44 protein-coding genes (1 of these 44 only partly in view) are annotated in these 49934 nt (G+C 38.8%); 8 read left to right on the plus strand and 36 right to left on the minus strand.

The features are described from left to right. The 6 genes from PTI45_RS13510 to PTI45_RS13535 all read right to left on the minus strand — a co-directional run. Positions 1-1562: the 5' portion of a transglutaminase-like domain-containing protein gene (locus PTI45_RS13510; RefSeq protein WP_069328124.1), read on the minus strand. Its footprint begins 1102 nt before the window's first position; only the first 1562 of its 2664 coding nucleotides appear in the window; the start codon lies at positions 1560-1562; its stop codon lies off the left edge, out of view. 87 nt (positions 1563-1649) lie between these two features. Next, positions 1650-2711, minus strand: a complete 1062-nt coding sequence (locus tag PTI45_RS13515) for a carbohydrate-binding family 9-like protein (protein WP_069328125.1) — start codon at positions 2709-2711, stop codon at positions 1650-1652. 238 nt (positions 2712-2949) lie between these two features. Then, the gene (locus PTI45_RS13520; RefSeq protein ID WP_069328126.1) at positions 2950-3621 is read right to left on the minus strand and encodes a DUF2625 family protein; all 672 of its coding nucleotides are present in this window, start codon (positions 3619-3621) and stop codon (positions 2950-2952) included. A 158-nt stretch (positions 3622-3779) separates the two neighbouring features. Then, positions 3780-4202, minus strand: a complete 423-nt coding sequence (locus PTI45_RS13525; RefSeq protein ID WP_069328127.1) for a YxiJ family protein — start codon at positions 4200-4202, stop codon at positions 3780-3782. An 85-nt stretch (positions 4203-4287) separates the two neighbouring features. Then, positions 4288-5061, minus strand: a complete 774-nt coding sequence (locus PTI45_RS13530) for an SDR family NAD(P)-dependent oxidoreductase (RefSeq protein ID WP_069328128.1) — start codon at positions 5059-5061, stop codon at positions 4288-4290. Positions 5062-5103: 42 nt separating this feature from the next. Then, positions 5104-5601: a GNAT family N-acetyltransferase gene (locus tag PTI45_RS13535; protein WP_069328129.1), complete on the minus strand. Its 498-nt coding sequence runs from the start codon at positions 5599-5601 to the stop codon at positions 5104-5106. A gap of 164 nt (positions 5602-5765) precedes the next feature. On the opposite strand from PTI45_RS13535, the gene xerS reads away from it, so the two are divergent. Together xerS and PTI45_RS13545 are read left to right on the plus strand one after the other, a co-directional pair. After that, a complete protein-coding gene (gene xerS / locus PTI45_RS13540) occupies positions 5766-6848 on the plus strand; it encodes a tyrosine recombinase XerS (protein ID WP_069328130.1) in 1083 nt (360 codons plus the stop codon). Positions 6849-7163: 315 nt separating this feature from the next. Continuing rightward, positions 7164-7400, plus strand: a complete 237-nt coding sequence (locus PTI45_RS13545; protein WP_069328131.1) for a hypothetical protein — start codon at positions 7164-7166, stop codon at positions 7398-7400. Between the two features lie 200 nt (positions 7401-7600). Here PTI45_RS13545 and hemG read toward each other — a convergent pair whose 3' ends face one another. The 12 genes from hemG to PTI45_RS13605 all read right to left on the minus strand — a co-directional run bounded on the left by hemG (position 7601) and on the right by PTI45_RS13605 (position 22391). Next, positions 7601-9067 (minus strand): protoporphyrinogen oxidase, encoded by a 1467-nt coding sequence (gene hemG, locus PTI45_RS13550; RefSeq protein WP_069328132.1) that lies wholly within the window; start codon positions 9065-9067, stop codon positions 7601-7603. A 17-nt stretch (positions 9068-9084) separates the two neighbouring features. Continuing rightward, positions 9085-10182, minus strand: a complete 1098-nt coding sequence (locus tag PTI45_RS13555) for a TIGR04053 family radical SAM/SPASM domain-containing protein (protein WP_069328133.1) — start codon at positions 10180-10182, stop codon at positions 9085-9087. A gap of 14 nt (positions 10183-10196) precedes the next feature. Next, a complete protein-coding gene (locus PTI45_RS13560) occupies positions 10197-10910 on the minus strand; it encodes a YwiC-like family protein (protein ID WP_083243533.1) in 714 nt (237 codons plus the stop codon). 21 nt (positions 10911-10931) lie between these two features. After that, complete coding sequence (gene moaA, locus PTI45_RS13565) at positions 10932-11948, minus strand: GTP 3',8-cyclase MoaA (protein WP_069328134.1); 1017 nt, start codon at positions 11946-11948, stop codon at positions 10932-10934. Between the two features lie 45 nt (positions 11949-11993). Further along, on the minus strand, positions 11994-13511 hold the full coding sequence (locus tag PTI45_RS13570; protein WP_069328135.1) for a nitrate/nitrite transporter: 1518 nt from the start codon (positions 13509-13511) through the stop codon (positions 11994-11996). Between the two features lie 162 nt (positions 13512-13673). Further along, entirely contained in the window at positions 13674-14321 is a 648-nt protein-coding gene (locus PTI45_RS13575; protein ID WP_069328136.1) for a response regulator transcription factor, read from the minus strand. 16 nt (positions 14322-14337) lie between these two features. Continuing rightward, positions 14338-15354: a sensor histidine kinase gene (locus PTI45_RS13580; protein ID WP_175425183.1), complete on the minus strand. Its 1017-nt coding sequence runs from the start codon at positions 15352-15354 to the stop codon at positions 14338-14340. Positions 15355-15389: 35 nt separating this feature from the next. Further along, on the minus strand, positions 15390-15848 hold the full coding sequence (locus tag PTI45_RS13585; RefSeq protein ID WP_069328168.1) for a GAF domain-containing protein: 459 nt from the start codon (positions 15846-15848) through the stop codon (positions 15390-15392). Between the two features lie 53 nt (positions 15849-15901). Then, entirely contained in the window at positions 15902-16588 is a 687-nt protein-coding gene (narI, locus tag PTI45_RS13590; RefSeq protein ID WP_069328138.1) for a respiratory nitrate reductase subunit gamma, read from the minus strand. Continuing rightward, entirely contained in the window at positions 16588-17151 is a 564-nt protein-coding gene (gene narJ, locus PTI45_RS13595; protein WP_069328139.1) for a nitrate reductase molybdenum cofactor assembly chaperone, read from the minus strand. Before narJ ends, narI begins: the two co-directional genes overlap by 1 nt. Further along, the gene (narH, locus tag PTI45_RS13600) at positions 17144-18727 is read right to left on the minus strand and encodes a nitrate reductase subunit beta (protein ID WP_069328140.1); all 1584 of its coding nucleotides are present in this window, start codon (positions 18725-18727) and stop codon (positions 17144-17146) included. Before narH ends, narJ begins: the two co-directional genes overlap by 8 nt. Beyond that, positions 18717-22391 (minus strand): nitrate reductase subunit alpha, encoded by a 3675-nt coding sequence (locus PTI45_RS13605; protein WP_069328141.1) that lies wholly within the window; start codon positions 22389-22391, stop codon positions 18717-18719. Before PTI45_RS13605 ends, narH begins: the two co-directional genes overlap by 11 nt. A gap of 344 nt (positions 22392-22735) precedes the next feature. Between PTI45_RS13605 and PTI45_RS13610 the strand changes: the two genes are divergently transcribed. Then, positions 22736-23155, plus strand: coding sequence for a hypothetical protein (locus PTI45_RS13610; RefSeq protein WP_069328142.1), 420 nt, complete (start codon positions 22736-22738; stop codon positions 23153-23155). Between the two features lie 235 nt (positions 23156-23390). Here the strand turns inward: PTI45_RS13610 and PTI45_RS13615 are convergent, their stop codons facing one another. From PTI45_RS13615 to PTI45_RS13665, 11 genes are all read right to left on the minus strand, one after another. Then, the gene (locus tag PTI45_RS13615) at positions 23391-23933 is read right to left on the minus strand and encodes an NADPH-dependent FMN reductase (RefSeq protein ID WP_069328143.1); all 543 of its coding nucleotides are present in this window, start codon (positions 23931-23933) and stop codon (positions 23391-23393) included. Continuing rightward, the gene (gene mobB / locus PTI45_RS13620) at positions 23930-24493 is read right to left on the minus strand and encodes a molybdopterin-guanine dinucleotide biosynthesis protein B (protein ID WP_083243534.1); all 564 of its coding nucleotides are present in this window, start codon (positions 24491-24493) and stop codon (positions 23930-23932) included. The genes PTI45_RS13615 and mobB overlap by 4 nt, the downstream gene beginning before the upstream one ends. A 3-nt stretch (positions 24494-24496) precedes the next feature. Further along, entirely contained in the window at positions 24497-25801 is a 1305-nt protein-coding gene (locus tag PTI45_RS13625) for a molybdopterin molybdotransferase MoeA (RefSeq protein WP_083243535.1), read from the minus strand. A 312-nt stretch (positions 25802-26113) separates the two neighbouring features. Then, a complete protein-coding gene (locus PTI45_RS13630) occupies positions 26114-26878 on the minus strand; it encodes a DUF4247 domain-containing protein (RefSeq protein ID WP_069328145.1) in 765 nt (254 codons plus the stop codon). A 12-nt stretch (positions 26879-26890) separates the two neighbouring features. Beyond that, complete coding sequence (locus tag PTI45_RS13635) at positions 26891-27397, minus strand: DUF4178 domain-containing protein (protein WP_069328146.1); 507 nt, start codon at positions 27395-27397, stop codon at positions 26891-26893. 23 nt (positions 27398-27420) lie between these two features. Then, entirely contained in the window at positions 27421-27825 is a 405-nt protein-coding gene (locus tag PTI45_RS13640) for a DUF350 domain-containing protein (protein ID WP_069328147.1), read from the minus strand. A 205-nt stretch (positions 27826-28030) separates the two neighbouring features. Further along, positions 28031-28702 carry a PspA/IM30 family protein gene (locus tag PTI45_RS13645; protein WP_069328148.1) on the minus strand — a complete coding sequence of 224 codons (672 nt, stop codon included), beginning with the start codon at positions 28700-28702 and terminating at the stop codon, positions 28031-28033. A gap of 369 nt (positions 28703-29071) precedes the next feature. Further along, positions 29072-30748: a copper amine oxidase N-terminal domain-containing protein gene (locus tag PTI45_RS13650; RefSeq protein WP_069328149.1), complete on the minus strand. Its 1677-nt coding sequence runs from the start codon at positions 30746-30748 to the stop codon at positions 29072-29074. Positions 30749-31096: 348 nt separating this feature from the next. Then, the gene (locus tag PTI45_RS13655; protein ID WP_069328150.1) at positions 31097-32125 is read right to left on the minus strand and encodes an NADH:flavin oxidoreductase/NADH oxidase; all 1029 of its coding nucleotides are present in this window, start codon (positions 32123-32125) and stop codon (positions 31097-31099) included. 283 nt (positions 32126-32408) lie between these two features. Then, a complete protein-coding gene (locus PTI45_RS13660; RefSeq protein WP_069328151.1) occupies positions 32409-33131 on the minus strand; it encodes an amino acid ABC transporter ATP-binding protein in 723 nt (240 codons plus the stop codon). Continuing rightward, entirely contained in the window at positions 33118-34605 is a 1488-nt protein-coding gene (locus PTI45_RS13665; RefSeq protein WP_425415580.1) for an ABC transporter substrate-binding protein/permease, read from the minus strand. The genes PTI45_RS13660 and PTI45_RS13665 overlap by 14 nt, the downstream gene beginning before the upstream one ends. 238 nt (positions 34606-34843) lie before the next feature. Here PTI45_RS13665 and PTI45_RS13670 point away from each other — a divergent pair, with 238 nt between their 5' ends. From PTI45_RS13670 to PTI45_RS13680, 3 genes are all read left to right on the plus strand, one after another. Next, the gene (locus PTI45_RS13670) at positions 34844-36013 is read left to right on the plus strand and encodes a M20 family metallopeptidase (protein WP_245703485.1); all 1170 of its coding nucleotides are present in this window, start codon (positions 34844-34846) and stop codon (positions 36011-36013) included. Between the two features lie 61 nt (positions 36014-36074). Beyond that, entirely contained in the window at positions 36075-37157 is a 1083-nt protein-coding gene (locus PTI45_RS13675; protein ID WP_069328153.1) for a glycine-rich domain-containing protein, read from the plus strand. 122 nt (positions 37158-37279) lie between these two features. Beyond that, the gene (locus PTI45_RS13680; protein ID WP_069328154.1) at positions 37280-38515 is read left to right on the plus strand and encodes an MFS transporter; all 1236 of its coding nucleotides are present in this window, start codon (positions 37280-37282) and stop codon (positions 38513-38515) included. A 139-nt stretch (positions 38516-38654) separates the two neighbouring features. Here the strand turns inward: PTI45_RS13680 and PTI45_RS13685 are convergent, their stop codons facing one another. The 3 genes from PTI45_RS13685 to PTI45_RS13695 form a co-directional block, all read right to left on the minus strand. After that, entirely contained in the window at positions 38655-39956 is a 1302-nt protein-coding gene (locus tag PTI45_RS13685) for an ABC transporter substrate-binding protein (RefSeq protein WP_069328155.1), read from the minus strand. 154 nt (positions 39957-40110) lie between these two features. Further along, a complete protein-coding gene (locus tag PTI45_RS13690) occupies positions 40111-41763 on the minus strand; it encodes a response regulator transcription factor (protein WP_069328156.1) in 1653 nt (550 codons plus the stop codon). Beyond that, positions 41756-43564 carry a sensor histidine kinase gene (locus PTI45_RS13695; RefSeq protein WP_069328157.1) on the minus strand — a complete coding sequence of 603 codons (1809 nt, stop codon included), beginning with the start codon at positions 43562-43564 and terminating at the stop codon, positions 41756-41758. The genes PTI45_RS13690 and PTI45_RS13695 overlap by 8 nt, the downstream gene beginning before the upstream one ends. Positions 43565-43822: 258 nt before the next feature. Here PTI45_RS13695 and PTI45_RS13700 point away from each other — a divergent pair, with 258 nt between their 5' ends. Further along, positions 43823-44707: a carbohydrate ABC transporter permease gene (locus PTI45_RS13700; protein ID WP_206665599.1), complete on the plus strand. Its 885-nt coding sequence runs from the start codon at positions 43823-43825 to the stop codon at positions 44705-44707. Then, positions 44707-45537: a carbohydrate ABC transporter permease gene (locus PTI45_RS13705; RefSeq protein WP_069328159.1), complete on the plus strand. Its 831-nt coding sequence runs from the start codon at positions 44707-44709 to the stop codon at positions 45535-45537. Before PTI45_RS13700 ends, PTI45_RS13705 begins: the two co-directional genes overlap by 1 nt. Positions 45538-45770: 233 nt before the next feature. Here the strand turns inward: PTI45_RS13705 and PTI45_RS13710 are convergent, their stop codons facing one another. The 4 genes from PTI45_RS13710 to PTI45_RS13725 all read right to left on the minus strand — a co-directional run bounded on the left by PTI45_RS13710 (position 45771) and on the right by PTI45_RS13725 (position 49709). Beyond that, on the minus strand, positions 45771-46733 hold the full coding sequence (locus PTI45_RS13710; RefSeq protein ID WP_069328160.1) for an ABC transporter substrate-binding protein: 963 nt from the start codon (positions 46731-46733) through the stop codon (positions 45771-45773). Between the two features lie 297 nt (positions 46734-47030). Further along, entirely contained in the window at positions 47031-48035 is a 1005-nt protein-coding gene (locus PTI45_RS13715) for a hypothetical protein (RefSeq protein ID WP_069328161.1), read from the minus strand. A 177-nt stretch (positions 48036-48212) separates the two neighbouring features. After that, positions 48213-48380: a hypothetical protein gene (locus PTI45_RS24155; RefSeq protein WP_175425184.1), complete on the minus strand. Its 168-nt coding sequence runs from the start codon at positions 48378-48380 to the stop codon at positions 48213-48215. 645 nt (positions 48381-49025) lie between these two features. Further along, on the minus strand, positions 49026-49709 hold the full coding sequence (locus tag PTI45_RS13725) for a hypothetical protein (protein WP_069328163.1): 684 nt from the start codon (positions 49707-49709) through the stop codon (positions 49026-49028). Positions 49710-49934: the final 225 nt, after the last annotated feature.

The raw sequence follows: 49934 nt of genomic DNA on the forward strand, positions 1-49934 counted from the left end.
GGAGTAAGCATTTCAAAATGTACCCGCGGACAAAGAACATAGGCATCCCAATCTTTCGCCATATCTTCTGTAGGTTGATTTAATAATAGTGCACCTTGCAAATAATCCTGCAATATGGCTCTACATGTATCGGTTAAGTCTTTCGGACGTAAACTTTCTAATAAACGCAAACCTAACTCTCGTTCAGATGCTGAACATTCATTGATAAAAGTAGCTATTTCCTGTCCGTTTCCTTTAGCCGTTTGCAGTATATGCCCTACCCGATCTACAGGTAATTGCCATGCTTCAGCAGCATGTTGAGCTTGCTCCTGATCTATAAAAGTCTGTTCAAACGCAGTACGAATAGCTGTCCCTGCTTTGATTCTTTGTGTATGTTGTTCAATGATTGGCTCGTCTAGCTTGATGCCACTATCCATAGCAGGAGCAACAGGGGGTGTCATTTTCCATTCTTCGGTGAATAAAGCTTTATTCTTTTCAGTAATCAGACTTGATGTGTAGGCAGATTGGGTCTGGTACTTCAATACTACTTTGAACTCTGAGGAATGACGAGTATCGATAAATGAAGTTCCCCATGATGAAGATGTGCGCGCATGAATTAGTAGGTCACCATAACCTGTAGTTAATGAAGCTCGTCCATGATCATCGGTCATTAACGAAGTTAGCGGATAAAATTCAGCCGAATTGTACAATTGAAACTGAACTTCGGCTACAACAGGTTCACCTGCTTCATTTACTGTATCCACATGAATTGATTTCACTGAAGCATAATGATCTAACAGATTGATCTCGGTATACCATGGATGTGTAGTGGTTACTTCTTCAGGGCCATTATAATCCGCAAATACGCGCGTATGCACTAACATTGCACGCTTAGCGGGTAAGCGAAACCATCCTTCATCCAATATCGGCTCAGGTTCACATGCACCTAGAAAGTGCCACTTCCCATCTGCCCATGCTTCGACCCATGCATGATTAGAATCACAATGTGCCCAGCGAGGCGTATAACACTGACGTGCAGGAATCCCGACACTGCGTAAAGCAGTTACAGTCAAAGTCGATTGTTCTCCGCAACGCCCGAGCGCAGTCCTCATTATCGTTAATGGAGAAACAGTGCGTATATCTGTGCCTATATATGTGGCTCGTTCATGACACCAATAATTCGTTTCCAATATAGCGTTAGTCATGGATAAATGTTGGACTCGATCGGCTAACTCTTTATAAATAACAGACCGACTCTGATCGATATTCTCATTATTGACTCGATACGGGAGGACATAATTCACAAAAATATCAGCTGGAATATGCGAACCCCACGGCATTTCCGCTTGAACCTGTAATACCTGCCGAATATGTTGCAGGAAAAAAGCACCGTCGTAATCAGCTAGATCATGTAGTGGCATATACGCATACAAAAATTGAAGCAACTGTTCTTCTTGCTCTGACAGAGGTTGGTCAAACACATCAAATAATGATTCTGCTCGTCCTTGTGCTTGCTCTTTTTTCCATGCTAACTTTTCTTTAATAAGATCCAGATTCAATCCATAAGCTGTACGTGTGGTCATGAATATCCCTCCTGATGATCTATACTGTTGATCGTCGATAGCTTGGCGACTGTTTGTTGATAAGAGTATGCTAGCGTCTGACAATGATTATGCTTCTTCCCATACCCATCCATCTTGACGGATACAGAGCCTAACCTGCTGATCAGGTACGATGATAGACATTTGGAACATACTACTTGTTGTTTCCAATTGAAGTTGTTCCATACGGGCAATACTTTGTATATCTACAGGTAACATGGCATATATTATTTCCAGTTGATCGCAATATCGGTCATGCTCACTTGCATACTGACGCTGACGATAATATAGCTGACGCAGTAACCATTTGTATTGTTCTATGTTTGTTATATATAAAGGCTGTTGAGAATCTTCTGTTGTCTGCTCATCAACAAAAATGACATATCCCCACAGCTCAGGATAATGCATATTCACAATGCCCATTGGACTCCACACCCAGTTATCTTCTGGAAAAGAATTGCCTGTTGCTGGATTGATTCTTTTGACATATTGGTTATCTACAATATCTACTTGCCATTGTACACGAGAAAAATTCACACGCCAGTTCTCACCCGCTATTGGCGCACGCTTATGTAGCGAACATTCTTTCAAAATCGACCAGGGCATTGCAATCTCGACACTCCATTTGCGATTGTTCGCTTGTGGATTATTCAACTCTCCATCAATATAGACAGCTGTTCGTAATCCACTGATATCCCAGCCATTAATTGCAGGTCCCTGATCTCGATACGGCTTGGATAATAATAAATCCCAAACTGTATTCAGAGCATTGATCTCAAACTCATAATAATGATGAGTATCTCCATCAGCATCTATAAAAACTTCAAAATCATTATCATAAAAAATAACAGAATCCCGCTCTGTCTGATTGGCCCATATTTCATTATCTTCTAATTCAGCACCAATATAGAAATACTCATCATCCCAGAGCATTTTGACACGGGTCTGCTTGGTAGGTAAAGGTTTCAAATCACCTTCGATATCTACAAACTCATCTGTCCAGTTCGCTTTTTTCCAAAAGGGCTGATCTAATCTTCCACTCCAATCACTTTGTCCTTCTGCCCGTTTACACTCATACTGTTTGGGTTGATACGTGATATTCGGTTCAGGAACAGCAGATAGCTTGTGCATGATGTCATCTCCTTCTTTTGTTAGCAATTCTTACATTTATTCTAAAGGAGATATAGATATGCGTAAATATGGCATATATACACTCCAATATATGTCGTATTTGTCTTTCAAATGAATAGATATAGTTAAATAGGATAATTCTACTCTAAAATAGTCAATAATACTGACAATAAAAAGCAAAAAAGCTCCTATGTAATTTAAGAGCTTTTCGTGTTTCTATGCTTATGATTGATTTTATTTATTTTCCAACGATATTCATATTCCAAAACTCAGCTACAGGCACAGCTTTTTTGCTACTCTGATCAGTAGATCCTTCTTGTGTCCACAGTGGCGGGTAAAAATGAATAGCACGATCAGGTGAAAGTGCAGAAATGTCATCTTGCCAGCCATTCCAACGCATCGTTTCATAAAACTGACTCAAACGTCCAGACGCTAACCAGATCACAAACTCAGAATAAGATAACTCGGTATCTTCCCATTCTAATGTATCCGGCGCAAAATAATAGATCGAAGGTTGTTCACCTAGTCCTCCACCATTCAAAGCAAAAAATCCACCTACGACATCATAAGCAACAACCAGTGCTTTAGCAAGAGGTTGGGTAATAATAGACGCTCCAGATTCTGGTTGCGATTGTCCATTCCATGATAACAAATCTCCATAAATATGTTCATTACCCGATCCCAACAACTTGATCCAACCCTGATCAAACAAAATCCCACCTGTTTCGTAGGCGATACAACCTAGATATGATTTAGTAGTTATTTGCATTTGTAACAAAGTCGTTTGCGCTTGCAGATCTTTTTTAGGCAAGATCGTGTACGGCGTTTCCCCTTGATTCAAAACATCCTGAATTTCCTGCCAAGCATGTTCGTTTATATCTACCAGTTGTTCGATCGATTTCATAGTCATAGTGAGCATCCTCTCTTTTCAAATCAAACTTCATGACATCATAAAATACACTAAGTAATTACACTTAGTGTATTAGGAATAATCTTTAATAACAAGTTCTTTAAAGGTTAAAATAGACAGTGCACCGTCTACTATAATATGATCTACTATCTTTTTATTTATATATATTTATTAGCTAAGCTTTGCTCATATGTAGCAATAATTTGTAACGCGCAACTACGCAATTCATTCATGTAATTCAACTCATTATTGATTTTAGAATAATCACTCAGATCGTACTTCTCCAAAAAGCTATATTTAGGAAACCATTCGAAAAAGCTTTTAGACAACCACTTTTTCATTGTATAGCGATTTTCTGCATCTTGTATACGCTGTTGAATTGTTCCAGACCAACATGTTGGTTCTATGTAAGAAGTATATGTACTAAGATCTGCATTAAATATTTCATTTGGGGCATACTTTTTAAATTCATCTGCAAATTCTTCATGTAGTTCAGTAATGTAATAGATAGATTCATCTTGATCGATTAAATTTTTATAATATGCATGGATATGATCTAATTTTGCTATTAATTCTTTCAATCTAACACTCCTTTCATATATGATGTTTCGGATAAATGATAAAACACACTAAGCCATTTTACTCAGTGTGTTATCATTTATTTCATCAAAATCCAAACACAGACATTCCACCATCTACCATAATCGTCTGACCCGTAATATATCCAGCGGCTTCAGAAGCTAAAAAGACGACTGGGCCTACGACTTCTTCCAAATTACCGACACGTTTCATCGGCGTTCGATCTAGAATATCTTGCATATATTGTTCATCAGCTAGAATAGTTTCTGTCAGTGGCGTACGGAAATACCATGGACCGACTCCGTTAACTTGAATACCGTATTGTGCCCATTCCATCGCTAAAATTTTGGTCATATGAATTAACCCTGCTTTGGTTGCGCCATAGACTACCCCTGTTCGCAAAGCGGTGTGTCCACCAACCGAAGCAATATTGATAATTTTACCGCCACCGTGTTCCTTCATTAAATGTGCTGCCATTTGCGAAGCAATTAAGGCTGAATGTAAATTAGTATCTACAATGGTATGCCACTCGCTATCGGTTACATCTAATGCTTTGGAGCGAATATTCATTCCTGCATTATTGACCAGAATATCCGGTGCGCCAAATGCCAATTCAAAACGATCAAATGCAGATTGCATTTGTTCACGATCTGTTACATCGGCTGGAATACAGATAGCTTTGCGACTACTATGTTTTTCGATCAACTGCTTGGTCACTTCTAGATCTGAACCTGTTCTAGCAATCAACCCTACATCTGCTCCTGCTTGAGCAAGCCCAATCGCCAATGCTTGTCCAATACCTTTGCCGGCTCCAGTGACAATCGCTTTTTTATCTGATAATGAAAATGATGGTAAATACATAATGTGTCTTCCTCTCTATGCTGTGATTAGGGATCATCTGGTTTATTCTGCTTTGTGAGTATCAAAATACTGACTGGGATTACCGTATTCTGGATGAACGACTTCTCGATACTGCTCTTTGGTATATTCTCCAATCACCTGACGCCAGAACAACTGTGCAGGACGATTGGTTTGTACTTGTGTAACTTTCCATTTGCCGATATAACGAGCGAATAATTGATGAGCTGCCCATTTACCTATTCCTGTACGCCTGTATTTTTTCAAAATAAAAAATTCAGTCATATAGTAATCACCTTCAGAAGAATCTTTCAATCGATCGACTAAAGCAAAGCCTGCAATATAAGAATCAGCATAAATCAAAAATGGAAACTTCTTCTCCGGTTGACTCCAATACTGATTTAACCCTGGATATTCTGGAAATCGACCTTTATCATCCAGATCAATACTCAAATAATATGTAAAATCATAAAGATACAATTGCATCATTTCTCGGATCACACGTCTGCGACTGCGTGGCACTTGTTCAAGCTTTAATCTCATGATGAACCTCCGTCATTGAAGTCAGGTCTTTGGTATCCAAATGCACTTTTTCTTATCTTTTTACTATATACTTTTCACGTCAAAAGAAGCAAATCATTTCCAATTGAAGAAACCTATGATTCTCTTTGATTTATGCTACAATCGGGGTAGAGGTGAGTATCCACATGAGTATCCAAAAAATAGCAGATCGAGCGAAATTAGATCAAAAATTGCCTTCTATGCCGTGGTTTGTAGAGCAATTTATGAATTATAAATTACCAGATCTTTCTCCGTCTACACTGTTAGAGTACATACGCGATTATGAATCTTTTTTCGGTTGGATGATTGTTGAAGGGTTATCGACAGCTACCCATTATACACAAATACAATTAATCGAATTGGAAACGTTACGGATGGAAGATATTACGAATTATCGTCTTCATTTAACGACTCGAACAGAAGGTACCAATACAAGAGTAACTGTATCACGCAAATTATCGTCTCTTCGCTCACTATTTCATTATTTAAGCCAGATTGCTGAAGATGATAATTTTTATCCTTTGCTCAAACGTAATATTATGGCAAAAGTCGAAGTCAAACGAATGCACAAACCCAAAGATACAGCTGCCAAATTAAAAGGTAAAATTTTAGAAGAAGATGAATTACTGGAATTTGTCGGTTATATTCTGGAAGGTTATCGTGAAGATATTGCTACGAATAAGCAAGCATTATACTCTTACGAACTGAATCGTGAACGTGATGCCTGCATTACTAGCCTTATTTTGAATTCAGGCTTGCGGGTATCTGAAGTGGTTAATCTCAATTTGGTTGATCTGGATCTCAATCAGAAGTTAATGTACGTATCTCGTAAAGGTAATAATGATGAGACATTCAAAACACCCATTTATTTCCGTGAGCAAGCCAAAGACGAGATCAAAACTTATCTAGAATTACGTGAAACACGCTATCGTACGCCTAAAAAAGAAACAGCGTTATTTGTTGCTCGTCCGAATGGACAATCTTCTGGTAAGCGCATGACCAAGCGCGCTATTCAAGCCATGATTATGAAGTATGCAAAGAGTTTTGGTAAACCGTATCTGACTGTACACAAATTACGTCATTCGTTTGCGACAGATTACTATTTACAAAATGATATTTATAAAACCAAAGAGCAGCTCGGACATGCTTCTACGGAAACAACAGAAATCTATGCTCATCTTACCGATAAAACGATGTCTGAAGCGATTGAGAAACGAACGGATCTATAATATTCGTACTTTTACTGTTCCATTTCACAATATCTGAGGAGGCATATTAACCATGTTACGATTAAATGCCGTACGAACAGGTTTAAAAGTGGAAAGAACCGCCAGATTCGCTTCTATCCGCGTTAATGCAGAAGGCGATGCTTTACTGGAAAAGGTAATCAACCCGTAGCATGATCTGCTAAATGCTGACTATTCACAAGACGTACATGTATTGTTATCTTTTGTCTGCAACTGAATAGGTGATTGTTTGAGTATCGTTTATTCTCGGTTAATAAATAACAGATGTAAAAATATAATTATTAAGGAGGACATATAATGGATTCCCCTGATAAACATGTGATTACAAGCCGAGAAGAGCGTGAACGTATCGGTCGTCAGACCAATGCAGGTTTTGCTCGTGTCGAAAATGCCGATGCGAAAGAAGATGAAAGTCATATTCTGCTACAACCAGCAGCTCCTGAGTTAACAGAAGAAGAAATCAAAAAACGTGTAGGTGCTGGCAATTTTGAGTCTGCTAAAGATGATGGCCAACACAACTCGGTTAATAGTTAATTATTTTCAATATACTTAACAATTCAATGTATATGAAATACAACAAAATAGTATATCTTCAATACATTCATAAAAATATGCTGCGAAAACACCCTAACTCATTGTCATATGAATTAGGGTGTTTTTTTATGGTTAAACAACTCTTTATTCAATGGGTTTATTCTATATTAGACAACGCATAATGATGATTCCATTACTTTTTAGCTATTGGTCTGTATATGTTGTATAACTTGTTCTGCTGTTTTTTTAGCATGTGCAATACAATCTGGAATCCCTACTCCATCGTATCCCCCTCCAGATAACCATACACCCGGCATCTGTTGTGCCAGTTGTCTGCGAAGTAAATCCATTTGTTGACGATGATCTAATGGATACTGTGGCATAGATTGAATACAACGACTGATTTCGATCAGTTGTGGTTGGGCTTCGATACCGAGCAATTCTTGCAAATCTTGACGGGCAGCGGTGACCAACTGCTCATCAGTCATATCTACCCATTCTTCTGCTCCAGCACGACCGATATAGACACGTAACAAGACCTGATCTGTAGGCGCAGTATGATTCCATTTGATTGATGAGATTGTACATGCCGTAATCATTTTCCCTTCTTTACGTGGTACTAGAAATCCAGGACTTCGCAATGATTCTTTGAGCACAGTATAAGGGAAAGCTAAAGCTATATTCGCAACAGAGACATAATGAATATGTTGTAAGTGCTCTGTATTAGGGACATGTGCAAATATATGAGCCGCTGCATATGCAGGTATGGTGGAGATGACTTGATCGGCTTCAATCTCTTCTCCATTATCTAGTATAAGATTATACTGTTGATGATATTTTTGCACAGAACGAACACTTTCTCCTAACCTGAAATGAACAGATTCCAGATTCTTTTTTAACTGCTCAATGAGGTAAGATAATCCACCCTTATAAGAAAGAAACATACTTTTAGGAATAGATGGTGATTGATTGGTTGTAGCAGATGAAGGTTTTGGGGATTCTGATACATTCGTTGACACTTTTCTTTTTTTTCCACCGATCATTCCTTTAATAAGACTACCATGTTGCTGTTCCATCTGCTGAAATTGTGGGAATGTTGCTGTAAGACTGAGTGACCTTGTATCGCCTGCATAGATGCCCGCTAGTAAAGGTTCAGTAATCTGTTCCAGCACTTCTTTGCCCAAGCGCCGTTCAATAAAGTTACCTAGCGATTCATCTTGCTCTCCTTGTCGTGCTGGAATCACTAGATCAAATAAGGCTCTCACTTTACCAAGCGGGGAAATAAGTCCTGTTTTGATAAAAGGGGTAATCTGTGTCGGTATCCCTAATACAAATCCCATTGGCATCGGGTGTAACTTACCTTTGTGAAGAATACGGGTAATCCCTGCTTCTGGATTGGTAGCTACAAGTTGATCTTCTATATGCAATAACTTTGTTAATTCTAAAATGGCTGGTTTGCGAGCTAAAAAAGCATCCGGTCCTTTTTCAATAGTAAATCCATTCCGTTTGACCGTATGTAACTTGCCACCTAACCGATTTTCTTTTTCAATCAATGTAATCTCGACAGGAATTTGTTGTTCATTTGCGATTTTTTTCACATAGTAAGCCGCACTTAAACCACTAATGCCCCCGCCTAAGATAACGATCTTTTTTGTTTTTGTAGTCATCGTATGTGCTCTCCTCTTTAGTTCTGTGGAATATATGAGCAATAAGGATCGCTTTCTAGATAATCGCCTGTCACTGCGAAAGCTCTTGCTCTTGAGCCACCACATCTTTGTTTGTATTCACAGACTCCGCATTTACCTTTGAGTAATGATTTATTACGCAGATTTTGCATAATCGGTGAGTATTGATAAATATCAGCCAAAGATTGCTCCTTTATATTTCCACATGAAAGAGGTAAAAATCCGCTAGGATAGACTTCGCCTGTATGACTAATAAATACAAATCCATCTCCATCATTAACCCCTTTTGGAGCACGACCTAATGTATCTGATTTTTTGAAAGGAAGTTGCTGTTGTGAAGATAATGTAGCTTCTGCTTGTGCCAAAACATTTTGCTGAATCACTACTCTACGATAATGGGGCGCTTCGGTTGCTTTAACTCCAAAAGGCATATGTTGTTGCATCTGATATAACCACTTCATTACTTCGTCATGCTCATCCGGTGTAATCATATCTTTTTGCATACCACGACCTGTAGGAATAAGAAAAAATAAGCTCCACAAAACAGCTTTCATCTGGCGCACTTGCTCTGCAATCTGTGGAAGATCATGCAGATTATATCGAGAGACTGTCGTATTGATCTGAATCGGAATATGATATTCTTGCAAATATTGAATACCTTTCATTGTACGATTATACGAACCTGGTGTACCGCGAAAGTGATCATGAATCTGGGCATTCGAACCGTCCAAGCTAAATGCCCACCGTGATAACCCTATTTCTTTGGCTCGAGCGACAGCATGGCGAGTCACTTTAGGCGTAGCACTAGGTGTCATCGAGACAGGCAGTTTCTTTTCTTCAATCGCATATTGAGCTAATTCATACAGATCAGGACGCATCAATGGATCGCCACCTGTAAATACAAATAGAGGATGATTCATCTCAGCAATTTGGTCAATTAACTGCTTACCTTCTGCAAAAGTCAATTGATTAGGATCGGGGTGATATTGAGCTTCAGCTCTGCAATGAAGACATTTGAGTGCACAAGCACGTGTTACTTCCCAGATCACGATAAATGGATATTGATCATAATTCGCTGTATTCATGCTAGGTAGCATTTGAAGCTCTCCTTTTAGGAATAAAGAATAGTGATCGAAACATAAAGAAGGACTGCAAAACATATCTCTATTATTCCTACATGTTTAGATTTTAATTTGAAATGAGGCAATATAATCGATCTTAATAACAATAGCGCAAAGCTGATTATCAACCCTATATTCATCCAACTGACCAACCCGCAGATGACGATATGATAAAAGATAGAACCGATATAATAATGGACATTTCCTCGTTCTCTGAGCATCGTTTTGACATATAATGCTGTTCCAACAAAATAAAGCACAGCAATTACAAATAGAGTCGTTGCTAGTCGCCAATCGGTCGTTCTACCTATATACATCACAGGATAGATAAATGAACAAAACATAACGATAGCGATCATATCATTGATCAACGCCCGTTCATTGCGTGTACGAGCATAATACATATTAAGCACAAAACATATTCCTAAAAAGATACCGTACCCGATAAGATCAGGTTGATATATTAATAATAGACTGAGTACAGGTATAGATAATCCTGCATATACCAGAGCAGGTTGACGGTATTTGTAGGCTTTACCCGTTTTGATCCATTGCAATACAGGGAAGCTTAATAAATACAATAGCAACCAGCTAATAAATAACAAAATATGAAGCGACTGTCCTCCAAAAGCGACTAATCCGAATAAAAAAGGAAGAATAAGCATGACCCATGCACCGTGCTGATTAGGAATATAACGATTCACTTCCCAACCTCCTTTTCTTACTTAACCACCGATATAAGACATACTTATTTTAGGTCTGGATACAGCAGTCTGAGCTGTACGCTCATCGGAATAACGATCTTTGCGCTGTGTCCATGTCTGCACAATAGCTTGTAGTAACGTATGATCATCTGCTCCATGACGTAACAAATCACGAAGATCTAATCCTTGAGAAGCAAATAAACAATTATAAAATGTACCGTCTGACGATAATCGTCCGCGCGTGCAAGAAGAGCAAAAAGATTCAGATACCGAAGTAATAAATCCAACCTGTGCATCGCTTTCAGCATAACGGTAATATTTCGCTACTTCGCCAAAGCGAGTGGGTTCAATAGGTTCTAGCTGAAAAGATTGTTGTAACTTTTGCAAAATGTTTTGCTTGGTCACTACCTTTTGGAAACTCCAACTATTATCATTGCCCACATCCATAAATTCGATAAACCGTAATGTAATTCCACAATTTTTGAAATATTGAGCCATCGGTATAATCTCAGCATCATTCACATTTTTTTGGACAACCATATTTATTTTGATTTTAAAGCCTATTTGCTGAGCATAATGAATTTGTTTTAATATATGATCTGTCGGAATTCCTCTACCGTTCATTTGTCCAAATAATTTAGGATCAAGTGCATCCAGACTAATGTTCAATCGTCTTAACCCAGCATCGTATAAAGATTGTGCTTGCTTCCCTAGCAATGTACCATTGGTCGTTAATCCCAGATCTTTGATCTCAGGGATTTGCTTAATAGCAGCCACGAGTACAGGAAGATCATTTCTTAGCAAAGGTTCTCCACCAGTCAGACGAATCTTAGACACTCCTTGAGAAGCGAATAAAGATACCAATCTCATGATTTCTTCAAAAGACAACAATTCATCTTTGTGCATAAAAGCACAATCTGTTCCGAAAATTTCTTTGGGCATACAATAAGAACAGCGAAAATTACAACGATCTGTAACGGATATACGCAAATCTTGAATAGGTCGTCGATATTGGTCTGTTAATAGATAACTTTGCATAACCATCTTCCTTCCACTATACCGGTGTACTAGCCTAGCATGATTTTATACTTTGTCTGTATTTTTCAAAAATTGTTCATTCGTCAAATCACTAAATGTAGCAACATAACGCACATCTTCGCCTGTCTCATCTTTGACAGCACTAATATTTAGCCATTGTAGATATTCTTCTCCATTTTTACGCTTATTCCAGATCGTGCCTTGCCAGCTGCCTTGTGCTTTAATTTTTTGCCACATTTGATGATAGAACTCTTTTGATTGTCGTCCTGATTTGAGAATACTTGGTTGGTGATGAATCACTTCATCTTTGGTATAACCGGTCAATGCTGTAAATGCAGGATTAACTGTCTGAATCTGACCCTCTACATCGGTTACCATAATCCCTTGCCCTGTAGAATCGAACACTTCAGAGGACATCGCCAATCGACCCTGATAATGTAACCAGACGGCAAGTACCAGACTAACTAATGCCACTTGAGATAATAACATAAATCCGATAGAATACTGCCCGGTCATTGAATGAATAGCTGCTAACATCAAAGGCGGGAAAAATCCACCCAGACCACCCATCATAGAGACAATACCGTTAGCAATACCTGCTTGTTTATTAAAGTAGAACGGCACTAATTTGAAAATAACGCCATTACCGATACCAGCCGATAGTGCAATCGCCAGACAACCGATCGTATACATATGAATTGATGGTGAAAAAGCGAGGATAATTGCTGCTACCGTATAAATCCCAAACGTCATCATTAACAATAATAATGGTTTAAATTTATCCCCTAACCATCCTCCAATAGGACGGAAAAAAGTAGCAACTGCGATAAAACCTGCTGTTCGCATTCCAGCATCTACTTTGGTGAGATCAAAATTCGATACTAAAAAGTTAGGTAAATAAACGGTAAAAGCTACAAATGAACCAAATGTTATAAAGTAGAATAAGGAGAAAAACCACAGTTTTTCATTTTTATAAATGCCTTTAATCTGTTCTATAATAGGTGTTTTCACTTTTGGTTCATGACGATCTCCAAGAAAAGCATTAAGTAAAATAAAAATTAACAATAGAATTAAGTATAATTTTACGGTTAAAGACCAGCCGATTTGAGTCGCAATAATCGGAGCAGAAAAGGTTGTAATCGCAGTCCCCAGGTTGCCTATACCATAGATACCGTTGACAAATCCATGCTTTTCTTTGGGATAATACTTAGGTAAAGAAGTCACCCCTACCGAGAATACAGCGCCCCCGATGCCTAAAAATAATCCTCCAATAATCAAATCTGTAAATGTAGAAGCTGCACTGATATAGTACACAGGAAATAATAATAAAACAAAACTAACTCCAAAAATCACTCTTGCTCCAAAAATATTAGCGTAATACCCGAGTGGAATCCGTAACACAGAACCAAGTACTACGGGTAGAGCTGTCACAATAGCAAGTTTACTTGTAGGAATCTGGATGTCTTCTCTGATAAAAGGCATCAACGAAGAAATAATCACCCAGACCATAAAACCAACAATCAGATTTAAAGTTTGTAATGGTAACTGCACTTTTTTAATCATCTCATTCACCCTTCGAACATGTTATCAATCTATGATAGATATTTATCTATGCTTTTATTGTAACGAGGCGAACGTTATTCTTATATAAGGGAACGCCCTCTATGATGTAGGGTAAACCCTCAAAAAAATAAAAAAAGCACCCGTAGGTGCTTTCTTTGCATGTTAAAAGTCTAATAGCTTCTTTTTGAGCGCATATTCGACCAATTCTGGTCTGTTTTTCAAATTTAATTTTTCCATAATTTTAGCTTTATGCGCTTCTACTGTTTTCACCGAAATAAATAGCTTTTCGGCGATTTCTTTATTACCATATCCTTTGGCGATCAATGGTAGTATTTCGAGCTCTCGCTTGGATAGAAGTTCAAATACATCTCCTGTAGACGATGTACTGTCTTTTTTCACAAATTCACGTACCAATGAAGTAGCAAGCTTGGGATGAATATACGTTCCTCCCGTATAGATCGTACGTATCGCCAAAAGAAGTTCTTCATCCGGTGCATTTTTCAGTACATATCCTGAAGCCCCATGACGCAATACATGAAATAAATACTCATCATCATCATGCATTGTCAAAATAAGAATCTGTGTATCTGCATAATCTTCTTTAATTTTACCTACAGCAATAAGCCCGCTCTCTCCAGGAGGCATACTCAAATCCATAATTAATATATCCGGTTGATGTTTTGCTACCATCGTGTAAGCTTCGATACCGTCTGCGGCTGTAGCTACTACTTCCATATCTTCTTGAAAATTCAAGATCATCGCAAATCCACTACGTACGATTGCATGATCATCTGCAATAACTATTCTCATCAAGCAATCCTTTCCTCTAATCCAATATAGAAATTTGTAAATGAATTTTGGTTCCTTTTCCCGGTGTAGCATATATATTGACTATACCGCCGACCAATTCGGCACGTTCTCTGATTCCATATAATCCAAGCCCTGTCCCTATAGGGTCACTGCCTATTTCAAAACCAATACCTTCATCTTCAACGATTAGCTGTAACAGCTTATTTTGTTCATAGATTGATACTTTGATCTTATCGGTTTGTGCATACTTAAGTGCATTCAGTACAGCTTCCTGACAGATCCGATAGATCACTGTTTCGATCTCGCTGCTATATCGTTTCTGACAAAGCGTCGATTCAAATTCAACCGTAAATCCATAACTTTCTTGCAATCGTTTGAAATGAGAGCGAAAAGCGGCTTCCAGTCCGAAATCATCCAAAGCGGCTGGGCGAAGTTCCACGGCTAAGTTACGAATATCATCCAGCAATCGTGTCATTGAAGCTTCAGTATGCTTCATTTTTTGCAATAAGGTGGTATCTTGGGTCATATATTTAAATACACGAAGGTCAATCAGCGCACTCATCAATTCTTGAGCGACACTATCATGAAGCTCACGTGATATCCGTTTACGCTCATTTTCCTGTGCTTCGATCACATGCTTCATCATCGTATTTTGATAAAACTTTTCTTGCGTTTTAAATTGAGTGGTCAAATCTTTGAGCATAAACGCATACAATTGTTGATCAGAATCGATCACATGATATGAAGCGGCATAAGAGACAATCCCTTTGCCTTTCGTATCCAGATAGACTTGAAAAGAAGAAAAATCATCGACATCCGGTGCGTTGAAATAACAGGTCAAACATGTTCTAAGCTCAGTCTCACTCATATAGCCACGACATACTCCACAAATTGCATTCGCTTGACCGCTATACAACTGTTCCAGTACATCATCTGCTACAATTTCTTCAGCTGCTGGATTCATCGCTAATACTTTCCCATGTTGATCAAAAAAGAAAATAGCTTCCATACTATTTTCGTACAATTTAGCCATTAGTGAGTTTATCGAATAATTAGGGTTAGATATACTCAACTTAACTTCAGTTCCTTTCCATTTAAAGTTCCGATTCCTTGATGTGCCAATTCGTCTAACTGGTGCAGCATCTCTATAGTGACACGTTGTTCATTACGAAATCCGCCAAGTAACACACCAGCGACACGATTATCATTCCACAAAGGAACAGCCACCAGACTTTTAAGTTTTTCCATTCTAACGATCGGATAGTTAAATAGTAATTCATTATCTATATGCTGGGCGACATTTTCGATAATCATCGGTTTTCCTGTTTTGAATACAATCCCAGCTATACCTCGGCCGGATTGAAGAACGATTCCTTTAAAGCAATCATTCAAATTACCAGTAGCGTATTTCCATTTGATCACATAGTGGTATTCTGCTGATTCAGCTAAGGCAAGCGACATAAAATCATATCCTAACCATTCACGGAATTGATCAAGCTCTTGCTGATAATCCACTCTATTTTTCATCATATATTGGCCCCTAATAATAAAATAGGGAAAGAAGGCTAAGCCCACTTTCCTCAATTCGATTTATGTCTTCTATATAGAATATAACTTCTCCCTACATAATTCAATGGAACACTCCACACATGAACCAGACGACTGAATGGCCAAAAAGCAAAAATAGCAAACCCTGTTAATGCATGAATTTGAAAAGATACGGGTACCGTTCTCATCAGCGAAGGATCAGGACTTAACATAAATAGACCACGGAACCAGATCGAGATCGTTTCCCGATAATCAAACTCTGGTTGTACAGCATTTGTGAAAAGTGTAGCATACATACCCATAAATACAATAAACAATAATAATACATTAACGACCAGATCCGATACTGTACTCAAGCGACGTACACTCTGTAATGTAAATCGACGTGAGGTCAAAATAATCATTCCTAGCAGAGTCGCCAATCCGAAAAATCCACCCACATAGACGGCACCAATATGATACATATGATCGTTAACACCAAAAAAGTGCATCCATGATTTAGGGATAAACAAACCGACAATATGCCCCATAATAACCGGGATAATCCCTAGATGAAATAATATACTTCCAATCATCAATTGCTTTTTCTCTATAAATTCACTCGATTTGGCTGTCCAACTGAATTGATCGGTACGATAGCGGAAAATATGCCCAACGATAAAGATCACGATACAAACATACGGCACAATAATCCACAAAAATTGCTCTAACATATGCATTACTGATGTACCTCCTGCTCAACACAATCTTTCAACGTTTCCCGCAGAGCTTTAACCAGATGAAAATAAGGGCTTTCCAGTTTTTCTAATGCTTTTAACAAATGAAATGTACCGTCTTCCAGTACCATGATTAACATTTTGAAATTTTCTGCCGCATGAGGATCACCTTTCCATTCTGCTGCATATAGAAATTCACACATCAATGGAAGATAGTCAGGCAATTCTTCATCTGGCATTTGCAAGCCAAACATTTCATACAAAATTTTCAATTTAGCTAACATTTGTCCACGTTCTTTGGCATCTTCAAACTTAAAGTATGTCATATATAAAGCACAATCTTTTTGAAAATCGAATGTCTTGGTATAGATTTCTTTAATCTCATCCATGGTATACTGATGCATCTGATCCCAATAGGTTTGTACATATGAGTATGTTGGGTCATTCAGATCAAATGATTGCTCCAAAAGAGTTGGATGAAAATCCAACTTTTCTGGATACATTAATTGTTGTGCAAAAAAATGAAATGACGGTTTATAGTCGTACAGCTTATCTAAATTAATCACGCCAAATCCCTCCATAAAAATTCTCTTCGAATATAGGTTTGCCGTCTTTATCAGTTGCTTCTGAATTACGCATAGACTCTACTGCTCCGCAACCTGAGCAGTCACTGCCACCCATCGAAGTATTGCCCATCATTCCGTTATATCCAGCGGCACCCTGCGCACGATAAGGATTCATATGCTCTTCTTTATGAGAAGGAGGAATCACAAAGCGATCTTCATATTTTGCAATCGCTAGCAGACGATACATTTCATCAGTCTGACGAGCAGTCAGCCCGATTCGTTCTAACCGACTATGATCGAACTCTTGCCCTGTTGTAATAGACCGCATATAAGAACGCATCATCGCCATCCGTTGTAATGCTTCTTTGACTGTTGTCGTATCTCCAGCAGTTAGCATATTGGCCAAATACTGAATCGGTGTCCGCATTTCTTCAATTGCCGGGAAAATCATATCTGGATTTGCTATTGAATCTCTACCTTCAAAATAGTTCATGATCGGACTAAGTGGCGGTACATACCAGACCATCGGCAATGTACGATATTCTGGATGAAGCGGGAACGCCAGCTTGTATTCTATAGCTAATTTGTATACTGGCGAATTTTTAGCCGCTTCGATCCAGTCTTCTGTAATTCCATCTTTGCGAGCTTGCGCAATAATCGCTGGATCATTTGGATCAAGGAACAGATCACATTGTGCTTTGTATAAATCTTGCTCATTTTCTGTCGAAGCAATCTCGTGTACTCGATCTGCATCGTATAACAGAACACCTAAATAGCGAATACGTCCTGTACATGTCTCTGAGCATACTGTAGGTAAGCCTGCTTCTACACGTGGGAAACAGAATGTACATTTTTCAGCTTTGTTGGTTTCCCAGTTGAAGTAGACTTTTTTGTAAGGACAACCGGTCATGCAATATCTCCAACCACGACAAGCTTCTTGATCGACAAGCACAATACCATCTTCATCACGTTTGTACATCGCACCAGATGGACAAGAAGCAACGCAACTTGGATTCAGACAGTGCTCACATAATCTTGGTAAATACACCATAAATGATTTTTCAAAATTGAATTTGATTTCTTCTTCAATTTTTTGAATATTAGGATCTAAAGGTCCAGTGATATGTGCACCTGCTAGATCATCTTCCCAGTTAGGACCCCACTCGAGATTCATTTTTTTGCCTGTAATCACAGAGTGTGGTCGTGCAACAGGTGAATGCTGTTGATCTTTGGCATTGGTTAACTCTTCATAGTTATATGTCCATGGCTCATAATAATCTTTCATTTCAGGCATATCAGGATTGTAGAAAATTTTACCCAAAGCAACTTTAGATAATTTATTGCCTGATTTTAGTTCTAATTTGCCTTTGCGTAGTTGCCATCCGCCTTTATATAATTCCTGATCTTCCCAACGTTTGGGATAACCGATACCAGGCTTGGTTTCTACGTTGTTGAACCACATGTATTCTGCACCTTTACGGTTGGTCCATGTGGTTTTGCATGTCACACTACATGTATGACAACCGATACATTTATCCAAGTTCATTACCATGGCTACTTGCGCTTTAATTTTCAAGCCAGTTAACCTCCTTCATTTTGCGAACAGCTACATAGACATCTCGCTGATTTCCGATGGGTCCATAATAGTTAAATCCATAACTCAGTTGTGCATAACCGCCTACCATTTGTGTTGGTTTCATATGAATACGTGTTGGCGCATTATGACTGCCTCCACGAGTATCTGTAATTTCTGATCCCGGTACATTAATATGCTTATCTTGCGCATGATACATAAACATTGTTCCACGAGGCATCCGATGACTTACTACGGTACGTGCTGTAACCACACCATTACGGTTGTAAACTTCTACCCAATCGTTATCATCCAGATGATGTTCAGCTGCATCTTCATTATTAATCCATACAGTAGGTCCACCACGGAACAGTGTCAGCATATGCTGGTTATCCTGATACGTGGAGTGAATATTCCATTTACCATGTGGTGTTAAATAACGTAGAACCAGTGCATCTTGCCCACCTTTGATTTCTTTGTCACGTGGACCAAAGACCATTGGAGGTAATGTCGGTTTGTATACCGGTAACGCTTCTCCAAACTGCATAAATACTTCATGATCGATATAAAAATGCTGTCTACCTGTCAATGTACGGAAAGGCACTAATCGTTCGATATTCGTTGTAAAAGGAGAATATCGTCGTCCTTGCTTATTCGATCCACTGAATACAGGTGTTGGAATGACTTCACGCGGTTGCGCTGTAATACTTTGAAATGTAATTTTTTCGGCTGCACGATCGGCAGAGATATCACATAACTCTACTCCACTATCTAGCTCTGCTTGTTTGTATGCTTTTTGCGATACACGTCCATTGGTAGCAGACGATAGATGAAGAATAGAATCAGCCACCTGCCGAGCAGTACTTAATTTAGGCAATCCATCTTTGATCGTGCCATCGTAATAGACACCATTTAACTTTTTGAGTTCTTCATATTCTTCTTTTACAGAAAAACTCACACCATGTGCTCCTGTTTTACCGATAGCAAGGTTGGGTCCAAGAGACACGTATTTATCATAAATTTTGGTATAATCACGCTCAACAATACTAAAGTTAGGCATCGTTTTACCTGGAATCGCTTCAACTTCACCTTTTGCCCAGTCACGAATCATCCCCATCGGTTGAGAAATTTCACCGATTGAATCATGAGCAAGTGGTGCAGTAACCAGATCTTTATATACACCTGGCAAATGATCTTTGGACATATTGGAAAAGACTTCAGCCAATTGGCGGTAAATATCCCAATCTGATTTGGATTCCCACAACGGATTGACTGCTGGATTAAATGGATGCACAAATGGATGCATATCGGTTGAAGACAGATCTGTTTTTTCGTACCATGTTGCCGCTGGCAGTACAACATCTGCATATAATGGTGTTGTCGTCATGCGGAAATCAAGAGCTACCATCAGATCAAGCTTGCCCTGTACATCTTCTCGCCATACGATTTCTTCCGGCTTTTGTTCTTCATTAGGTGTTGCCAGTAGATCATCTGATGCTCCGAGTAGATGCTTCATAAAATATTCCTGTCCTTTAGCAGAACTGGATATTAAGTTTGAGCGCCAGATAAACAAAGAACGAGGGAAGTTCTCAGGTGCTCCTGGATCTTCTACAGCAAATTTTGTTTTTCTCGATTTGATCGCTTCAACAGAATAATCAATAATTTCCTGATTGGTTGTTAGTCCTTGTTGTGCGGCTTCTTCCGCAAATAACAATGTATTTTTATCAAATTGTGGATACGAAGGTAACCAGCCCAAGCGTGCAGCCAGTACATTATAATCAGCAGGATGCTGATAACTCACTTCAGCACTAAGCGGAGACTTTAATGAATCAGTTCCACTTTCTTCATATCTCCATTGTTCTGTTGCAAAATAGAAGAACGACGTGGCATTTTGCAGACGTGCTGGTCCTTGCCAGTCTTTTGCAAATGCAACTGTAGACCAACCTTCGATTGGACGGCATTTTTCCTGACCTACATAATGCGCCCATCCGCCTCCATTTACTCCTTGAGAAGCAGTCAGTACAACCAGATTCAGAATCGCTCTATAAATAGTATCGCTATTAAACCAGTGATTGATGCCAGCACCCATAATAATCATGGAACGTCCACCCGTATCCAGTGAATTCTGTGCAAATTCACGGGCGATCTGTACAACCACCGAAGCTTTCACACTGGTAATCTTTTCTTGCCAAGCAGGGGTATAGAAAGAATCCGCGTCATTGTAATCTTTGGCATTATATTCATGAGGAATACGTGCTACACCATACTGACTCATCATCAAGTCATACACAGTAGCGATATAACGTTCAGTACCATCTGCTAATGTGATTTTTTTAGCTGGAATTACACGTTTGAAAATGCCATTGCCTGTATTATCAAAATACGGGAATGCGATCTCTACCCATTCTTCATCATGTCCTTGTACACTTAGTGCAGGATCAACTTTGGTTCCATCTTCACGTTCTAAGATCAGATTCCAATGCTTATCTTTTTCCCAACGTTGACCCATTGTTCCATTAGGAATCATTAATTCATTTGCTACATTATCGTAAATGACTGGCTTCCATTCAGAATGTTCGGAAGCATCACCAATATCACTTGCACGTAAAAAACGTCCGCCTTTTAACGTATCTTCATGAGGATCTAATAAGATGACAAACGGCATATCTGTAAATTGCTTTGCATAATTGATAAATGTCTCTTCTTGACGCTGTTGATAAAATTCATCCAATATGACATGAGTCATAGCTTGTGCTAAAGCTGCATCTGTTCCTGGATGAGGAGCTAACCAGTGATCTGCGAATTTCACATTTTCCGCCAAATCTGGAGCTACAGAAACTACTTTAGTTCCTTTATAACGAACTTCTGTCATAAAGTGAGCATCTGGTGTACGAGTTAAAGGTACATTCGAACCCCACATCATCAAGTAAGCGGCATTGTACCAGTCGGAAGATTCAGGGACATCAGTTTGTTCACCCCAGATTTGTGGAGAAGCTGGAGGAAGATCGGCATACCAATCATAAAAACTCAACATTTCGCCACCGATCAATGACATAAAGCGAGCACCTGATGCGTAACTAACCATCGACATTGCTGGAATTGGCGTAAAGCCTGCGATTCGATCAGGTCCATATTTACGAATCGTATAGATTAATTGCGCTGAGATTAAGTACATTGCATCATCCCAACTTACACGCACATGTCCACCTTTACCACGAGCCGATTTGTACGTGCGTGATTTCTCAGGATCTTCCACAATACTTGCCCATGCTTTAATAGGATCATTATGTTCAGCAAGTGCGGCTTGCCAAAGTTTGACTAATTTCCCCCTCATATACGGATATTTGATACGCAAAGGGCTATATTCATACCATGAGAATGTAGCACCCCTAGGACAACCACGAGGTTCAAATTCCGGCATATCTACACCACAAGATGGATAATCGATTTGCTGATTTTCCCAAGTGATAATTCCGTTTTTGACAAATACTTTCCAACTGCAAGATCCCGTACAATTCACACCGTGTGTAGTACGAACGACTTTGTCATGAGACCAACGTTGACGATAGATATTTTCCCATTCTCTATTTTTCTCTTCCAAAACCGACCAATGATTAGAGTAACTTTCGATCGGTTTGAAAAAGTTAAGCTTAAATTTGCGTTTCATAAATAGTAAACACTCCTTTTTGAACCACAATTCAATTCGATGAATAGATGGGATTGAACTGCAACTCGTGTTTGTTACTATTTATTATGATATTCAGATGATCATATGCCCATTAGGGAATGTCCTATAGTCAGGCAGGAACTCCCTTGTTCTTTCTGTGAACGTGCAAAACGTTGTGGCTCCTGCATATTTTCCAAAAGGATATAGAGATAAGCGATCAAATTCACCAATCTAAAGAGCTATATAAGGGAATTCCCTTTTCTATTAGGGGAATATCCTTATCCTCAAAAAAGGGATAAAAAGCTATGCTATACTATGTAAAATCTTAAAGGGGGTCATGACCTATGAGCGGACCATCATTACGTCAACTACATGCTCATCATTCGATTCATGAAGGTGGATTGTCTGGAGCGATAACCAAAACAGAAGAATTAGAAGAATTTATGCAAGCTGGCGAACATGTTGTTGCCAAATACGCAGCTCACCATTTAATTGATTATTGGGAAACACGAATTATCAGTCATGCCGATGCAGAAGAAGAAATCGGAGGCTTTTATGATGAAAAATTGACTCAGCAGCAAGAGTTAGCAACAGCAATTATTCAATTGAAACGTGATCATGATCTGATGAAGATGATTCTCAAAAATATCAAAGATACTTTAGCCACAGAAGAATTAAACGATGCTCTCTTACAGCAGTTTCAAGCTTTGATTGTTCTCAACAATCTTCATAGCCGAGAAGAAGAACGACTGTTATTTGTCTAGTTATCTAGGATTGCTCGATATACTTTCCATAACAAAATCCCCTTAACACTTCTGTAACTTCTCAACCTTGAATGAGTAAGTTCGCTAATAGCGGTAAGGGGATTTTGTAATTCAAACGGTAGTTATGCTGGTCGAATTGCACGTCTATAGTAGATTACAACGTTATATTTTTTTCAGATCGTTCTAGTTGAATATAAGTATATTATTCTAAGCTTACAATCGTGCTCCATTTAGCTTACGCAGAAGAACTACTTAATTTAGAAGCTAAATCGATAAAGCTTTCTACCGCTTTGCGAATACGCAATTCTGTTCCTTCATCTGTAGGCTCACCGTTTTCATTGAATTCACGCTGTGACCCACCGATGGAAATCCATTCCGGACAGTTAATACCATGTACATTACGAACAATCGTCTGTAAATGTAATAGAGAAGCTGTACCGATCAATCCACCTGCGGAGTTTGCAGATAAAACAGCTTTATTGTTAAAATAATCGCTTCCTAAGAAATCAAGCGCATTTTTGAGTACGCCAGAAATGGAACCGTGATATTCAGGTGTTGCTAGAACAAGGGCATCCGCCGATTTGGCTGCTTGGGCAAGTTTTTGTACTTCTTCATGTCCATAAGCTTCACCCGGTCCGTATAATGGCAATTGATGCTCATACAAATTAAATACTTCTGCTTCATGTCCATGCTCTTGAAGCAGATGGGCAATATACTGGCTCAATTGAGTAGTTGATGCATCCGGACGATTACTTCCGGCGATAAGTGTAATTTTCATTTCTGATGTTCCCCCTGTGCTTCAATATAATTTTCCAATTCATGGATTATGGTTATGATACCATCTTTTTCAGCATCAATAAAAGTGATTTCTTTCAAATTTGAAGATATAGATGATGAATAGCGGTTGTATACCCATTTGACCTGTACCAATTCATGAACCAAAGAAATACCTTGCTCATCGGCTACGATCACGATCTTAGGGTAGTCTGCTTGCTTAAATCCTTCAACTAATATCAGATCATACCCTACTTCAAATCTCGATATTAACTCTTCTAATGTAGAGGAATGCTGCTCGATGATAGCCGTACGTGTTGCTGAACTAATCGCAATCGCTGCTGCTCCTGCTTGAGTATGAGCGTAGGTGTCTGTACCTGCATGATCCATCTGGAATTCATGAGCGTCATGCTTGATGACAGCGACTTTTTTGCCTTGAGTAGACCAGTGTTGTAATAAGGCTCCAATCAATGTCGTTTTACCCGAATTTTTGTAACCGACAATCTGAATAACGACAGGCGTATGTTGACGATCAATAGTAGATGGCATAGGAGTGTCTTTCATTGATTATCGACTCAGACGGAGCAACGATACCGTCGTCCCTGCTGGCAGTACTTCACTGGTAGGTGGAATAATAATTAAGCAATCGCTATCTTTGATCGTTACCATCACACTGGATTCGTCGAGACTCGCCGGATAAGCAATAATTTTACCATTTTCTACAGTCATGCTTCCACGTACATAACGAGTAAAGCTATTGATTTTGTGATAATCATGCCCTAGTGTTGCTGTCCATTCTGGCAAATAATCTTGCTTGGAGTTCATCATTTTCCGGATCGTTGGACGGACTAATAATTCACAACCCACAAAACATGCTCCTGGATTACCTGATAGTGCGAATAGTAATTTGCCATCTTTGACTGCACCGGTGGTGACACTACCTGGACGCATTGATATTTTGTTAAATAGCATTTCTACTTCATCACTACGTACCAGATCGCCCATTACATCATAATCCCCTACAGATACACCCCCACTAGAGATGACGATATCATAAGACGATAACGCATGTAACATCGTTGTCCGTGCAAGTTCCAGATCATCCATAATAGCTCCTAATACATGAGGCTCACCGCCTGCTGCTTTGACTTGCTCTGCTAACATATACGAATTACTATTGCGAATCTTACCTGGTGCAATAGGTTCTTCTACGGCTAACAATTCAGTCCCTGTTGAAAAAATGGCCACTTGTGGACGACGATAGACTTCTACTTGATGGACACCAAAAGTAGCCAGCACAGAAATCTCGCCTGCTCCAATCTGTACTCCCTGTGTTAGTAAAATATCGCCTGCTTGTACTTCAAGTCCAATCGGTGTAATATTGCGACCTTGTTCTACAGAACGTTTCAAACCTACCCATTGTCGTCGATCTTCTTCTCTCGTCTCGGTCATCTCTAACATTACTACTGTATCTGCTTCATCAGGAACCATCGCTCCCGTCATAATACGAGCTGCGGTGCCTTTAACAATCGGGACAGAAGGAGTCTGCCCACAAGGAATATTATCGATCACTTCTAACCAGACGATATGGTCACTTGAAGCTGGAGCAATATCATCAGCAATTACAGCATAACCATCCATACCTGAACGGCGAAAATGAGGATAAGGATGAGGAGCTTGTACCGATTCGGCTAAAAATCTTCCCCCTGCTGTATACAAAGGTATCACTTCTGTATCTATAACCTGTACATATTCAGCTACTTTTTGTTGCGCTGTTGCTGGAGTAATAGGTTTCCGCTTAAACTTAGCCGGATTATGTTCAACAGGATTAGAACCGCCCTGTTCACTTGATAATGGTTGTGATTCTTTCATCATTAACTGCCTCCTGTATATTGCTCATGCTACGACTCTTGTAACTTCATTGTTATATGTTCGTTCTTTTCTATTCCTTTCTTTTATAGACTAACATAGAAGATCATGCAAGTTTTATGATGACCATAGAGATAAATTGCTCTATATTGCTCCCTTTTTAGTTATTGTATGTATATTCTTTATTTTAGTTATAAAAAAACCGCATCCTCTGTAAAAGGATACGGTTTAAGGTTGAACTAATGACAATAAAAATCAGCTTGTGTATAAATAGCATCAACAACTATTATATTCACTTCACATCTTTTTATATGTTTACCTTCGACTTCGCTTGCGTATTTTACCTGATCCAGAACTGCTTTTCGGTTTACTGCTTCGCGAAGGCGAGAAGAATCCTCCACCTGAGGAATCCGAGCGACTGCCTCGATTGATCGTTCCACTTGATCCGTTTGAAGAAGATGATCCCCGATTAAAAATGCTACCGCTATCTTTCGAACGCTTCGAGCTAGATGATGTGCCACGCTTGAAAATAGAACCGGATTTGTTCACTGTTAACGGAGGAGCTTGTTTGATATCTTGTGTGGTTGGCTTTTTGTACTGTATCGTGGGCTTGTATGTTTTGTAGGTTGTATATCCACGATAACTACCACCATAATTGTATCCGCCACCAAAAGAATTAAATAAATTACTGATAATACTAGCTGTAAGATATCCTTGTAAAAAGCTAGAATCATAGTTTCGAGCTACATATTTGTCTGAGTCCACCTCGATAATCGTATCTTCTGGCTTCTCAGGATCTTGTTGGACTTGAATTAATTCATTGTCATAGACAAGAAACATCCGCTCCGGATCTTGAACACTCATCTCTTGTGGAGTACGTTGATCCGATAACTGCTCTGCGACTACAGGAACGGTCTGTCCTGCTGCACGGTATATATAGGAAGTGGAATCTCCATCTCTACTGACCGATTCGAGTGGATAATTGACTTCAACCTTCGAATTACCACAACCTGATAATAATGAAGTTAATAAGGCAAGCATTATTGCTATTTTGAGCAACCATGATGCACGCTGTTTCATTCTTCTTCGCTCCTAACTAGCACGGATAACATAGACGTCTCCGTTAAGTACGAATTCTCCTTCATACAAAGTAAAACGTCCAGCTTGCCATTCAATACGAAGTAATTTGCGATCATCTGATTGATATTGCCACACCGATTGCTCTCCACTTTGTAATGCTGGTGTTCTGCCTGTAGATATTACTGTACCATCGTATTGTTCTTCTAAGTAATAGTCGGTATCATCCATTTCAATATGACTCGGTACTTCGCTTGCATTTTCAAGTCCTCCGTCAATTGGATAATACAGCGCATAGCGCACCGTTTCTCGCTCTTCGATATGCAGATAAGCGATTGCATTGCCATCTTGTATAGTGAGTACTACAGCATTACGAGCACGGTTACGAACGCTTCCTTTGACTTCATATGTAACCAATGACACTTCGCAAATATCCCCAACGCTCAAATCCATCGGGCTTTTTTCCACTTTAGCCGGTTCAGGTTTAGATACGAGGTTAGTAATTCTTTTCCATAATCCCATTGCCAATCGTCCTCTCGTAATCTTTATAATGAAGCTGAAATAATCAATGCACCTACGATTTGTAATGCTCCGCCCAATAATCCGTAACCAATGTGACCTTGTTTGGTACCTTCGTCCAGATCAAGACCCATCATTTTTTTCAATAAGAAGCGTACAATTAATTCCAAGACTAGTAAGATTACAAATGATACTACAGATACCAGTACAGCTTCACCAAGACTCCAAGATGTACCGATCGCTACCGATAAAATATATCCTTGCGCAAATAATTTCATCACCAGACGAGTTGCCACCGCATTATTGCCTGCTTTGATCTCGGTAATATCTTTGTACTTGGTAAATAACGAATCAATATACATCAAAAGAAATAAAAGTACTGCTCCTACTGCTGTCCATACTGCAATTGACCCCAAAATGTTCCAACTCATACTAGACATCCTCCACATATTCAACGTCGTAAAATTATTTATAACCTGTTCAAGATTGTACTCTTTTGCTTATTTCTTTCAACATCATCAACCCATCACTATTCATCAAAAATCCATACAAAAAGCGAAGGAGAACAAGCTGTATCGTTCCGACCTTCGCTTTGTAATGAGCTACAGAAATAGCGTAACTTATATTTGAATAAAATTATGATTTGTTCTCGTATTGCTTCATCAATGCTGCTAACTCATCTTCAACTGCTTTATCTTTACCAAGTGATGCAAATTCATCATCTAGTGATTTGTTCTGACCATTCACTTCTTCACTTGCTTGTGCTTGAGCTTCCATTTGTAGCATTTTTTCTTCCATACGCTTCAAGCCAGATGTTGCAGAATCTGAACTAAATTCGCTCATCGCATGATTGATTTCTTTTTGCGCTTTAGCTGCTTGATAACGAGCGATCAAAGTATCGCGTTTATTTTTCATTTCAGTCAATTGCTTGCGCATTTCGTTTAACTTGGCACGAAGATTGTCCGCAGAAGCTTTGTTTTGCTCATAGTTCGCTTTGAACTCATCACGTTTGGCTTCAGCATTTTTCTTTTCTTCCAACGCCCGACGAGCTAGATCGATATTTTGCGCTTGAGCAGCCATATGTGCTTGCTCTTCACGTTTTTTAACCAATGCTTCTTGTTCTTCGTACGATTGTTTGAAACGTTTTTCGATAGCGATCTGTGAGGCAACAGCTTTCTCCGCATCCTCTAGGTCAGCAGACATATCGCGAATATATTGATCTGTCATTTTAATAGGATCTTCTGCTTTCTCAATCAAAGCAAATACATTGGATAAAGTTAAATCACGTAACCTTTTGAAAATAGACATAAATAATTACCTCCAATTTAATAATTGATCACTATTGTCGTGTCAATGATAGATCATAATACGAAGCATGATATTTAACGTTTCAATAATTTGTAATTTGACCGCTATTCATCGTTCTATATTCTGACTATACGACTGCATCTGAACACCAATAGGTTCCTTATACTGCCTATTTTACGGGATTATGGGACTTTCGTCTATATCACCCCTACATTCTTACCTCTACATATAAAATTAAACATATTCACGATTAAAAAAACACTCTCAGTCTATAAGACCAAGAGTGTTTTTATTTATGATAAGCGTTGACAACACAGAGATGGGTTGGCTATGGGCATAACCGGATATCTCGTATCAGTTAACGCTGTGTTACATCGATTTCGTTAAAGTGATTGAACCGTCTGCTTTATTCCATTTAACGTCCCAACCTAATAATTCAGTAATCGAACGTAAGGGTACTAATGTTCTGCCATCACTATTGACCATAGCATTTGCACTTAGCATTTTAGTAGATCCATTAACATCTACTTTTTTGTTATTAATCCAGAATTTCATGGTATCGCTACCTGCCATTACAGTCACTTGACCAGCAGATTTATTCCAGCTTACTTTCGCACCGATACCTTCTCCCAAATAACGAAGTGGGATATACGTAGTGCCGTTTTTAACAACAGGAGCAGTATCCATCATTGTTGTTTTGTCACCAATTTTGAGCTGCTTGCTGTTCAGCTTCATCCATACCATCATCATCGAATCATTAGATGTTGTAGGATTGGTCATCACTGGAGCTGTTGGCGTAGGTGCTGGTGTAGTTGGCATTGTAGGCATAGGTGTAGTTGCTGCTGTTTTAAATTTGTCTGGATATTGAGTAACAATCGCACCACCTAGTGCTTTACCAATTCCGAACATCGTTTTGTATCCTTCACGATCTGCTGTATATGCACCTGCATAGTTTTTAGCAGCATATTGATCGATCACAGATTGAACTTGATCTTCATGAGTACGTAATGCAGCTAATGCAGCATCAGCTGGCAAATTATTCGCTGTAGCTGTACCTAAGAATGTGGAGAATTCTTTAGTGAAGTCTGTAATACGATCTTTAACCGATTGTAAAGAGGTTTGATTGTTGGATTTGAGTGCATCGACATAATCACTTTGTGCTTTAATATGATTAGTCACCCAAATTTTTTCAAATTGATTAGCACCTTCTGCACCATAGATTGAAGAAATAGCTGCTTTGAAGTCTGCTGTGTTGCCAGCTTCAGCTGCGATTAGTGCATTAGAATCTGGTGAACCGTTATATTGTTTTTGCATTTGCAAGACAGATAATGCAAAGTGTTCTGCTGCCAAATGGTTCAATGCTGAACGTAAATCTGCTGCTGGTGTATCAACAGAAGTGTTATCGAATTTAGCCGGGAATTGAGTAACAATCGCACCCGATAATGCTTTACTTACTGTAAACATCGTTGCTAGACCTTCACGATATTCTGTGTATGCACCTGTGTAATCACCAGCTACATATTTTTCAAATACGTCTTGGACTTGATCTTCATGGAGACGAAGTGCATTTTCAGCGGTTTGTTCAGGTAATTTACCACCTGTTGCTGTAGATAAGAATTTGGCAAATTCATCAACAAATCCTTGTACTTTCGCTTCTGCTGCTTTGATTGCATCTTCGTTTTTCATTTTGGTTGCTTTTACAAGTTCGTCTGTATATTGGTTGTGTGCACGGAAGATTCGTTCGAACTCTGCTGCTCCTTCTTTACCGTATAAAGATTCGATAGCAGGTTGCATATCTAATGCATTTTTATCCAGTGCATCTAACGCTTGTGCAGCATCAGGAGCACTTTCATAAGCTTTAGTCATGGCTACCACAGCTAGTGCAAAATGTTCAGATAGCAGATAATCTAGATCCGAACGAAGGTCTGCTGCTTTGGTACTTACAGTTGGCATTGATGCTGAAGTTGCATCGGCGGCGAAAGCACCTGTAGTAGGAACTAACAAAGACAAGCTAAGTACGGGTACTATCAATTTTTTCATTTTCATCATCAAAACTCCTTTATGTGTTTGTTTTATTTTTGTTGTCGTCCTTACACAGATGAACGGAAGAGATTCATTTTTGGATCACTTTGTTATTTTAAATTTTTGATATCTGTCGTGAAAATAGTATGTTGATCGTCTCAAATTTATCCTAGCTATCACTATTATATTTGCGCAAAAAAAGCCTATATCCCTTGATAGACAAAGGATATAGGCTACTTTTATTTTTAGACCAAACTATATCATACTTCAGTCAAATGACATCTTCAAAACAATTAAAAACTTTTTTTATTCTGTCTCCAAAATAAAAGATTGAAAAGTAACATATTGGTAAATATACATTTTAAAATATAATCATCTATGATACCCACGTGCGTATTGAACAGGAACTTCTGCTTCTAATTGCAGTTCTTTGGCAGCATGAGTCGCCCAGTATGGATCACGTAACATAGCACGACCTACAGCTACAAGATCTGCTTGATCGTTTTCAATTACTTTTTCTGCAACGTCGTACTCATCCAATAGACCTACAGCAATCACAGGCATATTCAATGCTTTTTTAATATGTGAAGCTAATTCTACTTGATAGCCCGGACCTACTTGCATACCACCTGAACCAACAGGGCCTTCACCACCAGAAGAAATATGCATGATATCTACACCTGCTTCTTGATAACGACGACATACATCTGTGATATAGTCGATACCGTATCCACCATCTACATACTCACGTGCAGATACACGCATAATGACAGCCATCTCTGCTGGAACGACTTCACGAATTGCTTCTACTACACGTACACCGAATAAAGCAAGGTCTTGACCATACTCATCTTGACGTTGATTCACAAGTGGGGAATGGAATTGATGAATTAAATAACCGTGAGCTCCATGCACTTCTACCGTGTCAAAACCAGCTTCTACTGCACGACGTGCGCCTTGACGGTAAGCTTCAATCATTTCTTCTACTTCTGCTGTAGTAAGCTCATGAGGTGTTTTGTAACCTTCTCCATCATAACGAATAGCTGACGGTGCAACAGGAGGATTCGCATCTTCTGCTTTGCGACCAGCATGACCTAATTGAATACCGATCTTCGCCCCATATTGATGTACACCATCAACTATTTTGCGATAAGCCGGAATAAAAGAATCGTCCCAGATCCCTGTATCGTTGTCTGTAATACGTCCATCTGGATGTACGGCAGTCATTTCGACAATAATAAGACCCGTACCTCCTACAGCACGGCTAATATAATGAACATTATGCCAATCATTCGGCATACCATCTTTGGTATCTACAGAATATTGACACATCGGAGGCATAACCACCCGATTTTTAAGTTCTAAATTTTTAAATGTATAAGGTGTAAACAAATTAGGCATATCTATTCCCTCCAACAGTATGAGATAACGAGCTTGGTATATTACAACTTTTCGTAATGAATAATAACATACTTACTTATTATATACTAAAATTATCACAACAAAACAGAATAACAACGATATCTCTGATATTCACGAAATCTTCATACCATTGTTCCAACAAATAATAATGAATAATATGTAGATTGGTGGTTTCTTTGACACCCTATGCTAAATAAAAAAAGAAAGAGCCGATACGCTAATCAGCTCTTTCTTTCCCATTTGTAAGTGATGGTTGATTGATTTATAATACTTTGCTTAAAAAGTCTTGTGTACGTGGATGACTTGGTGCACCGAATACTTTTTCTGGTGTACCTTGCTCTACAATTTGCCCTGCATCCATAAAGATAATACGGTCGCCTACTTCACGTGCAAAATTCATCTCGTGCGTTACGATCACCATCGTCATACCTTCATGTGCAAGCTTCTGCATGACCTCTAGCACCTCTCCAACCATTTCAGGATCGAGTGCCGATGTTGGTTCATCAAACAGCATTACATGAGGTTGCATGGCAAGTGCACGCGCAATCGCAATACGTTGCTTTTGTCCACCGGATAACTGACTTGGATACGCTTTTGATTTATCCGCTAATCCTACGGTGTGTAACAAATCTTCAGCAATTTTGTTAGCTGCATTGGTATTCATCTTTTTCACTTTGATCGGTGCAATCGTAAGATTCTGCAACACCGTTTTGTGCGGGAAAAGGTTAAAGTGCTGGAATACCATGCCCATTTTTTTGCGTGTATTATCAATATCATGCTTACGTGCTGTAATCAATTCATTTTCAAAATGAATCTCACCTGCTGTAGGTTGCTCTAACAAGTTGAGACAACGTAAAAAGGTACTTTTACCTGATCCACTTGGTCCAATAATAACAACCACTTCACCTTGAGCGATATCCATATCGATACCTGTTAACACTTCATTTTTACCGTAAGACTTTTTAAGACCTTTAACGTTGATCACTTGCACTCAACCTCCGTTCTACAATACCTAGTAGTTTGGACAATATAAATGTCATTACAAAGTAAATCGCTGCTGCGATAATAAGCGGGCTTAATGCAGAGTACGTTATACTACGTACAGCCTGTGCTTGGAACATCAAGTCTGCTACTCCGATAAAGGATACAATCGATGATTCTTTAATAATAACGACAAATTCATTACCGATTGCCGGCAATACACTTTTGATCGCTTGTGGAATAATAATATGACGCATCGTTGCACCATAAGACATACCCAGTGAACGTGCTGCTTCTGTCTGTCCACGGTCCACACCTTGAATACCAGCACGGAAAATTTCAGCCAGATAAGCAGAACTATTAATAGATAATGTGATAATACCAGATTCAAGCACCGTAAAGTTAATATTAAACGCTTGAGCAATACCATAATGAATAATCAACAACTGAACGAGCATTGGTGTACCACGTAAAATTTCAATATACGTCATCGCTAACCAACGGAATACCGAGATTTGGGATAAACGTAACAACGATACAATCAATCCAATAATAAATCCGAACAATACACCCATTGCTGATAAGAACAATGTGTATTGAATCCCTTGCCAGTAGTAATTACGATAATCCCAGAAAATTTGAAAAATATTAGGTTTGGGCTTATCTTTGATTTGTTCTGCTGTCTCGCCTGTTGATTCACCTGAATTTAATTTGAATGCATCATTTACAAATTTATCAACTTCATTGTTAGCTTTGAGTGTGGCTAATGTTTTGTTAATTTGACCTAGTAATTCCGTATTCCCTTTTTGCACAGCGATTGCCATAGGCGTATCACTATCTGGAATTTGAATATCTGTTATCGCAAGATCTGGATGATTCAGTACTTGTCCATCCGCTACAGGGCCTTCCATAACCGCTGCATCTACACGATTGGATTCCAACTGCAACATAATATCAGACACTTTATCAACCGGAGATAATTTAGCTCCTTCTATGCCTTTTGCGATATCTTGTTGAATAGATCCTCTTTGTACACCGATCGCAGCCCCTTTAAGACTTTCCATCGTTTTAAATTTAGTTGTGTCTTCTGCACGAGTGACAATAACCTGGCGAGAAATATAATACGTATCCGAGAAATCCACATTTTGACGACGTTCATCCGTTGGTGTCATGCCCGAGATGATCATATCAATCCGACCGCTATCTAATGCAGGTAATAGACTGTCAAAAGCGATATCTTGAATTTGAAGTTCAGCTCCCATATCAGCAGCGACTCGCTTGGCGATCTCTATATCTGAACCGACAATCTCATCTTTACCATTGATATTTTTACGAAATTCATAAGGTGCAAAGTCTGCACTCAAACCTACCACTATTTTTTTGCCTGTATCTTGCGCTGCTGATGCCATAGGAGCAACTACTAGAAATACAATCAACACACTAAAGCAAAGCGCAAATAACGATTTACATACTTTCAATTTTTTTATCCCCTTCCATATTATCAATGCAGACGATGCCGTCTACCGGATCGAAGTAAGTGTTCCTACAATCATATCCATTTAAACAATTTAGTTAAAAAGTCTAACCGGGTTATTATAAATGAATATGTATGATTATTCAATCATTTTATAATCAGTTATGTTCCACTTTATGATATACTACTTTGGTCTAAACATTATATGATGACTTCTAAAGGAGACGATGCAATTGTCCGTTATATCAACCCTCAAAACTCAAATAGGTACAACAATTGATCAGCATGCCGAGCGCTTCAAAGCTGTTTCTACATATATAGGGCAAAACCCTGAGCTTGGTAATGAAGAGTTCAAAGCTTCAGCTAGACTGAAAGAAGAATTGTTATTTCATGGATTTGAAATTGAAGCACCGATCTTAGGAATAGAGACTGCATTTATCGCTACATATACAGCTCCAAAGTCAGGTCCTATTGTTGCGTTGTTATGCGAATATGATGCATTACCTGAAATTGGACATGCTTGTGGACATCACTTAATTTGTATGATGAGTGTAAGTGCAGCTGTAGGTCTCAAATCGGTAATAGATGAACTGGGTGGCACGATTCGTGTCTATGGCACACCAGCAGAAGAAACACGTGGTGCTAAAGTGCCCATGGCAGCGGCGGGATTATTTGACGATTGTGATTTTGCGATGATGGCACATCCTTATTATGCCTATGAAGAATCAGGGATTTCTTTAGCTATGGATGCTTTACAATTTGAGTATTTTGGCAAATCTGCTCATGCAGCAGCCAGTCCTCAACATGGTATTAATGCGTTAGATGGTGTATTACAACTGTTCAATGGAATCAATGCATTACGTCAACAGACACGTAGTGATACACGAATTCATGGCATTATTAATCAAGGTGGTGTAGCCGCTAATATTATACCGGACTACGCTTCTGCTCAATTCTATATCCGTTCTGCTAGTCGGGAGTATACGAATGAATTAGTAGAAAAAGTAAAACGTGTAGCTGAAGGTTCCGCTTTACAAACAGGATGTACACTAAAAGTATCCAATTATGAATATTCGTATGATGAATTAATAACGAATACGACGTTATCTGAAGCATTTACAAATAATCTGGTATCCCATGGTATTGCACGTTCTGATATTCATAGCGGTAAAGATGCAGGTTCGCTAGATCTAGGAAATGTATCTACACATTGCCCTGCTATTCACCCTTATATTCAAGTCACCACAGAAAAGCATGAATTGCATAGTATTGGATTCCGTGATCGTGCTCAGCAACCGGAAGCTTTAGAAGCGATGATATTTGGGGGTAAAGTTCTGGCAGAAACGGCATACGATGTAATCAGTCAGCCTGAATTGTTACAACAAATTAAGCAAGAATTTGCAGCACGATAAGTGACCATTTTAAGCGTATTTTTCAAAATCAGCTTATGTTAAAAGACAGGAGTGATTGTGAATGTCCTTTGATCTTTTATTACTATTAGCCTTTATCGTTTTGTTTATTATCATGTTCCGTAGAATCGCTCGCAAAAATTGGGGTCGATCATGGACACTTCAATCGGATCAACGCTTTTTCCAGTCTGCTGTTGCTGCGCCTACATTGATTGTGCCTGCCGGGCATCCTTGTGTACCGTTAGCTCTTAGACTCGAAAGAGCTTTACCTAATGACTATGCTCATCAATTAAGGCAACGTGTCTTCACAGAACATCCTGACATGACAGAGGAAGAATGGAATTGGCGGTGGGTCGAGATGCGTCGGTATTTCCTGATCTGCGCCTTATTCAAGCAAATGCCAATGTTCAGTAGTAAAGTCGATGATATCTGGCATGAAATGTTGATGTTTACAAGAGAGTATCAGCAATTTTGTGAGCAATTTTTTGGATACATGTTGCATCATTCTCCGCATGGACAATCAGTATCCCAACCGGATCAACGTGCGCTTTTTGATTGGACGTATTCACAATTATTTCCGATGACTCGTGCAAATTCTAAATTATGGAATGGATTTTTCAATTATCCATTGCCACAGGCAACGATGAATAATTTGTATTCTTTTAATGAGTATCGAATTGATCATAGTCTGTTTAACCGCCAAACATTCAATAATGTTCCTGAATCCAAAACGGTCATCCTTTATTTGAGTAAACAATTTCGAGATCATAATCAACAAGCAGTGCAAAAAACACCACCTGCTAAGTATGATAAGCAAAACAAAAATCAAACCTATGATACCGGTAATTACACTTCACCTAGTGATAATTACGGTCTAGGACTATCCGGTTGTGCGGCGGTGTATTATTCTCAGAACGATGTACAGCATTTCTGTTCGTCTGTGAATACCTATTTGCCAGCAGATGTGCAGACCTTGCAATCGTATAGTTCTAGTTCTTCTTGTGGTACAGGTTATGTTTCCACCGATAACTCTAATCATCATAATTCTCATCATTCATCAGATCACCATAGTGGTCCTGATTCAGGTGGGAGTTCGTGTAGCAGTGATAGTTCATGTAGTAGTTGTGGTGGCGGTGGTGGTGATTAAGTCGATTGATCTTATTGTTGAACCCAACGTTTCATACAGACTTGTTCTGTATATTTATTGGTGAGAGCGCTTTATAAAACATTTCTATACAATAAACAAATGATATGGTGGAGGATTATCGTATGGCTCGTTCTTTTTTTTCACGCTTGGAAGGCAACAGTCGCGGCTGTCTTGCCTTTGAACCTTTTTTTCTGATTCCTTATAGTATGTTTGCTACGTATGCGACATTGTATATGTATCAACTGGGAATTAGTGAAACGAATATTGGCTGGATCACGACGATCAGTCTAATATTTCAAGTATTTTCTTCGTTTATTAGCGGTTATTTAACAGATCGTATGGGACGTAAAAAAGCACTGTTGTACTTTGATATATTTAGTTGGAGTGTAGCTACTCTTGTATGGGCCGTATCGCAAAACTTTTGGTTTTTCCTTGTTGCTGCAATTATTAATGGGTTTCAACGGGTTCCTGCGACTTCATTTTATTGCTTACTTGTCGAAGATACGAAGCCAGGTGATCGAACGTATATATTCACATTACTTCAGATTATTGGCGTGATCGGCGGTCTCTTCGCTCCTCTAGGCGGTCTACTGGTATATGAATATGGATTGGTATCTGGAATGCGGATTATGTATGTGATTGCTTTTGTACTGATGACCTTTCAATTTATCGGTCGCCATGTGACTACACGTGAGACAGAGATGGGTTATCGCAAAATGAAAGAAACACGTGAATTGGGACTCAAGCAAAGTCTGGTTGACTATAGCGGTGCGATTCATGATATTTTGCAAAGCAAAGGGTTATTGTTGATTTTCAGTGTGTATATTTTGTTCAATTTCCAGACCACTCTCAAAACAACCTACCTCTCACTCTATCTTGCAGATTATCTACATATTGACGATGGGATCATTTCACTCGTCCCAGCGATTTCGTCATTGATTATGTTGCTGACCTTATGGTTACTGACTCCGCGTATACCGGAAGGTGCTGTATACAAATCAATGATGGCTGGCTTTGCTCTGTCTGTTGTTTCCAATGTAATGCTTGTATTCGGCCCTGTACACAATCTAATCTGGATTGGAATCAGTACCATTTTAGCAGCCATCGGTATGATGATCAGCTCTCCCTACTTGGAGACAGCTGTAGCCAATGCTATTGATGATGAAAAGCGTGCCAAAATCTTCTCTATGCTATCTGTATTAATCCTACTCTTCACTTCACCTGCCGGAATTATCGGAGGATGGGCATATACGCTTGATCCACGGATTCCGATCTGGTTGATTACAGGTGCTTTTGTCGGTTCATACTTGTTAATTTTGATGTATCGTCAAGGCGTTAAGCGTGTACGTGCAGTATAAATATGTATTAAAAAGGGACTTGATGATATATACAAAATATCTTTTTGGTTCCACGTATTAAAAGTCCCTTATTTTCAATTCAAAAAGCATCTTCTCCTCTGCATGTTAATAACAGAGAAAGAAGATGCTTTCTTTTATATTACTGAGCCGATCCTAATTGAATCCAAGCTTGTTGAATTTCTTCGACGGCTTGATCTTTGGTTTTACTTTTGCCAATATACGCTTGCATAATCTCGCCGAATTTCTGGTGGAACGTATCTAACGAATAGTTGACCGATAGATCGCCAGATTTTTCGGTTTTTAAGATTTCTTCCATTTCTTTAGGCATTTGCAAGTCTGGAAGTGGAGCATCTTTGATCGGTGGAATTACTTTGGCGACTTGAGAAAACCAGTTTTTACCGTAATCTGACGTATACAACCAGTTGAAGAATTCGATGGTTTCTTTGGCTACAGGAGAGTCAGCGTTAATACGTAACGCTTGATCTGCGCCTGTAATAATCATCGATTGATCGGCTTTGTCACTAACAGGGTAACCCATAATACCCATTTTGAAGTCAGGATTGATCTTAATAATCGCTTCTTCATCCCAAGCGCCTTTACCTGTCATTATCGCTGCTTTACCTGAAGCAAAGTCACTTACTTCTGCATTGCTATCACGTTCTAGTGGCTTATCTGTACCATACTGAACGGTCGTATCAATAAAAGCAAAGAAGTTATTGTATAATGCAGGGTATTCTTTAATCGTCGTTTCACCTGCAATAAATTTATTGACCAAATCTTTGGAAGTCACACCTGCATCCAGTGCCGCTACATCTACATAGTGTTGGAAAATATGTTTCCATACCCACCATTCTTTGTAAGCGTTCGCAAAAGGAGTAATACCTTTTGCCTCTAATTTTTTGATCGCTTCATCCATCTCTGCGATCGTTTTGGGAGGTTCTGTAATACCTGCTTTGGCAAATAAATCTTTGTTGTAAATCAGTGCGAACAGATTGCCTTTGACCGGTAAGCCCAACACTTTACCATCGGTAGATGTCATATTGGTACGTACCGCATCAGTCATTGCTGCCGCAAGCGGTTCGTTGGTTAAATCTGCACTGTAATCAGCATACGTATCAATATCTCCACCTGCCGTCGTCTGGAATACATCCGGTGTACTTCCCGCTGCGATACGAGATTTGAGAATGGTATTATAGTCGGCTTGCATAATTTCTAGATTGATCGTCACATTGGGTTTTACTTTTTTGTATTCTTCGATATAAGCATTGAATGCATCGGTGTACTCTGGAGAAGCAGTGAACATATTGATCGTTACTGCACCATCTGTACTTCCTCCTGAAGAAGCGCTATTGTCTGTTGTATCTGTACTGTTACCACAAGCGGCTAACATGGATAAGCTCAGCACAAGGGTAATAGGTAAGACCATCATCTTTTTGAACATATATCTGCCCCCATCTTTCAAATTCGTACGCACATAGCATTCATCATTCAATGCCTCTGCTGTACGGTATAGTCTTATTCTAGTGAAACTCTATTCAGATAAAAATGTAGATAAGTAATCTATTAAGGGTAAAAAAGTGAATTTATGAATACGCTTACTTATTTGCTATTGTCGATAATTGAGATCTATATTCTGAAGGCGATAATTGATAATAATTGCGAAAAGCTTTACTAAAATAGTTTTTATCTTTGTAGCCCAGCATTTCGGATATTTCTTGTATTTTGAGTCCTTCTTCATTCAATAGCGTTTTGGCTTTCTCCATCCGTAACTGTTGTACATATTCATGAATCCCCATCTGATATTCTTGCTTAAATAACTTCATCAAGTACTCGCGGCTCAAGTAATATTTATCGGTAAACATCGAAATTTTGATGTCTTCAAAATAATGCTGATCAATATACGACCGAATATCACTGATATGAAAAGACTGCCGACTTCCTCCAGATTGGCGTACCTTTTCTGCATAATACGTAATAATATCGTGAACATGTTGTTCCCACTCAGCCATATTTATAATATCGAGTAAATACGTCTGTATTCGTTCTTTGCGTTGGCTAGCAATAGTTCCATCTGATTCTAATGACCTCTGATCCAGTTCTCTGGTGATCTCATACAATTGCCCTTCCAAATCATCCAAACTATATTCCGCCATATACAGACTCAGATAAGGAGACTGCTTCATCATGCTGATACATTCATCAGCAATTCGATGAATTTGAGGAAAATGTCCATTTTCAAGCAACGTTCGTATCTGAGACATTCGTGAGCATAAGCTATGCGACTCTACTTTAGAAGCACGTTGTTCATAAGGGATGATTAATGAGCGATTGAATTCCAAAATATTGACTTGCTCAATCATATGTTTTCCTTGCTCATAAGCAGTCGCTAACTGCTGAATATCATTAGACGGCTTACCTGTACCTGCGATAATTTGAATATCTAGCAACTGTTCCAAATTCTGAATTGAACTCCGAACCCTTTGTTGTACAGCATAATGAAGTTCTTGAGGATATGCATGCCGTGCGTGATAGATCAGAATCATTTCACGTTCGAGTCGCTGATTCGCAAAACAGAAATAGTGGACTCCATCTTCAGTACATTCATTCAGCACATTCGCAATCGCAAAGTGTAATAAACTGGTATCTCCATAAAAGCGATGACGGTGTACTTGCTCCAAGTTTAGAATACGCAATACAACTGCTCCATGATAACAGTTCTTATCTTCTGCTCCAATCATCGCTAACATCTCTTCGTTCCCTTGCTTTTTGAATCGTTTCTCGATCAGCGATTGATAGATCGTTTCTTTTAGCTTGGGTACAGACATATTAAGTGTGCGATGTTGTTGTATATTGTGCTGATTCTGTTGCTGGCGTTGTTGTAACAGATGAACCGCTTTGCGTAACGTATCATTTAATTCATGTCGATTGACAGGCTTGAGCAAATAATCTAATACTTTTGAACGGATAGCTTGATGAGTATATTCGAAATCGTTATATCCACTAATCACAATCGTTAACATATCGGGATAGTCTTGTTCGACTTTTTGCAGAAATTCAACGCCATTCATTCCCGGCATCTTCATATCAACTATCACTAGATCAATAGGATGTTCACGTAACATGGATAATCCTACTTGGCCATTGATTGCTTCATAGATATGGCTAATCTCCAGACTATCCCACTCTCCCAATATGCGAATTGCTTCACGCAACGGTTCTTCATCATCCAGAATCAAAATACTATACATAAGATTTGCCCCCTTGTGGTATATACATGCTTAATTCTGTTCCTGTGTGATTGCTCTGAATCAGTAAACCTGCTTGTTCCCCGTATAAAATTTGTAGTCGTGTATGCAGATTTTGCAGCCCTATATGACTGCCTTCACGCTCGATAAATGTTTGTTCAAATGAAGACAGCACTTGCTGTAACCGTTCTGGCGAAATACCGGGTCCATTATCTCGTACCGTAATCAGTACATCTTGATGAGTTAAATGAGCTGTAATTGTAATCATCACGGGTTCAGACACTTGTTCAACCGCATGCTTGATCGAATTTTCAACTAACGATTGAATTGATAATTTGGGGATCGGTAACTGAAGCAAAGAATCGTCCCAATCAACTGTCATCTGTAGGCGACTACCAAAGCGTGCTTTTTGTAAAGAAAGATAGCGTTCGATATGCTTGAGTTCTTCACTAGCCATTACGATATCTTTACCACCGATACAATAACGAAGTGTTTGCGCTAGATTATCGACCATATCCGCTATATCTAATCTGCCACTTCGCAGGGCTTTGGTTGAAATCGCTTGGAGAGCATTATAGAGGAAATGAGGATTAAGTTCAGCTTCAAGCGCTTTCAAAATCGCATTTTGTTCTACTAATTTCATTCGATAACGTTCATTAATAAGTTCATTGGTATTGCGCACCATATCGTTAAAATGTCGGGTGAGATGAGCAATCTCGTCTTGCCCTTTGACAGTGGCTTCAATCTCAAATTCTCCACTACTGAATCGATTCATCTGTTTGGATAAATGCCCTAAAGGACGTGTAATTTCATTTGCCAAAATCGTTACCAATGCAAATGCAATCAGCAAGAATCCTGCACCAATCAAATAACTCAGATTACGTGTAGTATTAGCGACTTCATAAATCTGGCTATACAAAATAGGCTTCATTAATGTCCATTGATTGGGCTTCGATTGATTGTACATGACCATATAACGCTCATGATCGATTGTCGATGTTAACGGATCACTGGTTTGATTTTGCAACTGGGTAATCAGACCACTAGCCACCATCGACTGATAAAAAGCAGGATCGTCTACATAAAAAGGAATATGATTAGCATCTGTAAAAATAAGGTGTTCACCTTCATGGATCGAAGTATCTTGCAAAATCGTATCTCGCGCAGAAGGATTAACATAGAAAGTCAAAATCGCCTGCGGTTGGCGAGAAGCTATCGAACGTAGCACCCGATGATACGCCATAAAGCTATCTTGCTGTATTGAATCATTGGGCTCTACCGGAGTGAGTGCCAGAGATTGAAAATATTGATTGTCCGCTTGTTGGAGTACATGGGTATACCACGGTTGATTGACTATCTCACTATCATATCCAGAACGAGAAGCGATATTATATGATTCACGACTGACCGAGTAATATTTCTTTTCTTTGACCATATATAGAGAAATGGCATTCAGATCACTACGTCCAAAATACAGTCGGCGCAAATAATTTTCCAGATACATCCGTGAAGCATACTCTTCTTTCTCATTCACAATCGCATGAATGAGATCATCATATTGCAGTTGTGGCAAAGAATACTGGGCGATTCCTTCCATATAATCTTGCAAATTACGATTGACTAGCAGTAAATTATTAGCGGTACTGTCAATACTATTCTTCACTGACTCTTTGCGAATCATCTGGTAAGAGATCACCGTTAATGAAGTCACCACCAAAATAATAACAGATGTGAATAAGATCACGAGCTTATATAACAATCGACTAGATAATAGATTCCAGATAGCCGTTACTCGTGACTTCATTGCTATAGCATATCGCCTAAAATAGGGATGAGTATTCGTCAAGCTACTGTTTACCTTTCTCCCCATTCCCTGTTCATCTCCTATCATTGTATTTCTTTTGCTGTTCACCTTTTTACCCTTAACTGTTTTCTTAAATCCATTTTGAAGAGCGTAACGCCATTCTATAATACAAGTATCAGAAAAAGCTATACATTTTATGTAACCGCTTTATTCTAGAATACGATATCGGATATTATTTTTAGGAAAGAGGTATAGATAATGAAAATGGGGCGAAAATGGTCTGATCGATTGCAATTTGGCATATTTACTTTACCTGTGCTGATCTGTATTGCAGTTGCTTTTTATATTCCATTCGTAATGACCGTACGTTATTCATTGACCAAATGGAATGGCATCGCCAAGCATCCTAAATTTGTTGGACTCGATAATTTTGAGCGGATTTTTACAGGCGATGCGAACTTTAGCAGTGCAGCATGGTTCACCATCAAATATATGGTGCTTTATATTGTACTGGTTAATGTGTTAGCGATTGTACTGGCGTTAATTCTAGATATGAAATTACGTTCAACCACATGGCTACGGGCAGCATTTTTTGTGCCTTACATTTTGAGTCTGGTGATTGTCGGCTTTATCTGGAAATTTATTTTCATGCAAGGATTTGAATCGCTTGGAGCTACGACAGGCTGGGGTATTTTTGCAATGAGCTGGTTAGGTGAACCTGGGCTTGCCTTTATCTCGATTCTGGGAGTATCGATCTGGCAATCGGTCGGATTTTATATGGTGATCTATATTGCAGGCTTGCAAGCGGTACCTGAAGACCTCAAAGAAGCAGCAACTGTTGATGGTGCAGGTGCTTTCCGCAAATTTTTCAGTATTACATTACCTCTACTCGCTCCATCGATTACGATATCGGTCTTTATGGCACTCACAAACTCGATCAAAGTATTCGATGTTATCCTTTCATTGACCGGTGGTGGACCTGGTGGAACCACATACAGTGTCGCTTATGATATTTATCGAGATACGTTCCAAAATAATCTATATGGCTATGGTACAGCCAAAGCACTTGTCTTATTTATAGCCGTACTTGTAATCACATTTATTCAACTCGGTATCTTCAAACGCAGGGAGGTTGAAGCCTGATGACATCTGCCAAAACAGGTCGTATTATTCTCGAAATTGTGATGATCATACTGTCACTATTATTCTTGTATCCGCTTATTCTGGCGATTATTAACTCGTTCAAAAGCTTTTCCGAAGTGATGAGCGATGTGATTGCTATGCCTCAACAATTTAATTTAGATAACTATGCGTATGTATGGAAATATATCAATTACCCTCGCTTATTTATCAATAACACCATTATTACTGTGATTGGTTTGGTCGGGATTATTTTGTTCTCGTCTGTAGCTGCTTACAAATTATCACGTACGAATTCCAAGTGGAGCAATACGATCTATCTACTCTGTATTGTGCCTATGTTGATTCCATTTCAGTCGATTATGCTAACTGTATTGCAATTAGCCAAAAGTCTTCATTTATCAGACAGCACATGGGGATTAGGCATTCTATACTGGGGATTCGGCGCACCACTTGCTATCTTTATTTACCATGGATTTGTTAAAGGGATTCCTCGCGAAATAGATGAGAGTGCTACGATTGATGGCGCTTCTGGATTTAAGCTATTTTTCTTAGTCATCTTCCCTCTACTCCAATCGGTGACCACCACTATTATTATTATTGATGTGATGTGGATCTGGAATGACTTTCTGTTACCGTTATTGATGGTGAATGGTTCTCCTGCCACCAAAACGCTAACTCTTGCCGCTTATACGTTTGTCGGACAATATACATCGGATTGGCAATATGCGATGACAGCTATGGTTATGGCGGTGTTACCTTCGATTATTGTATTTGTATTATTACAAAAGTATATTGTTAGAGGCGTAGTCGCAGGTGCAGTAAAAGGTTGATTTGCGAAACATAGATGGATATCAATAAATACTTCTCCGATGCTTATCCAAAAGAAATCGTTTGTTAAAATACAAAAGGGAGATATCGAGCGCACATAGGCTGCTCGATATCTCCCTTTCTGGTGTATCTATCAATCTACTTATGAACAATCCATCTAATAGATCATTTTATGACTCTAAATCTATCTGATACTTCAATCCAATGAATATTCTTATTAATCAGATATGCTAAATTACTGGCTTTTCACTTTACCGTTTATAAAATCCAGTGCATTTTGTCCAATCTTTTCAGCAGGAGTAATCCCACGGAAGCGAGTCCAGATATCACGATCTACCATAAAGACTTGATTGTTTTTAGCTGCTTTCAAGTTTTTCCAAACAGGTGTTTCTTTCCACTTGTTGGTGATGGCTTCAGAATCATCGGTTGCAATAAAAATAATATCAGGATCAAGCGTAGTTAACGTCTCTAGACTTAGTTCAACATAAGGCTCATCTGTATTAGAGATGGCATTTTGGAAGCCCATTTCTGTCATAACTTGTCCAGCATAAGAATCGGATGTATGAACATCGAATCCATCTTTACGTGCTACACCGATCAATACTTTTTTGCTACCCATAGCTTCTACTTGTTTTTTCAGATCAGCCATAATCTGATCATGTTGCTTCACTCGTGCGTCAGCTTCTTTTTCTTTGCCGACTGCTTTGGCAATCACTTTGAAATCATCAATACTTTCAGCATAAGAACCTTTACGACTGTTCAATACAATCGTAGGCGCAATCTGATCCAATTGCTCTTTGATCTTTGTATGACGATCACTATCTGCAATAATCAGATCAGGTGAAGCTTCGGTGATTTTTTCTAAGTCTGGTGTCTCACGTTTACCTAAAGGCATATAGTCAAATGCTTTACCTGCTAATTTGGTCATTGCTTCTGGCTTATCATCATCAGCGATTCCGATCGGTGTAACACCAAGTGCCAATAGATCATCTGCAAATGACCATTCCAACGCCACTACTTTTTGAGCAGGTGCAGGCAATGTTGTTGTTCCTATCGTATCTTGAATCGTAATCGCATTGGCGTTATTCGTTGTCGTTGCTACTGTCTGATTCGCTGTACTGGTATTTCCGCAACCTGCCAAAATTGCTGTAATCGCACCCACTGTCAATATCGTTTTTGTTAATTTTTTCAGTATCATGTTCCTGTCTCCTTCATATCCGTACCATTATCTTTTGTATTTTTGTGATAATGATAATTATTCTCAACGTTTGCTATTATAATACGTTGTTCCTTTAAAGTAAACATGTAATGTAAATTCATGAAACAAAGCATTGTATATATTCAAATTCTTTAAGCATTTGTGAGATACAACTGTAAAAACTGCAAAAAGGAAGCCGACTAATACAGATCGGCTTCCTTCTACTTGATAGCGTAGGCATGCTTAGTATAGAAATAGTCAGTCTACTTCTATCATACATAGCGTTATAGCTTTAACTTAGTTGGTATCTTTATAAATCGAGGTACTATCCCAATCACGGTGTACATAGGAGATTGGATTGTCGATCGTTCCATACCATTTGTTGTTTCTAAAATCGCTAGACTCTGGGTACTGTGTCCATGGATAAGCCTGGTCTTGATAAAATAAAGATACTTGTACATTATCATAGCGTTGATTCATTGTACGACCTTCGATATTGGTACCGTCAAAAGCTTTCTTGGCAATCGAAGTTACTTTTTTCACTGAAGTCGAATTTGCATCACTATCCTTGAATTTCGTAGGCGCAATTGTGACTTGTGTGCCACCCACGACCATATATGCATTGTAATACGTATCCGATGTTGCCGTTTTCGCTAAATAGAACTGTACGCTATTGATCCGGTTGCCATCATACTTCTGGTATGCGGAATCAGCATAGTAAAATCCATTGGAACGAATATAAGGCAACCATCTAAATGTACCTGTCTGATAAGCATATCCAGCTTCTATTGAAGCATTATCAGAATCAAATCCATAATAAACCCATGGCTGTTCGCCTGCACCTAGACCGCTTACTTTAGGAAGTGTAATGTCTGATGTAATACTGTCAAAGCCAGAGTACGCCAATTGCTTGCGCTCAAAAGCTCCTGTTGTACCACCATTTACATCTTTGACCGCAGGGCCATTACCACTAGTCGGTGGACTTGGTTGATCGCCAACACGCGAAGCTTCAATATCATCATCTTTTTTAGCGGCTCCTAGATAGCCACGTTTGGAACTATACACCTGACCATCTGTACTCATATACAAATAATCCGCATTTTCAAGCTTCTGTACTTCTTTGGATGCACTAGCATCATTACTGGAATTAGTTACCGTCTGATCCATCACGACTTGCTTTTGTTTTTCAAAAAAAGCATTATCGACTTTCAACGGATCAGCAGAAGCTGTATGTACAGCTGTGAGCGATGCTCCTAACATGAGCATAATGCTCATCATTCGTAATGTCTTTACTTTTTTCATGCGTACATTCCTCTCTGTTGTGTAAATATAGCTGACTACCCTCTTGCCTTATCTATACTAGGTAATCAAATCATATAACGTTCATTGTTACGTGACTATTCTATAAGAAAACGAGTCAGATAGCAAAAATCGCTTTTTAGTTATTCAATTATGGACTACTTTATTATTCAAATACGATTAAATATGTAAAAGATAAACTTGAGCTAATTTGATTAAATCTATCGTTGCAAAGAAGGAGGAATTCTCAACGTCGGCTTTGAACTGAACGGTGCCGCTGATAATGATTTGATTTTCGGAGAGTCCCCACACTTCTTCCATCGCATAACGAACAACTTCGACCATCATTTTAACAAACATCTCTGTTTTGCTACGAAGTTCTTTCTCTTACTTCACGGACACTATCCTTTCTTCTTAGATACCTTTTTCTTTTTTGAATGGATTAAACATACTTCTCATTCTCTCTTTTTTAAGGATAAACGCAAAAAAGCCGATCTTCGCATGAAAAATTCATGAAAAATCGGCTTTAAAATACGTTTTACTTTTAAATAAAAACCTGATCTTAGAAAAACTTTCAGTAACTTCGATCCTTGTCTCCAGCAAACGGGAGTGACGGACGAGAAATTTAGGTCTGCTTTTACCTCTCCTCTCTTTGGTCTCTTGATCAATCGAAAGATTAGCAGGATTGAAGACTTACGCTCATTCCAAAATGGGAACTTCCTTTTTATTTTCATAACATTGTGAAGAGAAACTTCAAAGAAAAAGGGAAACCTTCATCCCCGGCAAGCAGGAGTCTAAGGGTGAAATAAAAAGCAATTTAAAATTAGTATAAAAGAAAAGAGTATGCAAGGACTTGTTTAGTTAAAACACAAGCCGCACTCCTAATATTGTACTTTCACAATATAGAATGCGACTTGTGTTATTAAAGCTATTCTAGAGTTCATCAAAAACAAGTTTTACTAAAACAACAAATCATTGAAAGCCCGTATATTATTAAGCAGGATATACTTTAGCAGTGACAAAGGTTACTACCCCTGCTGTCCCACCCCAAAAAGCATCAAGATACACACCTCTTCCTTGATCTGCGTAAAGAACTTGACCACCTTTTATTAAGTAAACACCAACCAGAACGTTTGCTACCCACCCATAAATACCTAATTTAGTAAGTATCGCGTTCAATACGCCTGTGGTAATAGATCCACCACCAGTTAGATACAATGGATGATTTTTTATATCTTGGATAAGCTGATGAGAGAAGTAATAACGGTAGCCCCACCAAAATATTTCTTGGTCGGCGTATGATGAAGTATTGATGCTCTTAATTGTGATTCCTGAAGAGGGTTGTACATAAGTAATTTTAATCCCTTTATCCCCCACAACAGCATGAACTTGATCATTTTCTAAGGCTAATTTTGCTTGTGAATTAGCATCTTGTAAAGCAGTAGTAACAAGAGCCAATTCATCTGTATTCAATACTTGAGATGCTGATGGAGAAAGTTTGAATTGGGAATCTTCGAAAATAACATATGGATCAGCTTTTTGTTGCAGTTCTACGCTGATTTCACCCACAGATGTAGCAGTTGATGAAATTTCTGACAGATTTGCAGCTGAAACAGAAGATACGACAGTTCCCATAAGAATAACGCTAGACATAGTTGCTAATACGATTTTTTTCATTTTTATTCTCCTTTTCAAAATATGTATTTAAACCTTAAAAACTATCATAGTTACTTAGTCAAGCTGATGCGTTCTCTTTCTTTTTCTATCCTCCTTTTCTAAAATATGTATTTACACCTTAAAACTATCATAATTATAATTACTTAGTCAAGCTGATACGATTTTTATTATTAAATATGTATTTTATTTCTTTTGTAAATATTGTATTTGTCGAATGTTTCATTG

Origin of the sequence: Paenibacillus nuruki, assembly GCF_001721045.1 — a bacterium.
GTDB lineage: Bacteria > Bacillota > Bacilli > Paenibacillales > Paenibacillaceae > Saccharibacillus > Saccharibacillus nuruki.

What these genes read in the sequence shown, in the direction of transcription:
- PTI45_RS13515 (WP_069328125.1), bottom strand. Translation starts at nt 2,711, where the DNA reads ATGCACAAGCTATCTGCTGTTCCTGAACCGAATATCACGTATCAACCC.
- PTI45_RS13520 (WP_069328126.1), bottom strand. Translation starts at nt 3,621, where the DNA reads ATGACTATGAAATCGATCGAACAACTGGTAGATATAAACGAACATGCT.
- PTI45_RS13530 (WP_069328128.1), bottom strand. Translation starts at nt 5,061, where the DNA reads ATGTATTTACCATCATTTTCATTATCAGATAAAAAAGCGATTGTCACT.
- PTI45_RS13535 (WP_069328129.1), bottom strand. Translation starts at nt 5,601, where the DNA reads ATGAGATTAAAGCTTGAACAAGTGCCACGCAGTCGCAGACGTGTGATC.
- xerS (WP_069328130.1), top strand. Translation starts at nt 5,766, where the DNA reads ATGAGTATCCAAAAAATAGCAGATCGAGCGAAATTAGATCAAAAATTG.
- PTI45_RS13545 (WP_069328131.1), top strand. Translation starts at nt 7,164, where the DNA reads ATGGATTCCCCTGATAAACATGTGATTACAAGCCGAGAAGAGCGTGAA.
- hemG (WP_069328132.1), bottom strand. Translation starts at nt 9,067, where the DNA reads ATGACTACAAAAACAAAAAAGATCGTTATCTTAGGCGGGGGCATTAGT.
- PTI45_RS13555 (WP_069328133.1), bottom strand. Translation starts at nt 10,182, where the DNA reads ATGCTACCTAGCATGAATACAGCGAATTATGATCAATATCCATTTATC.
- moaA (WP_069328134.1), bottom strand. Translation starts at nt 11,948, where the DNA reads ATGCAAAGTTATCTATTAACAGACCAATATCGACGACCTATTCAAGAT.
- PTI45_RS13570 (WP_069328135.1), bottom strand. Translation starts at nt 13,511, where the DNA reads ATGATTAAAAAAGTGCAGTTACCATTACAAACTTTAAATCTGATTGTT.
- PTI45_RS13575 (WP_069328136.1), bottom strand. Translation starts at nt 14,321, where the DNA reads ATGAGAATAGTTATTGCAGATGATCATGCAATCGTACGTAGTGGATTT.
- PTI45_RS13580 (WP_175425183.1), bottom strand. Translation starts at nt 15,354, where the DNA reads ATGGCTAAATTGTACGAAAATAGTATGGAAGCTATTTTCTTTTTTGAT.
- PTI45_RS13585 (WP_069328168.1), bottom strand. Translation starts at nt 15,848, where the DNA reads ATGAAAAATAGAGTGGATTATCAGCAAGAGCTTGATCAATTCCGTGAA.
- narI (WP_069328138.1), bottom strand. Translation starts at nt 16,588, where the DNA reads ATGCATATGTTAGAGCAATTTTTGTGGATTATTGTGCCGTATGTTTGT.
- PTI45_RS13605 (WP_069328141.1), bottom strand. Translation starts at nt 22,391, where the DNA reads ATGAAACGCAAATTTAAGCTTAACTTTTTCAAACCGATCGAAAGTTAC.
- PTI45_RS13610 (WP_069328142.1), top strand. Translation starts at nt 22,736, where the DNA reads ATGAGCGGACCATCATTACGTCAACTACATGCTCATCATTCGATTCAT.
- PTI45_RS13615 (WP_069328143.1), bottom strand. Translation starts at nt 23,933, where the DNA reads ATGAAAATTACACTTATCGCCGGAAGTAATCGTCCGGATGCATCAACT.
- mobB (WP_083243534.1), bottom strand. Translation starts at nt 24,493, where the DNA reads ATGAAAGACACTCCTATGCCATCTACTATTGATCGTCAACATACGCCT.
- PTI45_RS13625 (WP_083243535.1), bottom strand. Translation starts at nt 25,801, where the DNA reads ATGAAAGAATCACAACCATTATCAAGTGAACAGGGCGGTTCTAATCCT.
- PTI45_RS13630 (WP_069328145.1), bottom strand. Translation starts at nt 26,878, where the DNA reads ATGAAACAGCGTGCATCATGGTTGCTCAAAATAGCAATAATGCTTGCC.
- PTI45_RS13635 (WP_069328146.1), bottom strand. Translation starts at nt 27,397, where the DNA reads ATGGGATTATGGAAAAGAATTACTAACCTCGTATCTAAACCTGAACCG.
- PTI45_RS13640 (WP_069328147.1), bottom strand. Translation starts at nt 27,825, where the DNA reads ATGAGTTGGAACATTTTGGGGTCAATTGCAGTATGGACAGCAGTAGGA.
- PTI45_RS13645 (WP_069328148.1), bottom strand. Translation starts at nt 28,702, where the DNA reads ATGTCTATTTTCAAAAGGTTACGTGATTTAACTTTATCCAATGTATTT.
- PTI45_RS13650 (WP_069328149.1), bottom strand. Translation starts at nt 30,748, where the DNA reads ATGAAAATGAAAAAATTGATAGTACCCGTACTTAGCTTGTCTTTGTTA.
- PTI45_RS13655 (WP_069328150.1), bottom strand. Translation starts at nt 32,125, where the DNA reads ATGCCTAATTTGTTTACACCTTATACATTTAAAAATTTAGAACTTAAA.
- PTI45_RS13675 (WP_069328153.1), top strand. Translation starts at nt 36,075, where the DNA reads ATGTCCTTTGATCTTTTATTACTATTAGCCTTTATCGTTTTGTTTATT.
- PTI45_RS13680 (WP_069328154.1), top strand. Translation starts at nt 37,280, where the DNA reads ATGGCTCGTTCTTTTTTTTCACGCTTGGAAGGCAACAGTCGCGGCTGT.
- PTI45_RS13685 (WP_069328155.1), bottom strand. Translation starts at nt 39,956, where the DNA reads ATGTTCAAAAAGATGATGGTCTTACCTATTACCCTTGTGCTGAGCTTA.
- PTI45_RS13690 (WP_069328156.1), bottom strand. Translation starts at nt 41,763, where the DNA reads ATGTATAGTATTTTGATTCTGGATGATGAAGAACCGTTGCGTGAAGCA.
- PTI45_RS13695 (WP_069328157.1), bottom strand. Translation starts at nt 43,564, where the DNA reads ATGAAGTCACGAGTAACGGCTATCTGGAATCTATTATCTAGTCGATTG.
- PTI45_RS13700 (WP_206665599.1), top strand. Translation starts at nt 43,823, where the DNA reads ATGAAAATGGGGCGAAAATGGTCTGATCGATTGCAATTTGGCATATTT.
- PTI45_RS13705 (WP_069328159.1), top strand. Translation starts at nt 44,707, where the DNA reads ATGACATCTGCCAAAACAGGTCGTATTATTCTCGAAATTGTGATGATC.
- PTI45_RS13710 (WP_069328160.1), bottom strand. Translation starts at nt 46,733, where the DNA reads ATGATACTGAAAAAATTAACAAAAACGATATTGACAGTGGGTGCGATT.
- PTI45_RS13715 (WP_069328161.1), bottom strand. Translation starts at nt 48,035, where the DNA reads ATGAAAAAAGTAAAGACATTACGAATGATGAGCATTATGCTCATGTTA.
- PTI45_RS24155 (WP_175425184.1), bottom strand. Translation starts at nt 48,380, where the DNA reads ATGATGGTCGAAGTTGTTCGTTATGCGATGGAAGAAGTGTGGGGACTC.
- PTI45_RS13725 (WP_069328163.1), bottom strand. Translation starts at nt 49,709, where the DNA reads ATGAAAAAAATCGTATTAGCAACTATGTCTAGCGTTATTCTTATGGGA.